This window comes from Arthrobacter sp. B1805 (assembly GCF_002929745.1).
GTDB lineage: Bacteria > Actinomycetota > Actinomycetes > Actinomycetales > Micrococcaceae > Arthrobacter_D.
The window spans coordinates 170,860-228,530 of record NZ_PJIQ01000005.1; the positions used below are offsets into that span (position 1 = coordinate 170,860).

At 67.7% G+C, this 57,671-nt stretch carries 46 protein-coding genes and 1 pseudogene (1 of these 47 running past the window's edge); 15 read left to right on the plus strand and 32 right to left on the minus strand.

Translation table 11 applies throughout. From position 1 onward, the window contains the following. Positions 1-57: 57 nt before the first annotated feature. Together CXQ96_RS07655 and CXQ96_RS18610 are read right to left on the minus strand one after the other, a co-directional pair. Positions 58-2,166 carry a type IIA DNA topoisomerase subunit B gene (locus CXQ96_RS07655; RefSeq protein WP_104117442.1) on the minus strand — a complete coding sequence of 703 codons (2,109 nt, stop codon included), beginning with the start codon at positions 2,164-2,166 and terminating at the stop codon, positions 58-60. After that, positions 2,163-2,300, minus strand: coding sequence for a hypothetical protein (locus tag CXQ96_RS18610; RefSeq protein WP_219816108.1), 138 nt, complete (start codon positions 2,298-2,300; stop codon positions 2,163-2,165). Before CXQ96_RS18610 ends, CXQ96_RS07655 begins: the two co-directional genes overlap by 4 nt. A gap of 130 nt (positions 2,301-2,430) precedes the next feature. Here CXQ96_RS18610 and CXQ96_RS07660 point away from each other — a divergent pair, with 130 nt between their 5' ends. Continuing rightward, entirely contained in the window at positions 2,431-2,652 is a 222-nt protein-coding gene (locus CXQ96_RS07660) for a hypothetical protein (RefSeq protein ID WP_104117443.1), read from the plus strand. Between the two features lie 216 nt (positions 2,653-2,868). Here CXQ96_RS07660 and CXQ96_RS07665 read toward each other — a convergent pair whose 3' ends face one another. The 4 genes and pseudogenes from CXQ96_RS07665 to CXQ96_RS07680 form a co-directional block, all read right to left on the minus strand. Beyond that, positions 2,869-4,086: an RNA polymerase sigma factor gene (locus tag CXQ96_RS07665; RefSeq protein WP_104117444.1), complete on the minus strand. Its 1,218-nt coding sequence runs from the start codon at positions 4,084-4,086 to the stop codon at positions 2,869-2,871. 332 nt (positions 4,087-4,418) lie between these two features. Continuing rightward, positions 4,419-5,798, minus strand: coding sequence for a DUF4192 domain-containing protein (locus CXQ96_RS07670; protein ID WP_104117445.1), 1,380 nt, complete (start codon positions 5,796-5,798; stop codon positions 4,419-4,421). 84 nt (positions 5,799-5,882) lie between these two features. Then, complete coding sequence (locus tag CXQ96_RS07675) at positions 5,883-7,226, minus strand: nitrate/nitrite transporter (RefSeq protein WP_104117446.1); 1,344 nt, start codon at positions 7,224-7,226, stop codon at positions 5,883-5,885. Positions 7,227-7,552: 326 nt separating this feature from the next. After that, positions 7,553-8,446: pseudogene (locus CXQ96_RS07680) on the minus strand (proteasome assembly chaperone family protein); the annotation flags it as partial. 281 nt (positions 8,447-8,727) lie between these two features. On the opposite strand from CXQ96_RS07680, the gene CXQ96_RS07685 reads away from it, so the two are divergent. From CXQ96_RS07685 to CXQ96_RS07700, 4 genes are all read left to right on the plus strand, one after another. After that, positions 8,728-10,275, plus strand: coding sequence for a leucyl aminopeptidase (locus CXQ96_RS07685; protein ID WP_104117541.1), 1,548 nt, complete (start codon positions 8,728-8,730; stop codon positions 10,273-10,275). 262 nt (positions 10,276-10,537) lie between these two features. Next, entirely contained in the window at positions 10,538-11,920 is a 1,383-nt protein-coding gene (gene lpdA, locus CXQ96_RS07690; protein ID WP_104117448.1) for a dihydrolipoyl dehydrogenase, read from the plus strand. 145 nt (positions 11,921-12,065) lie between these two features. Further along, a complete protein-coding gene (gene sucB, locus CXQ96_RS07695) occupies positions 12,066-13,865 on the plus strand; it encodes a 2-oxoglutarate dehydrogenase, E2 component, dihydrolipoamide succinyltransferase (RefSeq protein WP_104117449.1) in 1,800 nt (599 codons plus the stop codon). 169 nt (positions 13,866-14,034) lie between these two features. Beyond that, a complete protein-coding gene (locus CXQ96_RS07700; RefSeq protein WP_104117450.1) occupies positions 14,035-14,466 on the plus strand; it encodes an OsmC family protein in 432 nt (143 codons plus the stop codon). A gap of 87 nt (positions 14,467-14,553) precedes the next feature. Here the strand turns inward: CXQ96_RS07700 and CXQ96_RS07705 are convergent, their stop codons facing one another. Then, positions 14,554-18,195, minus strand: a complete 3,642-nt coding sequence (locus tag CXQ96_RS07705) for a S41 family peptidase (RefSeq protein ID WP_104117451.1) — start codon at positions 18,193-18,195, stop codon at positions 14,554-14,556. A gap of 137 nt (positions 18,196-18,332) precedes the next feature. On the opposite strand from CXQ96_RS07705, the gene CXQ96_RS07710 reads away from it, so the two are divergent. Beyond that, complete coding sequence (locus tag CXQ96_RS07710) at positions 18,333-19,232, plus strand: TIGR01777 family oxidoreductase (RefSeq protein WP_104117452.1); 900 nt, start codon at positions 18,333-18,335, stop codon at positions 19,230-19,232. A gap of 99 nt (positions 19,233-19,331) precedes the next feature. Here the strand turns inward: CXQ96_RS07710 and CXQ96_RS07715 are convergent, their stop codons facing one another. Then, positions 19,332-21,383 carry a serine/threonine-protein kinase gene (locus CXQ96_RS07715; protein ID WP_104117453.1) on the minus strand — a complete coding sequence of 684 codons (2,052 nt, stop codon included), beginning with the start codon at positions 21,381-21,383 and terminating at the stop codon, positions 19,332-19,334. A 352-nt stretch (positions 21,384-21,735) separates the two neighbouring features. Between CXQ96_RS07715 and CXQ96_RS18815 the strand changes: the two genes are divergently transcribed. The 4 genes from CXQ96_RS18815 to CXQ96_RS07735 all read left to right on the plus strand — a co-directional run bounded on the left by CXQ96_RS18815 (position 21,736) and on the right by CXQ96_RS07735 (position 24,470). Beyond that, on the plus strand, positions 21,736-21,870 hold the full coding sequence (locus tag CXQ96_RS18815) for a hypothetical protein (RefSeq protein ID WP_258058938.1): 135 nt from the start codon (positions 21,736-21,738) through the stop codon (positions 21,868-21,870). Positions 21,871-21,949: 79 nt separating this feature from the next. Then, positions 21,950-22,648, plus strand: a complete 699-nt coding sequence (gene lipB / locus CXQ96_RS07725; protein ID WP_104117455.1) for a lipoyl(octanoyl) transferase LipB — start codon at positions 21,950-21,952, stop codon at positions 22,646-22,648. After that, positions 22,645-23,646 carry a lipoyl synthase gene (gene lipA, locus CXQ96_RS07730; RefSeq protein ID WP_104117456.1) on the plus strand — a complete coding sequence of 334 codons (1,002 nt, stop codon included), beginning with the start codon at positions 22,645-22,647 and terminating at the stop codon, positions 23,644-23,646. The genes lipB and lipA overlap by 4 nt, the downstream gene beginning before the upstream one ends. Positions 23,647-23,717: 71 nt before the next feature. After that, positions 23,718-24,470, plus strand: a complete 753-nt coding sequence (locus CXQ96_RS07735; protein WP_104117457.1) for a DUF4191 domain-containing protein — start codon at positions 23,718-23,720, stop codon at positions 24,468-24,470. A gap of 113 nt (positions 24,471-24,583) precedes the next feature. On the opposite strand, the gene CXQ96_RS07740 is transcribed toward CXQ96_RS07735, so the two are convergent. Continuing rightward, a complete protein-coding gene (locus CXQ96_RS07740) occupies positions 24,584-25,021 on the minus strand; it encodes an RDD family protein (RefSeq protein ID WP_104117458.1) in 438 nt (145 codons plus the stop codon). A gap of 246 nt (positions 25,022-25,267) precedes the next feature. Between CXQ96_RS07740 and glnA (CXQ96_RS07745) the strand changes: the two genes are divergently transcribed. Continuing rightward, entirely contained in the window at positions 25,268-26,692 is a 1,425-nt protein-coding gene (gene glnA / locus CXQ96_RS07745; protein WP_104117459.1) for a type I glutamate--ammonia ligase, read from the plus strand. 245 nt (positions 26,693-26,937) lie between these two features. On the opposite strand, the gene CXQ96_RS18375 is transcribed toward glnA (CXQ96_RS07745), so the two are convergent. The 3 genes from CXQ96_RS18375 to glnA (CXQ96_RS07760) all read right to left on the minus strand — a co-directional run bounded on the left by CXQ96_RS18375 (position 26,938) and on the right by glnA (CXQ96_RS07760) (position 32,020). Beyond that, positions 26,938-27,528, minus strand: coding sequence for a hypothetical protein (locus CXQ96_RS18375; protein WP_181036395.1), 591 nt, complete (start codon positions 27,526-27,528; stop codon positions 26,938-26,940). Positions 27,529-27,632: 104 nt separating this feature from the next. After that, positions 27,633-30,641, minus strand: coding sequence for a bifunctional [glutamine synthetase] adenylyltransferase/[glutamine synthetase]-adenylyl-L-tyrosine phosphorylase (locus CXQ96_RS07755; RefSeq protein ID WP_104117460.1), 3,009 nt, complete (start codon positions 30,639-30,641; stop codon positions 27,633-27,635). Between the two features lie 38 nt (positions 30,642-30,679). Continuing rightward, entirely contained in the window at positions 30,680-32,020 is a 1,341-nt protein-coding gene (gene glnA / locus CXQ96_RS07760; protein ID WP_104117542.1) for a type I glutamate--ammonia ligase, read from the minus strand. A 327-nt stretch (positions 32,021-32,347) separates the two neighbouring features. Between glnA (CXQ96_RS07760) and panB the strand changes: the two genes are divergently transcribed. Next, entirely contained in the window at positions 32,348-33,232 is an 885-nt protein-coding gene (panB, locus tag CXQ96_RS07765) for a 3-methyl-2-oxobutanoate hydroxymethyltransferase (RefSeq protein WP_104117461.1), read from the plus strand. A 34-nt stretch (positions 33,233-33,266) separates the two neighbouring features. On the opposite strand, the gene CXQ96_RS18040 is transcribed toward panB, so the two are convergent. After that, positions 33,267-33,428 (minus strand): SPOR domain-containing protein, encoded by a 162-nt coding sequence (locus CXQ96_RS18040; protein ID WP_137369373.1) that lies wholly within the window; start codon positions 33,426-33,428, stop codon positions 33,267-33,269. 97 nt (positions 33,429-33,525) lie between these two features. Between CXQ96_RS18040 and map the strand changes: the two genes are divergently transcribed. Beyond that, positions 33,526-34,404 carry a type I methionyl aminopeptidase gene (gene map / locus CXQ96_RS07770; RefSeq protein ID WP_104117462.1) on the plus strand — a complete coding sequence of 293 codons (879 nt, stop codon included), beginning with the start codon at positions 33,526-33,528 and terminating at the stop codon, positions 34,402-34,404. A 77-nt stretch (positions 34,405-34,481) separates the two neighbouring features. Beyond that, on the plus strand, positions 34,482-35,294 hold the full coding sequence (ppgK, locus tag CXQ96_RS07775; RefSeq protein ID WP_104117463.1) for a polyphosphate--glucose phosphotransferase: 813 nt from the start codon (positions 34,482-34,484) through the stop codon (positions 35,292-35,294). A 138-nt stretch (positions 35,295-35,432) separates the two neighbouring features. Here the strand turns inward: ppgK and nrdR are convergent, their stop codons facing one another. The 3 genes from nrdR to CXQ96_RS07790 form a co-directional block, all read right to left on the minus strand. Continuing rightward, on the minus strand, positions 35,433-35,930 hold the full coding sequence (nrdR, locus tag CXQ96_RS07780; RefSeq protein ID WP_104117464.1) for a transcriptional regulator NrdR: 498 nt from the start codon (positions 35,928-35,930) through the stop codon (positions 35,433-35,435). Positions 35,931-36,034: 104 nt separating this feature from the next. Beyond that, positions 36,035-37,333, minus strand: coding sequence for a histidinol dehydrogenase (gene hisD, locus CXQ96_RS07785; RefSeq protein WP_104117543.1), 1,299 nt, complete (start codon positions 37,331-37,333; stop codon positions 36,035-36,037). Positions 37,334-37,544: 211 nt separating this feature from the next. Continuing rightward, the gene (locus tag CXQ96_RS07790) at positions 37,545-38,072 is read right to left on the minus strand and encodes a hypothetical protein (protein WP_104117465.1); all 528 of its coding nucleotides are present in this window, start codon (positions 38,070-38,072) and stop codon (positions 37,545-37,547) included. Between the two features lie 137 nt (positions 38,073-38,209). Between CXQ96_RS07790 and CXQ96_RS07795 the strand changes: the two genes are divergently transcribed. Beyond that, entirely contained in the window at positions 38,210-38,737 is a 528-nt protein-coding gene (locus CXQ96_RS07795) for a flavin reductase family protein (protein WP_104117466.1), read from the plus strand. 133 nt (positions 38,738-38,870) lie between these two features. On the opposite strand, the gene dnaE is transcribed toward CXQ96_RS07795, so the two are convergent. The 16 genes from dnaE to murF form a co-directional block, all read right to left on the minus strand. After that, positions 38,871-42,407, minus strand: a complete 3,537-nt coding sequence (dnaE, locus tag CXQ96_RS07800; RefSeq protein WP_104117544.1) for a DNA polymerase III subunit alpha — start codon at positions 42,405-42,407, stop codon at positions 38,871-38,873. A 75-nt stretch (positions 42,408-42,482) separates the two neighbouring features. Beyond that, the gene (locus CXQ96_RS07805) at positions 42,483-43,418 is read right to left on the minus strand and encodes an RluA family pseudouridine synthase (protein ID WP_104117467.1); all 936 of its coding nucleotides are present in this window, start codon (positions 43,416-43,418) and stop codon (positions 42,483-42,485) included. Beyond that, on the minus strand, positions 43,408-43,995 hold the full coding sequence (gene lspA, locus CXQ96_RS07810; protein WP_258058956.1) for a signal peptidase II: 588 nt from the start codon (positions 43,993-43,995) through the stop codon (positions 43,408-43,410). The genes CXQ96_RS07805 and lspA overlap by 11 nt, the downstream gene beginning before the upstream one ends. A gap of 284 nt (positions 43,996-44,279) precedes the next feature. Next, complete coding sequence (locus CXQ96_RS07815; protein ID WP_104117468.1) at positions 44,280-44,936, minus strand: DivIVA domain-containing protein; 657 nt, start codon at positions 44,934-44,936, stop codon at positions 44,280-44,282. Between the two features lie 147 nt (positions 44,937-45,083). Continuing rightward, positions 45,084-45,374: a YggT family protein gene (locus CXQ96_RS07820; protein WP_104117469.1), complete on the minus strand. Its 291-nt coding sequence runs from the start codon at positions 45,372-45,374 to the stop codon at positions 45,084-45,086. 59 nt (positions 45,375-45,433) lie between these two features. Then, positions 45,434-45,955 (minus strand): cell division protein SepF, encoded by a 522-nt coding sequence (locus tag CXQ96_RS07825; RefSeq protein WP_104117470.1) that lies wholly within the window; start codon positions 45,953-45,955, stop codon positions 45,434-45,436. Positions 45,956-46,051: 96 nt separating this feature from the next. Continuing rightward, the gene (locus CXQ96_RS07830) at positions 46,052-46,813 is read right to left on the minus strand and encodes a YggS family pyridoxal phosphate-dependent enzyme (protein ID WP_258058940.1); all 762 of its coding nucleotides are present in this window, start codon (positions 46,811-46,813) and stop codon (positions 46,052-46,054) included. Continuing rightward, positions 46,810-47,559, minus strand: coding sequence for a polyphenol oxidase family protein (locus tag CXQ96_RS07835; protein ID WP_258058941.1), 750 nt, complete (start codon positions 47,557-47,559; stop codon positions 46,810-46,812). Before CXQ96_RS07835 ends, CXQ96_RS07830 begins: the two co-directional genes overlap by 4 nt. 3 nt (positions 47,560-47,562) lie before the next feature. Then, the gene (gene ftsZ / locus CXQ96_RS07840) at positions 47,563-48,756 is read right to left on the minus strand and encodes a cell division protein FtsZ (protein WP_104117472.1); all 1,194 of its coding nucleotides are present in this window, start codon (positions 48,754-48,756) and stop codon (positions 47,563-47,565) included. 263 nt (positions 48,757-49,019) lie between these two features. Next, positions 49,020-49,835 (minus strand): cell division protein FtsQ/DivIB, encoded by an 816-nt coding sequence (locus CXQ96_RS07845; RefSeq protein WP_104117473.1) that lies wholly within the window; start codon positions 49,833-49,835, stop codon positions 49,020-49,022. Next, on the minus strand, positions 49,832-51,196 hold the full coding sequence (gene murC / locus CXQ96_RS07850) for a UDP-N-acetylmuramate--L-alanine ligase (RefSeq protein WP_258058958.1): 1,365 nt from the start codon (positions 51,194-51,196) through the stop codon (positions 49,832-49,834). Before murC ends, CXQ96_RS07845 begins: the two co-directional genes overlap by 4 nt. A 161-nt stretch (positions 51,197-51,357) precedes the next feature. Continuing rightward, positions 51,358-52,479, minus strand: coding sequence for an undecaprenyldiphospho-muramoylpentapeptide beta-N-acetylglucosaminyltransferase (gene murG, locus CXQ96_RS07855; RefSeq protein WP_104117475.1), 1,122 nt, complete (start codon positions 52,477-52,479; stop codon positions 51,358-51,360). Beyond that, positions 52,476-53,900 (minus strand): putative lipid II flippase FtsW, encoded by a 1,425-nt coding sequence (ftsW, locus tag CXQ96_RS07860; RefSeq protein ID WP_104117476.1) that lies wholly within the window; start codon positions 53,898-53,900, stop codon positions 52,476-52,478. Before ftsW ends, murG begins: the two co-directional genes overlap by 4 nt. Then, positions 53,900-55,492: a UDP-N-acetylmuramoyl-L-alanine--D-glutamate ligase gene (murD, locus tag CXQ96_RS07865; RefSeq protein ID WP_104117477.1), complete on the minus strand. Its 1,593-nt coding sequence runs from the start codon at positions 55,490-55,492 to the stop codon at positions 53,900-53,902. The genes ftsW and murD overlap by 1 nt, the downstream gene beginning before the upstream one ends. Then, a complete protein-coding gene (gene mraY, locus CXQ96_RS07870; protein ID WP_104117478.1) occupies positions 55,489-56,589 on the minus strand; it encodes a phospho-N-acetylmuramoyl-pentapeptide-transferase in 1,101 nt (366 codons plus the stop codon). The genes murD and mraY overlap by 4 nt, the downstream gene beginning before the upstream one ends. Further along, positions 56,586-57,671 carry the 3' portion of a UDP-N-acetylmuramoyl-tripeptide--D-alanyl-D-alanine ligase gene (gene murF / locus CXQ96_RS07875; protein ID WP_104117479.1) on the minus strand. It continues 420 nt past the right edge of the window, so only the last 1,086 of its 1,506 coding nucleotides appear in the window; its start codon lies off the right edge, out of view; it ends in the stop codon at positions 56,586-56,588. Before murF ends, mraY begins: the two co-directional genes overlap by 4 nt.

Consider the following 57,671-nt stretch of genomic DNA (forward strand, 5'->3'; position numbering starts at 1 on the left):
TCGGCGCACCGGTACCGCGGCACCCGACGTGGAACTCCGAACGCAGCAGTTCCCCCGTCAGGCGTCGATGCGGTCCCGGTCGAGCGACGCTGCTCCGGCGACGATGAAGTCCTTGCGCGGCGCTACGTCGCTGCCCATCAGCAGGTTGAAGACGCGCTCGGCCGATTCGGCCTCCTGGATCCGAACGCGCCGCAGGGTCCGGTGGCGGGGATCCATCGTCGTCTCCGCCAACTGGCCGGCGTCCATCTCGCCCAGGCCCTTGTAACGCTGGATCGGCGACTTGTAGCGCTTGCCCTGCTTTTCCATGGTGGCCAGAAGGCGGGTCAGTTCGGCCTCGGAGTAGGTGTAGATCATCTCGTTGGCCTTCGAGCCACTATTGATCACCTCCACGCGGTGCAGGGGCGGAACAGCGGCATAGACGCGTCCCGCCTCGACCAGGGGGCGCATGTAGCGGAAGAAGAGCGTCAGGAGCAGGGTCCGGATGTGCGCGCCGTCGACGTCTGCGTCCGTCATCAGGATGATCTTGCCGTAGCGGCGCGCGTCGAGCTGGAAGCTCCGCCCCGACCCGGCGCCGACGACCTGGATGAGGGCTGCACATTCTGCGTTGGACAGCATGTCCCCCACCGAAGCCTTCTGCACGTTGAGGATCTTTCCCCTGATCGGCAGGAGCGCCTGGTAGTCCGAGGACCGCGCGAGCTTCGCCGTTCCCAAGGCACTGTCGCCCTCGACGATGAAGAGTTCGGATCGCTCCTGGTCGTCGATCCGGCAGTCAGCCAGCTTTGCCGGCATGGTCGAGGTCTCCAAGGCGTTCTTGCGCCGCTGGGTCTCCTTGTGGACCCTCGCCGAGATGCGGGACTTCATCTCGGCGACGACTTTCTCGAGCAGAAGCGCCGACTGCGCCTTGTCGTTCCGCGCCGGTGAGGACAAACGTGCCTGCAGCTCCTTCTCGACCACCTTCGCGACGATCGCCTTCACCGCGGAGGTTCCCAGGATCTCCTTGGTCTGGCCTTCGAACTGCGGTTCTGCGAGACGGACGGTGAGGACCGCGGTCAACCCGGCGAAGACGTCGTCCTTCTCGATCTTGTCGTTGCCGGCCTTGAGCTTGCGCGCGTTCGCCTCGATGACCTTGCGGAAGGTCTTCAGCAGCGCCTGCTCGAATCCGCTCTGGTGCGTTCCACCCTTCGGCGTCGCGATGATGTTGACATAGCTGCGGACAGTGGTCTCGTACCCGATGCCCCAGCGGAGGGCGATGTCGACGTCGCAGTCGCGCTCCACCTCGGCCATCTGGCTGTGGCCACGCTCGTCCAGAACCGGGACCGATTCCTTGAAGCGGCCTGACCCCTGGAAACGCCACACGTCGGTGACGGCCGCGTCGAGGGCCAGGAACTCGGCGTACTCGGAGATGCCCCCGTCGTGCTGGAAGACCTCCTCCACCGGGCCCGATTCGCCCGGAGTGCCGGGCAGCTTCCGCTCGTCCCGTAGCAGGATCCGCAGGCCCGGCACGAGGAACGAGGTCTGGCGCGCGCGGGTCTGCAGTTCCTCGTAGGAGAAGGTGGCATCCGGCGTGAAGATCTGCCGGTCCGCCCAGTACCTGATGCGTGTTCCCGTCACGCCGCGCTTGGTCGATCCGACCACCTCGAGGCGGGAACCGTCGAGGAACGGTTCGAAGGAGGACGTGGGCGACGGCGTCCTGCCGTCCCTGAAGATGCCCGGCTCACCACGGCGGAACGACATCGCGTAGGTCTTGCTTCCTCGGTCGACGAAGACGTCCAGCCGCGAAGACAACGCATTGACGACGCTCGCTCCGACCCCGTGGAGTCCGCCCGACGCCGTATAGGACCCGCCGCCGAACTTGCCGCCCGCGTGCAATTTGGTGAACACCACCTCGACACCGGTGAGGCCGGTCTTGGGTTCGATGTCCACCGGTATGCCCCGGCCGTCGTCGTGGATCTCGACAGATCCATCGGCATGGAGAATCACGGTGATGCTCTGCCCGTGGCCGGCAAGGGCTTCGTCGACGGAGTTGTCGATGATTTCCCAGAGGCAGTGCATCAGCCCGCGCGAATCCGTCGACCCGATGTACATTCCAGGGCGCTTGCGGACTGCCTCCAGGCCCTCGAGGACCGAGAGGTGGCGAGCTGTGTAGTCCGAAGTGGGGGGTGTCACGGCGGGAAGGTCTCCTTGGCGGAACGGGCACGATCCAGGACAGGCGTCAGGAGGGTGATGGCGGGGAAGAATCGCCTCAGTTTATTACGAGCCGCCGACACCGGCGGGAAGGCGCGTCCCGCGGAAGGATCCACTGCTGGCTTCTGCCGGCTCGTGGTGTGACCCATACCCCTGGTACGCCTGGAGCGAAAGGAGGCCAAGCCTGCGAAGCGGTGACGACGAATAGTGGTTATATGAGTACACGATCCACATGAGGAGGCAATCATGACCACTGCAGTAGCAACTCGCGAACTAACTGCCCTGGACCGCTGTGACCGATGCGGCGCCCAGGCCTACGTGCGGGCAGTCCTTCAGTCCTCCGGTGGAGAGCTTTTGTTCTGCGGCCACCACGCGCGCGCGGTTGAAGCGAACCTCAAGCCGCTCACGTCGGAGTGGCAGGACGAGACACAGCGGCTCCACGAGAAGCCGGCCGTCGTCGGCGACTGAGCGTTTCAAGACGCCGCACCCACACCTCTAGCAAGCGCCCCGTGTACAGGCGCTGACCCTTCGACAAGGGCCCCCTCCACCGGAGGGGGCCCTTGTTGTTGGTGCAGGACGGCATCCGGCTGCTGCTGCACGCTCCCGGGTGGCTCCTGGTACGACGCAGGGCCCCTCCCGGAGGAGAGGCCCTGCGTCGTGGTCCTGACGGGGTGGTCCTGACTGTCAGTCGAGGTAGTCCCGCAGCACCTGCGAACGTGAGGGGTGCCGCAGCTTGGACATGGTCTTCGATTCGATCTGACGGATCCGCTCACGCGTGACTCCGTACACCTTCCCGATCTCGTCGAGGGTTTTCGGCTGGCCATCGGTGAGTCCGAAGCGCATGGCCACGACGCCGGCCTCCCGCTCGGAGAGGGTGTCCAGTACCGAGTGGAGCTGCTCCTGCAGGAGCGTGAAGCTCACGGCGTCAGCGGGCACGACGGCCTCGGAATCCTCGATGAGGTCTCCGAACTCCGAATCGCCATCCTCCCCCAGGGGTGTGTGGAGGGAGATGGGCTCGCGCCCGTACTTCTGCACCTCGACGACTTTCTCGGGCGTCATGTCGAGCTCGAGCGCGAGTTCCTCCGGAGTGGGTTCGCGACCGAGGTCCTGCAGCATCTGGCGCTGGACCCGAGCGAGCTTGTTGATGACTTCCACCATGTGCACGGGAATGCGGATGGTGCGGGCCTGATCCGCCATGGCACGGGTGATGGCCTGGCGGATCCACCACGTGGCATAGGTCGAGAACTTGAAGCCCTTGGTGTAGTCGAACTTCTCCACAGCGCGGATGAGGCCCAGGTTGCCCTCCTGGATGAGGTCCAGGAAGAGCATGCCGCGGCCCGTATAGCGCTTGGCCAAGGACACGACGAGACGTAGGTTCGCTTCGAGCAGGTGGTTCTTCGCCCGCTTGCCGTCATGGATGACGAACTCCAGCTCGCGCTTCAACTTCGGATCCATGTCCGGATCGGCAGCGATCTTCTCCTCTGCGAAGAGGCCGGCCTCGATCCGCAGGGCCAGGTCGACCTCCTGCTCCGCATTGAGCAGTGCTACCTTGCCGATCTGCTTGAGGTAGTCCTTGACGGGGTCAGCCGTGGCGCCCGCCGAGACCACCTGCTGCGCGGGGGCGTCGTCGTCGTCTGCGTCGGAGTAGACGAAGCCGGTGGTCGTGCCGACCTCGGCGGCTTCTGGCTTGAGGTCCTCGGGGTCGACGTCGACGGCGACATCGATGGCGGGGTCCGCGACGTCGAGCGTGTCTACCGAGCCCTGTGCGTCCGAGGTCGAAGCCTTCGCGGCCGCAGCGGAGGAAGCAGCCTTCGTGGCGGGCTTCTTAGCCGCTACCCGTCGCTTGGTAGTGGTGGTACCGGCGTCTGTCGACGCCGGTGCTGCTGTCTTCTTGACCGACACAGAGAACCTTTCATACGGCGGTGTGCGGTGCCATCAGAGGGACAACACCACTATGACCCTGTCAAGTCCGTGCTTTTTACCATGCAACTCCGGCAGGACCAGCTCCCTGAGAAACGGTCCCGCTGCCCTCGCTATTCCCCGGGAACACGCTGTTCTGCGATGCCCCCGATACAATGCTCGGTGGTGTTGTGGTGCACGGACCCAACCGGGTCTCAAATTTCATTGTCTCATGAGTCCGGGGTCCCTCGTAAATTGTCGTGGTCCGATGTGAGCATCCCGTCGGGGTCGTCCGCCGTATCGGCCTCGCGGTCGACGACGGACGCTACACGGCATCACGCCGCCCGGGACGGCGACCTGGGAGCGCTCGAGGTCCAGGCCGTGGAGCGGCTTCGAGCCCATGCCGGCAGCCCTCCGCGACGCAGCAGTTCCTGGAGCAATCGCGCCAACCGATAGCCGGGTACCGCGGCCTCGGCGGCGTCGAGGAGGACTGCCGCTCGGGAGCCGCGCCCGCGCGCGTATTCGAACCACCCGGACATCGTCAGGGCCGCAGCACGGGACTCACCGCTGGATACGGCGACCAACCGCGCGAGGATACCGGTCATGTGGTCCACCCGCTTCCAGCGGATCTCCCCTGTGTAGCGGCCGGCCAGGATGTCGGCATAGAGTACTGCCGCATCCCTTCCGGTCCCCTCCTCGCCTACCCGCAGCAGTGTGGCGGCGAGCTGTTCGACCGGAGGCGCCCCGGCAGCCAGCACGGCGTCTACCGCACTCCTCAGTGCGCCTGCACGGCGCACCGCGGGCAGGACCGGTCGTTCCACCGGATCTCCTTCGTCCGCGCGTGACTCGACCGGTCGGACAGAACCGATCAGGCCGCAGGAGGCAGCTCCTTCGAGCGCCGCGTCGGATCCGATGCACGCACTCACGAGGAGGAAGTCGCGGACGGTCCTCGACTCGAGACTGGCCAGGAGGAACGCCGCGACAGCAGGCTCCATGCCTTCAGGCAGCTCCCCCGGTCGCTCGAGAACGGCATCCCAGAACGACGAGGTGGCCCGGAACTGGACCGCGCTGTCCCACCGGCCGGAGCAGGACGCTGCATACTCAGCCTGTGCGTCCTCGATCGCCTGGGTATCGACCTCCGATGACTCCATCCTCCCGGTGATGAAGGGAGCCGCACGGAGCACTGCAATGGACGCGGACGAGTCGAAGGCGCTCCCGCCGAAAATGAGCTCCGCGTTCAGGGGACTGTCCCGGACCTCGTCGAGGGTGTGTCCGGGCCAGGGGCAGCACTCGTCGTCCGTGCAGAAGTAGTCGCGCCACGCGTGGTCGGAGACGAACCACCCGCCGCGGACGGGCAGGCCTGCGGCTCCGAGGACGGCCTCGACGTTCAGCACAAGCGCGTTGCGCGGCGGCGGCGCGAGCTGGGGCCAGCCCTCCGAGGTATAGACGGCCAGGAGCACGCCGTCCGCAGCGGTGTCGCCCTGCAGGAAGGACAGCACTCCCTCGGCGAAGGCGAGAGGATCCGCCTCGGCGGACGGCAGGTCCACCCGGAGCGTGGCTCCCAGCCGCCGTCCGTCGGTCGTCAGCACCACCAGACTCTCGACGGGCATGAAGCCGAGGGCATGCGGTATGTAGGACAGGATGTCCGCCGGCGACGTGACGGCGAAGGTCGGGGAGGCTGGACTGCCCTGCTCGGGGCTCGAAGAGGATGACATGCCGCCAGCCTGCTACTCCTGCCTCGCCGTCGGTGGGCCACCGGAACCTATGTGGACAAGGCCGCGTCACGGCGCGGCCCCTGCTCAACCGGTCGCGTTCCTCCGGGCGGCTCTCCTCTCCCGGCGGAGACGCCGTTCGCGGGCGAGTGCATCGCGCAGTGGCGGAACAATGACCCCCTGGTCGGCCATTCGCCGTCGTACTTTCCTCCGTGCGATGACCACGGCACACGCGCCGACCGCGAGGAGGACGAGCTGCGCCCCCATCGCGAGGCGGAACGACGGCAGCGCATAGAGATCCCCGCGGGAGAATCCGCTGCCGAGGAGGACGTCGAGGACGACTCCGATGACGAACATGGAGAGAAGGGACGCGACGAAGCCGCCGATGTTGACGATGCCGGTCGCCGTGCCGATCCGGGCAGCCGGGTTGAACGTGCGGGCGAAGTCGAAGGCGATCATCGAGCCCGGTCCTCCGATGGCCAAGGCGACCACGAGCAGCGTCAGCAGCGGCAGGGGCGCCGGACCCGGGTACAGCAACACCGCGAGCCAGGCCCCCGCCATCAGCGCTGCGATGGCGAGCACCATGGTCGACCGCCGCAGCGGGTGGCGCCCGACGTAGCGACCGAGGAGCGGCCCGCACGCGATGCCCACGGCGACGAACAGGGTCATCAGGGCTGACGCGGGTCCCTCTCCGACCTTCTCCGCGCGGATGAGGTACGGATAACCCCACATGAGTACGAAGACCGTGCCCGGGAACTGGATGGTGAAGTGCGACCACAGTCCGAGTCGCGTGCCCGGCTGCTTCCACGCCTCCGCCAACGACGTACCGGTCTGGCGGAGCGTCTGGCTGGTCGGCTCGTTGTCCTCATGCGGAGAGTTCCGGATGACCGTGACGGAGAGGACGACGGCGACGACCGACAACGCTGCCGCCGCGAGGAAGGCGGGCTGCCAGCCGAGCGTCGAGAGCAGAGCGACGAACGGGATCACCGAGACCACCTGGCCGAGCTGGCCGACGATGCCGGTCCATTGCGTCAGCACCGGAATACGTCGGGGCTCGAACCAGGCCGGGAGCAACCGGAGGACGCTGATGAAGGTCATCGCGTCCCCCGCGCCGACCAGCAGGCGGCCGGCGATGCCTGCACTGACGGAATCGGCGAACGCCAGTTGTGTCTGACCGAGTGCCATCAACACGCCGCCGGTCACGATGAGAGCGCGGGGGCCCCATCTGTCCACCAGGACACCGACGGGAACCTGCAGGCCCGCGTACACCAGGAGCTGCACCACTGTGAAGACCGACAGCTGGGAGGCCGAGGCATCGAACCGATCGGTCGCCTCCAGCCCTGCGACGCCGAACGTCGTGCGTTGCGTCACGGCGACGAGGTAGGCAGTGACGCCCGCTCCCCACACCAGAAGTGCCCTCGAAGAATTCACTTCCCCATTATCCCGTGCGGCAAGCCGGGTGGAGGTGCGCGCCGATGTCCGTTCCAGCCCGGCACGAACGCGGAAGAGCCCGCCGCCATGGGGCGGCGGGCCTGCCCGGCGGCGGGAGGCGTGAGCTCGGCCGCCCGGGGGCCTCAGACTGCGGAACGCGGTCCCGGTCCAGCCGGCCCTTCGTCGCGCCCATCGAGCTCACCGGTGGGCTGCCCGCCGGATCCGTGCTCGTCGCTACTGCCGTCCGTCGTGCCGTAGTCGATGGGAGTCGTGCCGAGGAACTCGGTGTCCCAGAGGAGCGTGGATTCCTCTTCGGCCTGCGGACTCGCAAGATAGGCCTCGACAGCGGCGCCCAGTTCCTCCGCACTTGCGAGCTCGCTGTTGTCCTTGACCAGCAGCGACCGGCGCGCGGCACCGTCGGCGTATTCGTCGTACCGCTTCTCCAACGACGCCACCACCGACTGCACCTCGGTGGAGTTGCCCACCTGCCGCGCGATCTGGCGTTCGACGTCACGTCCCGTCTCCCGCAACCGGTCCGTCGGCAGCACGAGCCGGGCGGTCGCTCCTACGTACTCGAGGCCCGCGACCGCGGCGGGCGGGTACTCGGCCTCGGCGAGGTAGTGCGGAACGTGGATGACGTGCCCGACGACGTCGTGCCCCGCCTCGATCAGGCGCAGTTCCAACACGTGGCCGATGGAGGCCTGCAGTTCGGCCGTCGGGCGCCAGGCATTCATGCCGTCGATGATGTCGGTCCGATTGCCGTGCAGAGTCACGCCGATGGGGCGCGTATGGGGGACGGGCATCGGGATCGCGTGGAGCCACGAGATGAGCGGCACCTCGAGCTCGGTCACGAGTCCGATGACGGAGCTCACGAAGCGCTCCCACTGCAGATCGGGCTCGACGCCGGTCAGGAGCAGGAATGGCTCCCCCAGTCCGTCGAACATCCGGTGCAGCTCGAGCCGGTGCGGCTGGTAGTCCGTCAGGTGGTCCTCGACGAAGGTGATCTTCGGCCTGCGACCGCGGTAGTCCATGAGCTGATCGGCGTCGAACTCGGCCACCATCTCGTGCTCGAGGATCTCGAGGAGTTCCTCGCTCACCTGGGAGACGACGTGGCCCGCGTCCATGAAACCGGTCAGGCTGATGATCAGCGGAAGCCCCTTGAGGGCGGGATCGCCGACGACATCGGGGTTGGTGTTGTACAGGGTCTGTGGATCCAGCATGGCTCTCTCCTCCGGTTGGGTCCTGTCGTTGTCAACACCACGTGCGTGCTCTTCATTCCGGCCGTTCTTCGCGCCTGCAGTTCCCTGCTCCCTCTTTCCCCGGCACCGCGCGACATGGTGGCCGCGAGCCGACGATCGCGCTCTGCGCATGGGCGGATCCCCCGCCGACCCGACCGGGGTAGAGACTACGATCGTTGGGACGGTTCCCGGACCACCAGATACCGGGGCCACGAGTGATGCAGCATCTGGACAACCCATCCGGACACGAGGAGACAGATTCCGTGATCAAGACGACCGAACTACACCTGACGGCTTCCGCCAAGGACATCAAGAAGATTCCGAGCGACGCGCTCGTGATCGCGGTCGCGAAGGGTACGGCCGGGCCGGTCCTGCTCGCCGGCCCGCTGCCTGCGAAGGCTGCTCGAGCACTCGGCGACTCGCTCCAGGTGCTCGGCATCACCGGTGCGGCCGACGAGGTACGCCGCCTTCCCGGGCTGCCCGAGACAGGGGCCGATTCCCTCGTGCTCTCCGGTGTCGGTCCGGTGACCGCCGGTGAGGTGCTCGCTCCCGAGACCCTGCGACGCGCAGCCGGCGCTGCCGTCCGACAGCTGACCGGTCTCGACACCGTCGTCCTCGCTCTGCCTGCCGACACCGTCGCCTCCGCTACAGCCGTCGCCGAAGGCGCCGCTCTCGGCGCGTACAGCTACGAGGGCCACAAGTCGGGGATGAAGGCGGACGGCACGGTCTCCCCGGCAACCGACAAGGCCGCGGTCCGCAACGTCGTCGTTCACACGCCTGCGGCCGACGACGTCGAGCTCGCACCTGCTTTCCGGCGTGCCGTCGTCCTCGGTAAGAACGTCAACACCACGCGCTCGCTCGTGAACCTGCCGCCGAGCCACCTCTACCCCGAGACCTTCGCACAGGCCGCGAAGGACCTTTCGCGCGGACTCCCCGTGAAGGTCACGGTGATGGACGAGAAGCGCCTCGAGCGTGACGGCTACGGCGGCATCCTCGGAGTGGGCAAGGGATCGTCGCGTCCACCGCGCATGGTCAAGGTCGAGTACTCGCCGGCCAAGTCCGCCGTCCACCTCGCACTCGTGGGCAAGGGCATCACGTTCGACTCCGGGGGACTCTCGCTCAAGCCGGCCGCCGGCATGCAGACGATGAAACTGGACATGGCCGGCGCCGCCGTCGTCCTGACGACTCTCCTCGCCGTCGCCGAACTGGGCCTGCCCGCGAAGGTCACGGCCTGGCTCTGCCTTGCGGAGAACATGCCCTCGGGTACAGCGCAACGCCCCGAGGACGTCCTCTCGATCTACGGCGGGCGCACCGTCGAGGTCCTGAACACCGACGCCGAGGGCCGGCTCGTCCTCGCCGATGGCCTTGCCGCTGCCAGCGAGGAAGCACCCGATGCGATCATCGACATCGCCACGCTGACGGGAGCGCAGATGATCGCGCTCGGTACTCGCGTGTCGGGGGTCATGGGCGACGACGGCGTGCGGGATGCAGTAAAGGCCGCCGCGGACCGAGCGGGCGAGCAGTTCTGGCCCATGCCCCTTCCCGAGGAACTGCGACCGAGCCTGGAGTCGCAGGTCGCCGACATCGCGAACATCGGCGAGCGGAACGGCGGGATGATGACGGCCGCGGTGTTCCTCCGCGAGTTCGTCGGCCAGGTGGACGGCGAGAAGATCCCGTGGGCACACCTCGACATCGCCGGACCCGCGTTCAACGACGGCGCCGCCTACGGCTACACGCCGAAGTCCGGCACCGGCGTGGGTGTCCGCACGCTGCTGGCGTACGTCGAGGACGTCCTCGCGCGCACCGCCTGAGGTCGTGGAGGGCGCGGCGCACGGGCCTCGGGTACCGCGCCCCCACGCAGTGACGGCGTCGGAATGTCCTGCACGTGACTCTGCGCACATCGGGCCGCTCCGGCGTGGTCCACCTGCACTTCAAGTGGATGATGGTCCCTTCTGGGGATAGGGTGAAAAACGAGCACGGAAAGCACCTGCGACCGCACCGCGACCGCAACGGCAATCGATCTATCAACCGACGCGTCCTGCGCGTCAACAGACCACGCGAGGGAGCGTTCAAGTGGCCGAATCGGCAACTGCGCAAGAATTCGACATCCTGGTACTCGGTGGAGGCAGCGGCGGTTATGCTGCGGCCCTCCGCGCAGTGCAGCTGGGCTTCACCGTAGGGCTCATCGAGAAGGGCAAGCTCGGAGGCACGTGCCTCCACAACGGCTGCATCCCCACCAAGGCCCTGCTGCACTCCGCCGAGATCGCCGACGGCGCCCGCGACTCCGAGAAATACGGCGTGAAGGCCACCTTCGAGGCGATCGACATGGACGCGGTGAACGCGTACAAGGACGGCATCATCGCCGGCAAGTACCGGGGCCTGCAGGGTCTCATCAAGTCCAAGGGCATCACGGTCATCGAGGGGTCGGGCAAGCTCGCCTCGCAGAACACCATCGACGTCGACGGCACCATCTACACCGGCAAGCACATCATCCTGGCTACGGGCTCCTTCTCCCGCAGCCTGCCAGGCCTCGAGATCGGCGGCAGGGTCATCACCTCCGACCAGGCGCTGAAGATGGACTTCGTTCCCAAGACGGTCATCATCCTCGGCGGTGGCGTCATCGGCTGCGAGTTCGCGTCCGTCTGGAAGTCCTTCGGCGTCGACGTCACGATCATCGAGGCCCTTCCCTCGCTCGTTCCGAACGAGGACGCCTCCATCGTCAAGAACTTCGAGCGCGCGTTCAAGAAGCGCGGCATCAAGTTCAACACCGGAACCCGCTTCAAGTCCGTCGAGCAGAACGACAACGGAGTGGTGGTGTCGCTCGAGGACGGCAAGACCTTCGAGGCGGATCTCATGCTCGTCGCCGTCGGCCGCGGACCCGTGACCCAGAACCTCGGGTACGAGGAGGCCGGCCTCACGATGGACCGCGGTTTCGTCATCACCAATGAGCGCCTGCACACGGGTGTCGGCAACATCTATGCAATCGGCGACATCGTTCCCGGCCTGCAGTTGGCACACCGCGGATTCCAGCAGGGCATCTTCGTCGCGGAGGAGATCGGCGGCCTGAAGCCCGTCGTCGTCGCCGACCTCAACATCCCGAAGGTCACCTACAGCGATCCCGAGATCGCCTCGGTGGGGTACACCGAGAAGGCCGCCCGCGAGAAGTTCGGGGACGACCGCGTAGAGACCCACGAGTACAACCTGGCCGGGAATGGCAAGAGCTCGATCATCGGTACCGGCGGCATCGTGAAGCTCGTCCGTGAGAAGGACGGGCCGATCGTCGGCGTGCACATGCTGGGCACCCGAATGGGCGAACAGATCGGTGAAGCACAGCTGATCGTGAACTGGGAGGCGTACCCCGAGGACGTCGCGCCCCTCATCCACGCCCACCCGACGCAGAACGAGGCCCTGGGCGAGGCCCACCTCGCGCTCGCCGGGAAGCCGCTGCACGGCTGAGGCAGCACGCACAACCGGGCTTGGTCCACGTTCCAAGGGCGTGGACTAAGCTCGGACGCAGGAACTTCAAAGCATTGCCAGCTGGACGGGCCCCGCTCGTCGACCAGCTGCCAGGAACGATCTATAAAGGAGAAACGGGCGCATTATGTCTGAATCCGTGAACTTGCCCGCTCTCGGTGAAAGCGTCACCGAAGGCACTGTCACCCGCTGGCTCAAGCAGGTCGGTGACCGCGTCGAGGTCGACGAGCCCCTCCTCGAAGTCTCCACAGACAAGGTCGACACCGAAATCCCCTCGCCGATCGCCGGCGTCATCGAGGAGATCCTCGTCGCGGAGGACGAGACCGCGGAGGTCGGCGCCCCGCTGGTGCGCATCGGAGACGGATCCGGTGGTGGCGATGCGGGCAACGCAGCTCCGGCCGCAGAGGAGGCTCCCGCCGCACCCGAGCAGCCGGCAGCTGCGGAAGCTCCGCAGGCCCCCGAGCCTGCATCGAGCGACGACTCGGACGGCTCCGCCGAGGGTACCGAGGTCACTCTCCCCGCCCTGGGCGAGAGCGTCACCGAGGGTACGGTCACCCGCTGGCTCAAGGCCGTCGGCGACGACGTCGAAGTCGACGAGCCGCTGCTCGAGGTGTCGACAGACAAGGTCGACACGGAGATTCCCTCCCCTGTTGCGGGCAAGCTCCAGGAGATCCGGGTCAACGAGGACGAGACCGCCGAGGTCGGCGCCGTCCTCGCCGTCATCGGATCCGGTGCAGCCGCACCGAAGAAGGTCGAAGCAGCGTCCGGTGATCCGCTCGTAGCGGCGCCGGCCGAGGAGCGCAACGACGCCCCGACCGAGAAGCCCGGTGCGGACCAGGAAGCCGAGCGCGCCTCGACCACCTCGGAACCGGACGACGACGCAAGCGGCGCTCCGGCCCCGGAGCCCGCGGCCGAGCAGGCGCCCGCAGCGGAGAAGAGGCCGGAGGCGGAAGAGTCCGGAAGCTCGGATACCTCCACCTACGTCACTCCCCTCGTCCGGCGTCTCGCGAACCAGAACAAGGTAGACCTCTCCACGGTCAAGGGCACGGGGGTCAGTGGCCGCATCCGCAAGCAGGACGTCCTCGAGGCTGCCGAAGCCCAGAAGGCGGCGACGCCGGAACCTGCAGCTGTTCCGCAGTCACCGGCACCGGCAGCACCGGCAGCACCATCGAGGCCGGCCGCTCCTGCCGTCGAGCCCTCGAAGCTGCGTGGCACCGTCGAGAAGGCTCCGCGGATCCGGCAGACCATCGCGAAGCGGATGCGTGAATCGCTCGAGGTCTCCGCCCAGCTGACCCAGGTGATCGAGGTCGACATGACCCGTATCGCCAAGCTGCGCGCGGTGTCCAAGGATTCGTTCCAGGCACAGAACGGCGCGAAGCTGACCTTCCTGCCCTTCATCTCGAAGGCCGTCACCGAGGCGCTGAAGCAGCACCCGAAGCTGAATGCGTCCTTCGACGAGGAGAAGAAGGAAGTCACGTACCACGACGCCGAGCACCTCGCGATCGCGGTCGACACCGAGAAGGGCCTGCTGGTTCCCGTCATCAAGGACGCCGGCAACCTCAACCTGGGCGGACTCGCCAAGAAGATCGCCGATGTCGGGGCTCGCACCAGGAACGGACAGATCGGCCCGGACGAGCTCTCCGGTGGCACTTTCACGATCACGAACATCGGGTCGGCCGGTGCTCTCTTCGACACCCCGATCATCAACCAGCCACAGGTCGGCATCCTGGGTACCGGCATCATCGTCAAGCGTCCGGTGGTCATCACCGGAGTCGACGGTGATGACACGATCGCCATCCGTTCGATGATGTACCTGAGCCTGACGTACGACCACCGCCTCGTGGACGGCGCCGATGCGGGCCGATTCCTGCAGACGCTGAAGGCACGCCTCGAGGGTGGAGCCTTCGAGGCCGACCTCGGCCTGTAGTCTCGTCCGATCGGTTCGACCGACAGGAGCCGCTTCCCTTGAGGGAGGCGGCTCCTTCCTTTTCCGGCTGTCCGCCCGGACGCCCGATGGAACTCCCCACCCGCGCTCCCTAGGATGGGAGTGAAGTACCGGACGCGAAACCCGCGCCCGTCAGACACCAAGGAGAACCATGGCTACCATTCGCACAGCCCACACCGTCTGGAGTGGAGACCTCCCCACAGGCTCGGGTCAGGTAACGCTTGATTCATCCGGTATCGGCACCTACGACGTGACCTGGAAGGCACGCGCCGAGCAGTCCGAGGGCAAGACCAGCCCGGAGGAACTCATCGCCGCCGCACACTCCGCATGCTTCTCGATGGCGTTCAGCCACGCACTGGGTGAAGAGGGCAAGACCCCGGAGCACGTCGAGACGAAGGCAGAGGTCGATTTCCAGCCGGGCACAGGCATCACCGCCATCCGTCTCACACTCGAGGCGACCGTTCCCGGGCTCTCCGAGGAGGACTTCCAGCGGGTTGCCCAGGCCGCGAAGGAGGGCTGCCCCGTGTCGCAGGCCCTTGCCGCCGTCAAGGACATCACGCTGAGCGCGACGCTGAAGGGCTAGCCGGACCCTCCGGCCGCACAGCTGGCAAGAAGACCCCCGGACATCAGGTGTCCGGGGGTCTTCTGCATGCGCGTGGGGGTTACCGGATCAGTCGCCCAGATCCTGTGGTCGCGGGGGCAGCGATCCCGGCTTCCGGGAGGGGTAGCCCTCCTTCAGCGGCGGTATGTCCGTAGGGATCTCGGCGAGCATCTCCCGAAGTATCCCGACCCCATGTTCGAGCTGCGGATCCTCCCCAGCCGCGTATGCATGCGGTGGGAAGGGCACCTCGATGTCCGGATCCACGCCGTAGTTCTCGATGGACCATCCGACGCCGCCCGTCACGTGGAAGCCGTACCGCGGCTGGTTCACCCCAGTGCCATCCGCGAGCTTGAACCGGCCGTCGATGCCGATGACTCCGCCCCAGGTCCGGGTACCGATCACCGGTCCGATACCGCGCAGCTTCACGACCTGCGTGATGATGTCGCCGTCGGAGCCCGCGAACTCGTCGGTCAGGACCACCACGGGACCGCGTGGTGCGTGGGCCGGGTAGGTGCCGGGAGTCTCCCCCCGGGGCATCGACCACGCCGTGACCCTCCGCCCGATGAGCTCTGCGACCAACTGCGAGGTGTGACCGCCGCGATTGCGTCGGACATCGATCACGAGGGCGTCCCGGGTCGTCTCACGATCGAGGTCGCGGTGCAGCTGTCCCCATCCGTTCGCAACCATGTCCGGGATGTGCAGGTAGCCGAAGCGCCCGTCGGAGGCACGCTGCACGATCGCCCGGTTCGCCGCTACCCAGTTCTGGTAGCGCAGGCGCTCCTCACTGCGGAGTGGAACCACGGCGACACGACGGCGTTCCGCGCCGTCACCGGGCCGCACCGTGAGTTCGACTGCCATTCCTGCAGCTCCTGTCAGGAGCACCGAAGGGCCGAAGCGGGCCGGCACAGGGACACCGTCGATGGCTTCGATGACGTCTCCAGCACGGACGGCGACGCCCGGCGCGCTCAGGGGCGACGCCGCGAGCGGATCCGACGACTCGGCCTCGAAGATCCGGGTGACCGCCCAGCCGTCCCGGGCCGGCGCGAATTCCGCCCCGAGGAATCCCTGGTGTCCTCCGGCTTCGCCTACGAGCGCTGGTGCGACGTAGGCATGGGATGTCCCGAGCTCCCCGTGCAGTTCCCACAGGACGTCCACGAGGTCGTCATGGCTGCCCAGGCGATCGACCAGTGGCAGGTAGCGCTCCCGTACGCCGTGCCAGTCGACCCCGGCCATGTCCTCGGTCCAGTAGAAGTCCCGCTGGAGCCGCCAGGCCTCCTCGAACGCCTGTCTCCACACCCGGACCGGATCGAGCGAGACCCGGATGCGCTGGAGCCCGACCTCGACCCGTTTCGGCGAGTCCGTATCCGTCGCGCCGTCCGTAGGGATCGCCGTGACCTTCCCGCTCGACATATGGACCGCCGTCGCGCCGTCCCTGCTCACCTCGTAGGCGTCGATGTCGGCCGCGAGGACCTCGACTCTCCTGCGCTCCAGATCGAAACGCTCCAGACGCCGGGCGGGCTCGCCGTCGGAGGATGACGCGCGCCCCTCGCCCGTTACTCCCCCGATGTCGCCGGCGGTCCAGAGCAGTGCACCGTCGACGGCTCGAAGGTCGTCGTACGTTCCCTGCGCAACCGGAACCGCGATGGTGCGCGCCATGATGAGTTCAGGATCGACGACGACGGTCGCAGGTGCTTCCTCGCCGTCACGTCCCTCACTACCAGCGGAACCAGCAGCACCCGGAGCACCTGGAGCACCAGAGCTTCCCCTACCGTCGTTGCGATCGGTGTCGCCGCCCGTCAGCGCGGCGCGCGGGCCGAAGGGCGACGGCGTCCCGGCGGCGAGCGCCACCAGGTGGGGTTTCGTCGACGCCGGAAAACTGAGGTCGAAGCGGTGGGTGTCGTAGACGGGGTCGAAGCTACGATCCGAGAGGAAGGCGAGATACTTCCCGTCCCGGCTGAACGTCGGCGACCAGTCCCGGAACCGTCCGTCCGTGACGTCGATGATCTCGTCGGGTGCGGAAGCCGAGGCAAGGCGGATTCGGCTCCGCGCGCCCTCCTGGGCCATGGGCTCCGCCCAGGCGAGCCATGCCGAATCATGGGAGAAGGTAACGGCTTCGATCACTCCATGCTCCGTCGAGACGACGCGGCGGCTCTCCCCGGTGGCAACCGTCAGGAGCTCGAGGGAGCCGGTCTCGGACGGCACCGCGATGCGGCTGCCGTCCGGACTGACTGCCACTGCCGATGCGCGGAAGCGCCCCTCGAAGGTGAAGCGCTGGAGACTGGAGCGGGGCAGTGCGGACTGGGCATCGACCAGGGCTGCCTCCGGTCCGGAAGCACCGTCATCGGGCTGCTCCAGACGTGCGCGGCTGCCCGCGTCACCGCCTCCGGGTGCAGTATCGCTCGCCTCGTCACTCGCTCCGCCACTCGCCCCGTCATCGTATGGCCGGTGCGGGCCATCGGAAAGACTCAGTGCACTCACGGGCGCGGGCAGGACCTGAACGCCATCGCTGTCGCTCTCCGACCCGTTCAGCTCCGCCCCGTTCCGGCCGGGGCCGACGTGCTGGGACCCGGCGTGCTCCGATCGGCCCGTGAGCTCGGACTGGTCGGCGGTTGCTTCACCGTCGGCCGGTGCGAAGACGTCGCGCACATAGAGGGCCTCCTCGCCGTCCACGTCGGCGATGTACGCCACGCGGGACCGATCAATGGGCCGACCGAGACGGGCACGGACACCCGGCGTCGCCTCGACCACACGCGACGGGCCGTCCTTATGGGTCAGCCAGTGGAGGGTGCCGTGCGCCTCGACGATGGACGCGGATCCGTCCGACGTCGGCACGGCAGCCGCGAGGTGTCGTTCCACCGCGAGCGGTTGGGGGCGTCGTGTGGTGGATGCCGACCCCAGCGTGACGGACAGCCGGATCGCGTCGGCATCCAGCGCCGGCAGGTACCAGAGCTCCCCCGCCGACTCGAAGGCGATCCGCGTGCCGTCGGTGCTCGCATGACGCGCGTAGAACTGGTCGTGGTCGGTGTGTCGGCGCAGGTCGCCGCCGTTCCGGTCAGCGGAGTAGAGGTTGCCGTGTCCCTCGTGGTCGGACAGGAAAGCTACGCGCCCCGCGATCCACATGGGGTCACTGAGGTTGCCGTCCAGCTCGGGAAGGAACCGCACGAAGTCCCCTCGACCGTCGGAATCCATCCAGAGCTTGCCTGCGGTGCCGCCCCGATACCGCTTCCACCACGCCGGCTCCCGCGTCAGGACACTGCCGATCACCACCGGCTTCTCGTCCCCGAGGGCAGGGCCCTCGACAACGGTGTCGACGGGGCCCAGCGGGACGACGGACGACACTGTCCCGTCGAGCGGAACCCGGTACGCCCAGCTCAGCCGTGAGTCCTCCTGCCGGAAGGCGCTCGTCGCAAGCACGTCACCCTCCGATGTGAAGCCCTTGACGCGGGTGCTCTGGTGTCCCCAGAAAGTGAGCCTACGGAAGTTCCCTCCTTCGACGTCAGCGGCCACGACCTCCGGCGCTCCGCCCTGCACGACCGTCCAGGCGATCGTGGACCCGTCCGGCGAGAAGCGCGGGTTCCTGGCGGGAAGCTGCAGCGCCGAGATTCGCCAGGCGCGGCCTCCGTCGAGTGGGGCGACCCAGACGTCGTTCTCAGCGACGAATGCGACGCGGTTGCCGTGGATGTGCGGATAGCGAAGGTAATCGGAGCCCATTGGTCGATCTTAGCTACCGGCGAGGAGCGCCACGCGTCCCTCCCCCGCCCTTCGGCCCGAACGCCACCGGCGCCAAAGGTGCCGGACGCCCGCCGTCCGCAATACCTTTCGCGCGGGACAAGTGGTTCGATGGAGCCATGCGCATCCTCCTCGCCGGCGCGTCCGGGACCATCGGAACCGCCCTCACCCGCCAGCTCGACAAGAATCACGACGTCCGGCGTCTTGTTCGCCGATCACCGAGGAATTCGGCCGAGATCAGGTGGAATCCCTCGATCGGCGAACTCGATGTCGCTGCCGTGGAGTGGGCGGATGCCGTCATCAACCTTTCGGGCGCGGGCATAGCCGGAGGCCTCTGGACCCGGAGCTACAAGGAAGCGCTGTACTCGTCGCGGATCCTGCCGACCAGGACGCTCGTGCAGGCGATGCGGCAGGCGCAGAACCCACCGGCGGTCTTCGTCAGTCAGTCGGCGTCCGGCTACTACGGCGATCGGGGTGACGAGGTGCTCACCGAGGCGTCAGCATCGGGACAGACCCTTCTCGCCGACATCTGCAGGCGCTGGGAAACCGAAGCGCTGCGGGCGCCGGATTCCGTTCGGGTCGTGCTGGCACGAACCGGCATCGTGATGGCGAAGGGGGGCGGGGCCCTGCCGAACCTGCTGACCCCGATGCGTTTCTTCGCCGGCACGTCCCTGGGCCCGGGCAACCAGTGGTGGCCCTGGATCAGCCTGGACGACGAGGTGAGGGCTCTCGAGTTCCTCCTGACGACGCCCCTCGTGGGACCTGTAAACCTGAGCGCACCGGCGCCGGCAACCCTCGATGCGATCATGCTTCAGCTCAGCAGAGCATTTCACCGGCCGGTCTGGTTCCGCGTCCCTGCCTTCGTGCTCACCGCGGTCATCGGACAACTCGGCCATGAGCTTCTGCTCGTCAGCGCGCGCATGGAGCCCCGGGCGCTGATCTCGGCAGGATTCACCTTCGACCAGCCGACTCCCGAGTCGCTCGCCCGGTGGGTGCGCCGGATCGTCACCCGCAAGTGACCGCGGTACTCGGCAGCACTCCGCAGTAGTCGCAATACTCCCTCGGTGCATAGCGTTACTCCAAGGTGCGACGAGCGGACCGGGCGGACCGGGCTCCCGTCAATCCGTAGGAGCGACCACGGAGTGGATCCGCCAGCCCTCCCCGGAGTTCCAGAGGATGAACAGGAGCTCCTGCTGGCCCGCGGCCATCACCCGTCCAGGCTCGTCCGCGTCGGGTGCGGCGCTCGCTCGAGGTGACACAGGAGATGACGCCGGAGATGAAGCGGCCGTTTCCGTGTAGGACGAGAGCTTGGCCGTGGCCCTGACCACGGCGACGTGGGTGGCAGCCGGCGGCCCGGTGACGGAAGGAAGACTGCCGACCGCCGGCATCGCGGAGAGCTCCCCCGCTGTGAGGACGGAGGAGTCCCGGATATCGATCGTCAGGTCCTTGAGGCTCTTGCCCGAGTCTGCGAGCGCAGCCACCGCCTCGCGGTCTGCAGTCATCGCCGGTGAGCCCTCGACGTCGACCGCCACCAGGAGGCCGGCGTCCGCCGTGGCGAAGGCTGAGGCCCGCAGATCCGCCAGTTCGTCGAGTGCCACGGTAGGGTCAACGTTCGATCCCTCGTTCGGAGGCGCCTCACCCCGTGGCGATCGCCCGGGCACTTCCTGGTCGGAGAAGGAGGTGGACGGCGTGCCCGGCTTCTGCTCGGCCCCTGGGTGCTTGCTTCCTGAGCCCGCCCCCTGATCCTGAGCCGACGATGTCTGTACGGTCGCGGAGGAGTCCGATGCGGGCTGCCCGCCGACAGTCAGCACGATTCCCGCGACGAGCAGGACGACAGCGGCCATCCCGGCTGCGATGGCGAGAAAACCCCGCGCTCGCGGTTCGTTCGGCCCCTTGCCTCCCCGTGCCCGGCTCCGGCTGTCGGCAGGATCCGGCAGGGCCACTTCGCAACGGGGAGACTCCGGGACACGGTCAGGTAGCGCGCGGGCCCGCGTGAAGCCGCGCGGCCGGGAACCGGACCCTGAAGCGGTGCGCCGTTTCCACCACGACTGCGTCGGGGCGGAAGCCGCGACAGCGCGCTGGGTCCGCAGCTCAGGCCGGACACTGGCATGGACGGCCGGCACCAGGTTGATCGGCTCGGGCTTCGAACTGCCCAGCAGTGACCGTGCGAAGCTATCGGCGCTGGGACGGCGTTCCCTACGCGGGCTCAGGCCGTCCTCGATGAGCTGCATCAGTGCCGGTGGCACGTCCGGGACGATGAGCGCGAGTGGCGGCCGGTGCTCGGCAGGACCGGGAATCCGCCCGGTCAGCGCGAACCAGGCCACCGCAGCGAGTGCGAAGATGTCGGACGCCGCATCGAAGGAACCGCTGCCCGTGGGGTCGACGAATCCGGCTGTCCCGGCAACGGCGCCGGGGTCCGAGCCGAGCAGTCTTACGACGCCGAGATCGCCGAGCAGCGGCTTGCCCTCGTGCGTGAACAGGATGTTCCCCGGCGTCACGTCGCCGTGCAGCGCGCCTGCTCCGTGGAGATGTCCGAGTACCTGGGCAACGGGAACCAGGGCCGTGACGACCTCGGGGATGGGCAGGGGCCCGCGGCTCGTGACGAGCCCCAGGAGGGACCCGCCAGCCGCCAGGTCCATCACGATGCCCGGCCCCTGGTCGGTGTCGACCAGGCGATGAACCTGAACGAGGTGTTCGTGCGTGAACCGCTGCAGGAGCCGGAGCTCACGCTCGATACCGTCCCTCCCGGAGTCTCGATCGGGTACCACCGGGCCCGGATGATCCTCGTCCGAGCGGAAGTGCAGCCGCACCGGCGGAAGCGCGGGGGTGCCATCGTCGGGGAAAGGGGCTGCGCGGCGGCCCCTTCTGCGCGTGTCCGCCTCCGCCGGTGCGGCCGGCACGGCCACTTGACCGGTTGATTCCGCGTGGGTTCGGGGCGTCCTGGCCACCTTGAGGGCGAACCGCCGGCCCCGCTCGTCCGTCACCAGCCAGACGAGCGCGGAACCGCCCTGACCGAGGAGGCGTCCCACGCGGAACCCGGCAACCGCGGAAGGGGGCGTGGGTGGCTCGATGGTGCCCGCCGCTGCACTTGCCGATCGCGTTCCGGAGAATGCAGCCGGTAGCGTGCCGCCCCTGCTCCCTCGGCGCCCGGATGACGTCACATCGCTCATGCATCAGTTCTAGGGCAGTGCGCGCGGCCGCCTACGGTTATCCACAGTGTCTCCTACGGCAGAGGACGGATTCGGGGCACGGGACTAGAACATGTGTTCTAATTTGACCCCCACAGCTTCTCTTCGGACAGGTTCATCGATGGAGTTCAATTCGCTCGCACCCAGGACGTGGCGACCGCTCGATGACGTTGTGTCGCTGTCGTTCCACCCCTCGGACCGCGATGCTCAGCCCTCCTGCCTGAGCTGGCGAGGATCACTATGGCACGTGGTCGGGAGCGGCCTGCACTGGTCCACCTGGCGGTTCCTGCCTGTCCGGTCGTCCCGCCCCGATGAGGAACCCTCCACCTGCAGTGTGAGAACCGACTTCTGGAGGTTCCAGGCACAAGTAGACCCCGGCTCCCCCGTGCTGTCCTTCGAGGTTCGCGGTACCGGCCGTGAGTGGCGGCTGGTGCGTCTCGCAGCGGTGTTCGAGTTGCCCGGCGGGTGACGGATCGACGGGTGCGGGTCGATCGAACGACGTCGACAGGCCGACGAATACTGTCCGTGAACGGGACTACCCTAGGATCATGACTTTTGTGCTGTCACGCGTCGGTCTCGCCCCCGATTTCATCGAGTACACCGACGGATGGGACATGCAGAGGACCCTGCACGAGCAGGTGGTCGATGGCACCTCGCCCAGCACGGTCCTCCTGCTCGAACACACGGCTGTGTACACGGCTGGCAAGCGCACGGAGGACCACGAGCGTCCCTTCGACGGAACTCCTGTAGTTCCCGTCGACCGCGGCGGGAAGCTGACGTGGCACGGCCCGGGCCAGCTGGTCGGCTACCCGATTCTCAGGCTGCGGGATCCCGCGCGGGTGGCGGACTACGTCCACACGCTCGAAGAGGTCATCATCACCGCCCTCCGGCACTTCGGCATCGACGGCATCAGGATCGACGGCAGGTCGGGAGTGTGGTTGGCCGCGACGGACAGCAGACCGACGCGGAAGATCGCTGCCATCGGTATCCGCGTGAAGGACCGCGTGACGATGCACGGTTTCGCCGTGAACTGCAGCAACGACCTGGGGCCCTTCCAGCAGATCGTTCCATGCGGTATCAGCGACGCAGGCGTCACCTCCATCTCCAGCGAGTGCGGCCGCACCGTCACCCCGGAAGCGGTCGTTTCGCTTATCGAGGCCGAACTGCGCAAGAATGAGGCGTTGCTGGTGGGCGAGGACGACGCCGGCAGCGCCCACGACATCCCGTCAGAAGGAGCCCTACTGTGAGCCTTGCACCCGAGGGTCGCCGCCTGCTGCGCATCGAGGCGCGCAACGCCGAAACTCCGGTCGAGCGCAAGCCGGACTGGATCAAGGCGAAGGTCAACATCGGCCCCGAGTTCGTGGCGATGAAGAATCTCGTGAAGAAGGAAGGCCTGCACACCGTCTGCGAAGAGGCAGGCTGCCCCAACATCTTCGAGTGCTGGGAGGACCGGGAGGCAACCTTCCTCATCGGTGGCTCGGAGTGCACCAGGCGCTGCGACTTCTGCCAGATCGACACCGGCAAACCGCAGCCGCTCGACCGCAGCGAGCCCTTCAAGGTCGCGCAGTCGGTCAGGTCGATGAACCTGCGCTACGCGACGGTCACGGGCGTAGCCCGTGACGACCTGCCCGACGAGGGCGTATGGCTCTATGCCGAGACGATCCGCCAGATCCACAGCATGAACCCCGGAACCGGGGTGGAGATCCTCATACCGGACTTCTCCGGACGGCCCGAGCACATTGCGGCGATCTGCGATGCCGCACCGGAGGTATTCGCGCACAACGTGGAGACGGTCCCCCGGATCTTCAAGCGTATCCGTCCTGCCTTCCGCTACGAGCGCTCCCTCGACGTCATCACCCAGGGACGCGATCGAGGCATGGTGACGAAGTCGAACCTCATCCTCGGCATGGGCGAGACGCGCGAGGAGATCTCCTCAGCCCTGCGCGACCTGCACCAGGCGGGCTGTGACCTCATCACGATCACGCAGTACCTCCGCCCGAGCGAGCGACACCTGCCGGTGGACCGCTGGGTGAAGCCGGGCGAATTCGTGGAACTGAGCGAGGAGGCCGAGGAGATCGGCTTCCTCGGGGTCATGAGCGGGCCGCTGGTCCGCTCGTCCTACCGGGCAGGCCGCCTGTGGGCACGGGCGATGCGCAAGAAGGGACTGGAACTACCGGCTGAGCTCGCCCACCTGGACGAGTCGGGCTCGGCTACCCAGGAAGCATCCTCCCTCCTCGCCGGCTGACGCAGGCGCCGTGCCCACAGGTCGGCCGCTGCCGCCGTCGTGCTCCAGACATCCCGTAGAATCGAAGAACTATGTCGCACACGATTGATCCCTCAGGTTCTCCCGCGCCCAAGCGCCGTCTCTTCTCCCGGAAGCCGAAGGCCGAGAAGGGCCCGAAGAAGACCGGGCGCATGAAGCAGGTGTCCGAGGTCTTCAAGATGACGCGGCGCAACGACCCCAGCGTCGTCTGGTTCATGCTGCTCGCCTTCATCGGGATCATCGCAGTAGGTCTGCTGATCGGTCTCCTGATCGACAACGTCATCACGCTCATGATCATCGCGATCCCCCTCGCGTTCCTCGCGGCGATCTTCATCCTGTCGCGTCGTGCCGAACGCGCGGCGTTCTCGCAGATCGAGGGGAAGCCCGGTGCCGCAGGTGCTGCCCTGAGCGTTCTTCGCCGCGGCTGGATCCTGCAGGAGCAGCCGGTCGCCGTGAACCCGCGTACGCAGGACGCCGTGTTCCGGGTCATCGGCCGACCCGGCGTCATCCTGGTGTCCGAGGGACCTTCCACCCGCGTAAAGCAGCTGATCGACGGCGAGAAGCGCAAGATGGCACGCATCATCCCCAACGTGCCCGTCCACATCATCGAGAGCGGACGCGGTGAGCGGCAGGTGCCCCTCGCAAAGCTGCCGAAGACCCTGCAGAAGCTGAAGAAGTCGCTGACCAAGCAGGAGGTCTACGCCGTCGACAAGCGTCTCAGCGCGCTCGGCACCAAGCTGCCGATCCCCAAGGGTGTCGACCCCTTCAAGGCACGCCCCGACCGTAAGGCGATGCGCGGACGCTGACAACTGTCCTTCCCACGGCTGACGATCAAGAGCCCCTCCCCCTGATGGGGAGGGGCTTTTCTCATCCGCGGACCGCGCAGGCACCTGTTCGTGGTCCAGGTGGGGGACGCCGCCTAGATCCGAAAGAGCGCGGTGCCCCGGACCCGGTCATGAAGGCCCCGCTGGTCGGCGTCGATGATCAGCGCCGGAATCACGAGGCACAGCAGCACGCTGCGGAGGATCGCGGTCAGGTAGCCTGCCGGGCGGCCATCGAGTGTCTGCACCTGGAGACGCAGGAGGCGGTGCCCGATGCTGTAGCCGAAGAAGCCGACGAACAGGATCTGCTCCACCAGGAAGATCGAGAGCGTCGCGAATCCGTCGTATCCGAAGAAGGCGGCGGAGAGGAGCGAACAGATCACCCAGTCGATGAGGAGCGCGCCCGCCCTGGGGCCGAACCGGGCGATCGACCCCGGACCTGACTCGGGCCGCCCGAGCCTCTGGCCGGGCCACTGCTGGCTGCCCGACGGCGACGGGCCTTCCATCCACGAGCCGATATCACGTCTGTTCACCACGCTGTCAGCCTACCGGCGAGCGGGCGCATTATGCCCGCATGGAGTTCAGGGCGCTAGGCTGGGAGGCGCAGTTGCCCTCATGTAACGTCCCGGAAACAAAGACGACACCAGCGAGAAACTGCCCGCTCCTACAGTTGGGACGAGTCGGCGGCAGCGTCCCTGCCATAGCTCGTGACATCCCGTGCGGTGCAGGGACACGCGCTGGCGCCGGGTCTTTCCCCAGCCATGCGTTAGGAGCATGAATCGATGTTTAAGAATGCGGACGAGGTCCTCAAGTTCATCGCCGACGAAGACATCAGGTTTGTCGATGTCCGGTTCACCGACCTCCCGGGGGTGCAGCAGCACTTCAACGTTCCCGCCAAGTCTGTCGATGCCGACTTCTTCATCCACGGGCAGCTCTTCGACGGATCCTCGATCCGCGGTTTCCAGGGCATCGCGGAGTCGGACATGCAGCTCATCCCGGACGTGACGACGGCGTTCGTCGACCCGTTCCGGACGGAGAAGACCCTCGCCCTCAACTTCTCGATCGTCAACCCACGCACCGGTGATCCCTACCACCGTGACCCCCGCAGCGTCGCCGAGCGCGCTGAGGCATATCTCTCCTCCACCGGCATCGCGGACACCGCGTTCTTCGCTCCCGAGGCCGAGTTCTTCATCTTCGACAACGTCCAGTACGAGTCGTCCCCACAGGGCAGCTTCTACAAGGTGGACTCGATCGAGGCGCCCTGGAACAGCGGCCGCGAGGAAGTGGGCGGCAACCTCGGCAACAAGACGCCGTTCAAGGGCGGATACTTCCCGGTCTCGCCCGTCGACAAGCAGGCCGATCTCCGCGACGCGATCTGCGTCGAGCTGGACAAGGCCGGTCTGGAGGTGGAGCGCTCGCACCACGAGGTCGGCGGTGCCGGTCAGGCGGAGATCAACTACAAGTTCACCACCATGACCCACGCGGCGGACGACCTCCAGAAGTTCAAGTACATCGTCAAGAACGTCTCCAACGCCTGGGGCAAGTCGGCCACCTTCATGCCCAAGCCCATCTTCGGTGACAACGGGTCGGGCATGCACTGCCACCAGTCGCTGTGGAGCGACGGACAGCCCCTGTTCTATGACGAGCGCGGCTACGCCGGCCTGTCCGACATGGCGCGCTGGTACATCGGCGGCCTCCTGAAGCACGCATCCGCCGTGCTCGCTTTCACCAACCCGACGGTGAACTCCTACCGCCGACTGGTCAAGGGCTTCGAAGCTCCGGTGAACATGGTCTACTCGCAGGGCAACCGCTCCGCAGGAATCCGCATCCCCATCACGGGGTCCAACCCGAAGGCCAAGCGCATCGAGTTCCGCGCGCCGGACCCCTCGTCGAACCCCTACCTCGCCTTCGCCGCGCAGCTCATGGCGGGCCTGGACGGCATCAAGAACCGCATCGAGCCGGCTGAGCCCATCGACAAGGACCTCTACGAGCTGCCCGCCGAGGAAGCCAAGGACATCCAGAAGGCGCCCGGATCGCTTGAAGAAGCCCTCCTTGCCCTCGAAGCGGACAACGAGTTCCTGCAGGCCGGCGACGTCTTCACGCAGGACCTGATCGACACCTGGATCGAGTACAAGCGCGAGATGGAGATCAAGCCGCTCTCACTGCGCCCGAACCCCTACGAGTTCGAGCTCTACTACGGCGTCTAGCAGCTGACGGGCCGGAGGCGGAGTTGGGCCGTCGACAGTCCGCATGACCTGCTCAAGCTGTTTCGAAGGTCCCTCCCGTCCGATGACGGGAGGGACTTTTGCGTTGTAGTAGCACTCCCCGAGAGGCCGGTGGCGGAACCGGCTCGGGGCCTGTGGCGGAACAGGCAGGGTGGCCTGTGGCGGAACAGGCAGGGTGGCCCGGGCCCCAGGTCCGGAAGAGTCCGCCCCCTTGGACCTTCCTGGTCTCACATCCGGGGATTGAGCAGGCTGGAGGCGCTGCGAGTGAATGCGTGGCTCCAGCTGCCGTCCGCATCGGTGGTGGTGACGAGCTGGAGCGTCGGGTCGGTGAAGCCGATGAGGTGCATCAGCGCCTCGGCGGATGTCTCGCCCAGCTCGGCGTCGTTCTGGTCGTCACGGAGGACGGCGACCAGTTCGCCCTCGGCAGGGGATTCGATCGTTGCGACGGAGCAGGCCCAGCGTGCCTCCGTATCCTCGCAGGCTCCCGCCCAGTCCGGGACTCCCAGACGCGTCAGGGCGGTGCGTTCCCACGCGGCCGCACGGTCGGACGCCGGATCCCCGACAGGGTCGGGAGCCCCGGCGGCGCCGTCGTCCTGTTCCCCGGCTTCGCCTGCCTGCGGAGCCGGGGGGCTTTCGGGGGCCGGTTCCGCTGCCGGGGCCTCGGCAGGTGCCGGGGCAGGGGCGGCAGGTCCCCGCATGGTCCCCGCGAGCGTGATGCCGGCGACGACGACCCCGGCGCAGAACAGCAGGGCGGCCGCAATCAGTGTCAGGGACCTGAGGCGGCCGGCTGTCGGAGGGCCCGCGCGTCGTCCAGCCACTGCCACTCCTCGATCGAGCGTTGATCCGGTTCCGCAACTCTATGTCCACCGGCCGAGGTCTGTATAGGAATCGGTCAGCGGAGCCGAGAGCGGAGTCCGTGCAGCTAGTACCCGTAGAAGTGCCGTTCGAAGACCGCACGGCTGCGGCGTGTCGCCCGCAGGTAGTCCTCCTCGAGCTCGGAGCCACTGCCCGGTCCGTAACCGCACCACCGCGCCACCGCTTCGAGGTCCCGGCGGGGGGACGGCAGCAGGTCGGATCCGCGCCCGGTCCAGATGACGTTCGCCGCCCGGATCCGCGTAGCGAGGTTCCAGCTCTCGCGCAGCGTGACGACGTCCTCCGTCGGCAGCAGGCCCTCTGCCTCGATCACCTCGAGGGCCGCGAGCGTGGACTGCACGCGCAGGGCCGGGATCGCATGCGCGTGCTGCAATTGGAGGAGCTGCACGAGCCACTCGACGTCACTGAGGGCACCGCGACCCAGTTTGAGGTGGCGTGACGGATCGGCACCACGGGGTAGCCTCTCCGCCTCCACCCGGGCCTTGATGCGTCGGATCTCGCGGACGTCGGACTCGCCGAGCTCCTGCGGATATCGCACGGGTCCGATCAGGTCCAGAAACTCGGCCGCCAGGTCGTCGTCGCCGGCCAGGGGCCGCGCCCGAAGGAGCGCCTGCGCCTCCCAGACGAGCGACCAGCGGCGGTAGTACTCCCGGTAGGAATCGATGGAGCGCACCATCGCACCCTGCTTGCCCTCTGGCCGGAGGGCTGCGTCGATCTCCAGCACGCGCTCGGCGAGGACCGGCGGCTTGCACGGCTGGGTCAGCAGGGCGGCCAGGCGCGCCACGATCGTCTCGGCCTGCTTCTGCGCCGTCGACTCGTCGACGCCGGGGAAGGGCCGGTGCACGTAGATCACGTCGGCGTCGGAACCGTACGTGATCTCCCTGCCTCCCTGCCGACCCATCGCCATGACGACGACGTCGGTGAGCTGCTCCTCCTGCGAGAAGACCTGGTTCTCCGCTACGTGCAGGGCTCCGAGGACAGCAGCACGATCGGTGTCCGCAAGGGCCGCTCCGACCTCCGCCTGCGAGAGCAGGTTCGAGCTGTCGGCAATGGCGATGCGCAGAAGCTCACGGCGGCGGATGAGCCGGATCAGCCGGATCGCCTCACCAGGCTCGGGGTGCCGGGACATCTTCGACTGGATCTCCTGCCACTGTTCGTCGAAGGTCTCGGGCACCAGCGCCGCGTCGGAACCGAGCCACTGCGTGGACTCGGGCGAGACCTCCAGCAGGTCGGTGATGAAACGGCTGCTGGACAGGACGGCGCAGAGACGTTCGGCCGCCGCGTTGGAATCGCGGAGCATGCCGAGGTACCAGTGGCTCTCGCCGAGGGACTCGCTGAGGCGGCGGAACCCCAGCAGGCCGGCGTCAGGATCGACGCCGTCCGCGAACCAGGCCAGGAGGATGGGCAGCAGCTGCTTCTGCAGCAATGCGCGGCGCCGCAGCCCTCCCGTGAGTGCCTCGATATGGCGCATGGCACCGCGGGGGTCCTGGTAGCCGAGAGCCGCCAGCCGGGCCTGCGCAGCCTCTGCTGTCAGCTGGACGTCCTCGGGCTGCAGGGTCGCCGCGTTGTTGAGCAGTGGGCGGTAGAAGATCGCCTCATGGAGGCGCTTGACGAGCCGTCGGGTCCGCTGCCACTTCTCGTGCAGGCTCTGCGCACTCGGGCGCACGGTCACCATGCATCCCTCGGAGGACCGGGCCAGCGCGCGCAGGGCGCTCTCGTCCTCCGGCATGAGGTGCGTCCGACGCATCTGCATGAGCTGGATCCGGTGCTCGAGGACACGAAGGTAGCGGTAGGCGTCATCGAGGTCGAGGGCATCCGATCGACCGATGTACCCGGCCGAGCTGAGCGCAGCGATGGCGGCGACGGTATCCCGGACCCGCAACGACTCATCCAGGCGCCCGTGCACGAGTTGGAGCAGTTGTACCGTGAACTCGACGTCGCGCAGGCCGCCTGGTCCGAGCTTGAGCTGGCGTGCCTCCTCGTCGCGCGGAATGTTGTCGGTGACACGTCGCCGCATCGCCCTGACCGCCTCCACGAACCCCTCGCGCTGCGAGGATGCCCAGACGAAGGGGGCGATGGCCTCCTCGTAGCGCCGGCCGAGCTCCGGATCCCCCGCCGCGGCCCGCGCCTTCAGGAGCGCCTGGAACTCCCACGTCTTCGCCCACCGCTCGTAGTAGGACACATGTGACTGGAGCGTCCGGACGAGCTGTCCGTCCTTACCCTCGGGCCGAAGGTTCGCGTCGACCTCCCACAGCGCCGGTTCCGGGCCGGGCGAGTACACGCCCCGGGACATCCCGGAGGCCAGCCCTGTCCCGATCCTCGTCGTGGTCGTGTCGTCGAGGCCCTCCCCCTCGACCACGTAGACCACGTCGACGTCGGAGATGTAGTTCAGCTCCCGCGCTCCGCACTTGCCCATCGCGATCACGGCGAGCTTGACCCGCGCGAGGACATCGTGTCCGTACACCTCACCGAGTTCGGCACGTGCGACGGCGAGGGATGCCTCGAGCGCTGCGGCGGCCAGGTCGGCGAGCTCCCGCGCAACGACCGGGAGGTAGTCCACGGGCGAGCAGTGGCCGAGGTCCCGGACAGCGAGGTCCGTCAGGTGCCGCCGGTACGCCACCCGCAGGCTCTTGTACGCGTCCACGCCGCTCACGCCGGCCACCGGGTTGTCCTCGTCCGGATCGGCGTCGACGGAGCACAGCAACGCGGCCCGCAGCTCTCCCGGCGTCACCACCGCGGGCGACGCCGGACCTGGACGGACGACGTCGAGGTGCTCGGGATGGCGCATGAGGAACTCGCCGAGGGCCTCGGAGGCGCCCAGGAGCCTGAACAGCGCCCTCCGCCGGCCGTCGTCGGAGAAGGCGGCGGACGCAGCCTTCCGACTGACCGCGAGCAGCCGCACGAAGGACTGCAGCGCCAGGTCCGGATTGGCGGCTGCAGAAAGCCCTGCGAACAGGTCGTCGTCGTTCAGCCCCTGCAGCTCCGGCGCGTCGAGGAAGCGCCTGCTCTTCTCGAGGTCGGTGAAGCCATAACTGATCAGCTTGCGGTTAAGGCTCATGCGTCAACACTAGCCAAGCAGGAGAACGGTCAGCGGGGTCAGAGGATATTGAGGTTGCGGCGCAGTTCGTACGGGGTCACCTGGATCCGGTAGTCGTGCCACTCGGCGCGCTTGTTCCGCAGGAAGTTCTCGAAGACCTGCTCCCCGAGGATGTCCGCCACCAGCTCCGAGTCCTCCATGACCCGGATGGCGTCGTGCAGGCTCGCGGGTAGCGGATCGTGTCCCATGGCGCGGCGCTCGGCGGCGGTCAGGCTCCAGACGTCGTCCTCGGCGGCGGCAGGGAGCTCGTAGCCCTCCTCGATGCCCTTCAGCCCAGCGCCCAACAGCACCGAGTAGGCGAGGTACGGGTTGCTGGCGGAATCGATGCCTCGGTACTCGATACGTGCGGACTGGCCCTTGTTGGGCTTGTAGAGCGGCACGCGAACCAGGGCCGAGCGGTTGTTGTGGCCCCAGGACAGGTAGCTGGGGGCCTCGCCCCCGCCCCACAGACGCTTGAACGAGTTGACGAACTGGTTCGTCACGGCGGTGAACTCGGGTGCGTGCCGAAGGATGCCCGCGATGAACTGGCGGGCTGTCTTGGACAACTGGAACTCGGCGCCGGCCTCGAAGAAGGCGTTGGTGTCGCCCTCGAACAGGGAGAAGTGGGTGTGCATCCCCGAGCCCGGGTGTTCGGAGAAAGGCTTGGGCATGAAGGTCGCGTAGCTGCCCGAGGTGAGGGCGACCTCCTTGATGATCGTCCGGAAGGTCATGATGTTGTCTGCCGTCTGCAGCGCGTCGGCGTACCGGAGGTCGATCTCGTTCTGGCCGGGGCCGGCCTCGTGGTGGCTGAATTCGACCGAGATACCCACCGATTCGAGCATGGCCACGGCGGTGCGGCGGAAATCCTGGGCGACACCGCCCGGGACGTGGTCGAAGTAGCCGGCCTGGTCGACCGGCACCGGCTGGCCGTCCGCGCCCAGTTCGGCCGACTTCAGCAGATAGAACTCGATCTCGGGGTGCGTGTAGCACGTGAAGCCCATGTCGGCGGCTTTCGCCAGTGTCTTCTTGAGGACGCCGCGGGGATCGGCATTCGACGGCTGACCGTCCGGGGTGAGGATGTCGCAGAACATCCGGGAGGTCTGCTCCTTGTCACCGCGCCACGGCAGGATCTGGAAGGTCGAGGGATCCGGCTGTGCCAGCATGTCCGACTCGTACACGCGTGCGAGGCCCTCGATGGACGAACCGTCGAACCCGAGACCCTCCTCGAAGGCTCCCTCTACTTCCGCGGGTGCGAGGGCGACGGACTTCAGGGAACCGACGACGTCGGTGAACCACAGGCGCACATAACGGACGTCACGCTCCTCGATCGTTCGCAGTACGAACTCCTGCTGCCGGTCCATGACCACCCTCATTCCTTGAATCGTCGCCGACGCCGCCCTGGCGGGCGGCGGGCTGTCCATGCCCGACATCGTGCACGTTCGGCACCGTCGATCGAGGCACACCTCCCCGCCGGCGCACCCACGGTACGCCGGGCACGCGAGCGCCTGCCGTCAACACTCTACTGACCCGTACGGGCAGTTCGCGGCTGGCGGCCCTGCCCATTCTGGCGTGCCCATGTTAACGGGCAGTTACGCGGGCCCTGCCGACGGAAGGACCCGCCCTCCGCCGGCAACGCTCCACCTGCTATCACCGGAAGGCGCCTGCATACGGTCCGATAGTCTCGTGGCATGACTTCCGCTGAACTGCCTGCTCCCTACGGAGAGGGAACGGCCCCGACGCCGGCTTCGCCGGTGGGTGCTCCTGCCGCTGCGAAACCGACCGGCAAAGTTCGCATCCACCACCTGCAGCAGGCCAAGGACCAGGGCACCCGCTTCGCGATGCTGACGGCCTACGACCAGTACGCGGCGCAGGTGTTCGACGAGGCCGGCATCGATGTCCTCCTCGTCGGCGACTCCGCGGCCAACAACGTCCTGGGGCACGCCACGACCCTGCCGATCACCCTCGACGAGATGATCCTCTTCAGTCGCGCGGTGAGCAGGGCCGCGACCCGGGCCCTCGTCGTCGCGGACCTGCCCTTCGGCAGCTATGAGGTCTCCCCCGCGCAGGCAGTGGAGTCCTCCGTCCGGCTGCTCAAGGAGGGCTTGGTGCATGCCGTGAAGATGGAGGGCGGAGCCGACTACGCCGATACCGTCCGCGCCCTCGTCCGGGCAGGTATCCCCGTCATGGCGCACATCGGATTCACCCCACAGAGCGAGCACGCCCTCGGCGGCTACCGCGTGCAGGGCCGGGGAGACGCCTCCCAGCGTGTTGTCGACGACGCCGTCGCCCTTGCGGACGCCGGCGCCTTCTGCGTGCTGATGGAGATGGTCCCTGCGGAGACGGCCGACGCCGTCGAGGCAGCCGTCCGCGTGCCCACGATCGGGATCGGCGCGGGCTCCGGCACGACGGGCCAGGTGCTCGTCTGGCAGGACATGGCGGGCCTTCGGGGCGGGCGGCAGGCGAGGTTCGTCAAGCAGTACGCCGACCTCCGCACCGTCCTCGCGGACGCAGCGAAGGCATACGCGGACGATGTCCGCGCAGGTACCTTCCCGGGTCCGGGGCACGCCTTCTAGCCGGCGAGCACTCGGGAAGGACGGGGCCGGCTGGCTAGTCGTCGTCCTTGTCCCAGGCCTCGTTGCGCTGCTGGACCTTCTCGAGCGCCTTCTCCGCCTCCGCCCTTGTGGCATATGGCCCGATCAGCTGCGACCAGTCCGATTGGCGGTCCTCCTCGACCTCGTGCGTGCGCACATTGAACCAGTACTCCGTCATACCGACCTCCTAGATCCAGGGCACGGGCCGTGTCACCCGCCGATCCAGACGACGTCGGCATTCAGGCGCCGACTCCGCCCGCTATAGGATCAAGGGTATGCCCCTGCCTTCCGCCACCGCTCCCCTCGGGACCTTGACACCCGGCACGATCTCGCCCCGCCGCCCCGTTCCGCCGAGCATCCCCCGCCCCGAATACGTGGGCCGCAAGGCTCCCGCACCCTTCACCGGTTCCGAGGTGAAGACGCCGGAAACCATCGAGAAGATCCGCGTCGCCAGCAGGATCGCCGCGCAGGCCATCGTCGAGGTCGGCAACCACGCGAGGCCCGGCGTCACGACGGACGAGCTCGACCGGATCGGCCACACCTTCCTGCTCGACCATGGGGCGTACCCGTCGACCCTGGGGTACCGGGGCTTCCCGAAGTCGCTCTGCTCGTCGCTCAACGAGGTCATCTGCCACGGCATCCCGGACGACACGGTGATCGAGGACGGCGACATCCTGAACATCGACATCACCGCATACAAGGACGGCGTCCACGGCGACACGAACTACACGTTCTGCATCGGCGACGTCGACGAGGAATCGCGGTTGCTCGTCGAGCGCACCCAGGAGTCCCTGAACCGCGCCATCCGTGCCGTCGCGCCAGGGCGGGAGATCAATGTCATAGGACGTACCATCGAGTCCTACGCCAAGCGCTTCGGTTATGGTGTTGTCCGTGACTTCACCGGGCACGGCGTCGGAGAAGCGTTCCACACGGGACTGATCATCCCCCACTACGACGCCGCTCCCGCCTACAACCGCGTCATCGAGCCGGGGATGGTCTTCACCATCGAGCCGATGCTGACGCTCGGGACCATCGACTGGACCATGTGGGCGGACGACTGGACCGTCGTCACGAAGGACCGGAAGAGGACAGCGCAGTTCGAGCACACACTCGTTGTCACCGACCGCGGTGCGGAGATCCTCACACTGCCCTGAGCATCACCGCCACCGCGCCCTGCATACTGCTACGCCCCCATCCCGGCTCACGCCGGCCCGCACTTCAACGGAGAATCATGGCCAAGGACACCGAGAAGAAGAAATCGAAGAAGCTCCCGGCAACCGTCATCGGCGTCGATATCGGCGGTACCGGAATCAAGGGCGGCATCGTCGACCTCGAGAAGGGCGTTATCGTCGGTGAGCGCTACCGCATCCCGACCCCGAAGCCTTCGACACCGGAGGCTGTCGCAGAGGTCGTCGCCCAGATCGTCACGGAACTCTCGTCGCGGCCCGAGGGTCCGGCCGCCGACGTCCCCGTCGGCGTCACCTTTCCCGCGATCATCCAGCACGGGGTCGCCCGCTCCGCCGCCAACGTCGACAAGAGCTGGGTCAACACCGATGTGGACGCGCTGTTCACGAGGGTCCTCGGCCGCGACGTCCATGTCATCAACGACGCCGACGCCGCCGGACTCGCCGAGGTCCGCTACGGAGCAGGCAAGGGCAAGATGGGCACGGTGCTCGTCATCACGCTCGGGACCGGCATCGGCTCCGCGTTCATCTTCGACGGCATACTGGTCCCCAACGCGGAGCTCGGCCACCTGGAGATCGACGGTCATGACGCGGAGACCAGGGCGTCGGCCGTCGCACGCGAACGGGACGGCATCGACTGGGACGAGTACGCCGTCCGTCTCCAGCGCTATTTCTCGCACGTGGAGTTCCTCTTCTCTCCCGAGCTGTTCATCGTGGGCGGAGGAATCTCCAAGAGGAGCAGCGAGTACCTTCCGTCGCTGCAGCTACGCACACCGATCATCCCTGCCCAGTTGAAGAACCACGCCGGTATCGTCGGTGGGGCGCTGCAGGCGGCCCTGCTCTTCAGTCCAAAGGCCTAAAACCCGAAAGAGCAGGAAGCCCGGTACGGATCCTCCGTACCGGGCTTCCTGCGTCTGCCGCGGCCCGAGGGGTCGGGCGTGGTGCCGGTGGTGGCGTCGGCTTCCCCTCCGCAGCCACCACCGGAGTCTCATGTGCGCCTACTGCGCGGTCAACGGCCTCTGCGCCCCGGTCGGGACACGCTCGTGGTCCTTCGTCTGCTGGCGCAGGGTCTGGATGGCCTCCTCGAAATCCTCGAGCGACTCGAAGCCCTGGTAGACGCTGGCGAAGCGCAGATAGGCGATCTGGTCGAGCTTGCGCAGTGGCTCGAGGATAGCCAGACCCACCTCGTGCGCATCGATCTCGGCGACACCGCTCGCTCGGACGGTCTCCTCGACCTCCTGTGCAAGGAGCGCGAGATCGTCCTCGGTCACCGGTCGGCCCTGACACGCCTTGCGGACACCGTTGATGATCTTCGAGCGGCTGAACGGCTCGCCCGCGCCCGAGCGCTTGATCACACTGAGGCTCGTCGTTTCGACGGTGCTGAAGCGTCGGCCGCACTGGGGGCACTGGCGGCGACGGCGGATCGCGGAGCCGTCGTCGGCGAGGCGGGAATCGACGACGCGGGAGTCGGGGTTGCGGCAGTACGGACAGTACACGGTTCCCCTTCCACCAGCGTGATCGGATTCCAGTCTAGAACTACATGTGGGAAAACAACAACACTGTAATTACTAGATGTAGTGGCAGGGGCCCTCGGGAGAGCTCAGAGGCCGACGCTGTCGAACCTGGCCGTGACGGCCTCCCCGTGCGCGGGCAGGTTCTCCGCCTCCGACAGGGAGACGATGGACGACGACACCTCACGAAGTGCTTCGCGTCCATAGTTCACGAGCTGCACTGCGCGCAGGAACGTGGTGACGTTCAAGCCGGAGGCAAACGCCGCCGTTCCACTCGTCGGCAGGACATGGTTCGATCCGGCACAGTAGTCGCCGAGGCTGACAGGACTGTAGGCGCCGACGAAGATGGCGCCGGCGTTGCGGATACGGCCGGCGACACCGGCCGCATCGGCCGTCTGGATCTCCAGGTGCTCCGAAGCGTAGGCGTCGCACACGGCGATACCGTGCTCGATGTCGTCCACCAGGATCACACCCGACTGCGGACCGGACAGGGCCGTCCTCACCCGGTCCGCGTGACGCGTCGCTGCTGCGCGCACCCGCAGGGCGTCGACGACGGCCAGGGCGAGGGCGTCGGAGTCGGTCACCAGCACGGAGGCTGCCTGCGGGTCGTGCTCGGCCTGGCTGACGAGGTCTGCGGCGACGAGCTCGGCGTCGGCCGTCGCATCCGCCAGCACGGCGATCTCGGTGGTGCCGGCCTCCGAATCGATGCCCACGATGCCGCGTACGAGCCGCTTGGCCGTGGCGACGAAGACATTGCCAGGGCCGGTGATGACGTTCACCGGGTCGATGGCTTCCTGGCCGGACCCGCCGTCGATGCCGTATGCGAGAGCCGCGACGGCCTGCGCACCACCCATCGCATACACCTCGGTGATTCCGAGCATCGACGCCGCGGCGAGGATCACGGGGTGCGGCCAGCCGCCGAACTCCTTCTGCGGAGGCGATGCGAGAGCGATGGAGCCGACACCGGCCACCTGCGCGGGCACCACGTTCATGACCACGGACGACGGATAGACGGCCAGGCCGCCCGGAACGTACAGGCCCACGCGGTCGACGGCGATCCACTTGTGGGTGAGGTGCGCGCCGGGCGCCACCTCCACCTCGACATCCGCCGGGACCTGCGCCTGCGCGAACAGCCGCGCTCGTCGGATGGACTCCTCGAGCGCGGCGCGGACGTCGTCGTCGAGACCGGCAACGGCAGCCCGGATGACCTCGGCCGGCACGCGGGGATGCTCCAGTTCGACGCCGTCGAAACGGCGCGCCAGGTCGCCCAGCGAGTCGAAACCGCGTGCCCGGACGTCATCGATGATGGCTTGCACCGCGGATTCGGAGGACTGCGCACTCGCCGCGGCCCGGGGCATCAGGCTCTTCAATTCGCCCGGCGACAGCATGCGTCCTCGCAGGTCGATCGTGCGGAAGTCCACGGGAGGGAAGGTGCTGGGCGCTGAATTCACCCTGAGAGTCTATCGGGACCGGGCGTCCGGCCGGTGCCGGCATGACGCTCCGTGTGCGGGCTCTAGGCGCGGATCAGCGCACCCACGAGGGCGCCATGCAGACTTCCGGGCAGGACCACTACCTCGGGAGGGATCCTCCAGCACGCTGTCAGGCCTGCCGACGAGCGAGACCTATCAGGGCGGTGACGAAGATGATCACTGCCGCGACCGCGGGCCAGATCGCGAGCGCGCCGTAGGACTGCAGGACGAAGTCCGACCCGGGCAACTCGTCACGCCCGTGCGGCCCGAGCAGGTAGGCCAGGCCCTCCCCCACGCCGAGCGCCAGGACGGACCCCACGACCGAACCGCCGACAGCGGCCAGGATCCGCGCCACGACCCCCGGCAGTTTCAGTCGGAGCGCGACGACGGTGCCGACCGCGATTCCGGCGAGGAGTTCGAGGCCCGCGAACGTGAGATCCCGGAGAACCCACTCCGTCGCGACGACGGGATCGCCGAAAAGCCGTCCGGTCGGGGCCAGGAGCCACCAGGCCACTCCGAGGGCCGCTCCCAGCAGGACCGTGGAACCCAGCCACCAGAACACCCCCGCAGGCGGTACGGAGCGCCGGTCTTCGGCGACTGCGTACACGGGAGGCGGATAGTTGGTCGAACCGGTGTCCGGCTCCTGGCTAGCGCGCATGACTTCTACATTAACAAACCGCTCATGGTTCGGGCCCCGCGCCTAGTGTGGTCGTGGCAGCGTGAGCGGCAGCTCGTCATCCGGCGGGCCGCCTGTCACCGCGTCGTCCCTTGCCGTCGATCCCCCGGAGGAACCACGTGAACGAACCGAGCACTGCGCCGGCACCGCAGCCCGCACCCGAGCTCCACGGCGAATCCTTCCGCGAGGTCTTCCGGCGCCATGCCGCCGGAGTGGCCATCATCACGGCGACCTACGAGGACGTCCCCTTCGGATTCACGGCCACATCGGTTGCCTCGCTGTCCGCCGAACCGCCCCGCTTCTCGTTCAACATGGCGCGCACGTCGTCCTCCTGGCCTGCCGTCGCGAACACGAACTTCGTGGGGGTCCACATGCTCAGCACGGAGAACGAGGGCATCGCGAACCGCTTCGCACGCACGAAGGACCGCTTCACCGGCGATCACTGGGAGCCGGGGCCGGAGGGCGTGCCGATCCTGAAGGACGTCGCCGGCTGGCTGGTGGGCCGCATCAGCATGCGCCTGTCCTTCGAGAACAACGCGGTAGTCGTCGCCGAGGTCGTGGCCGGGAACGTCGGGCCCGACGGCGCCCCCCTGCTCTACCACGGCGGCAGCTACGGCACGCCCACGGCAACTGACTACGTCATCTGACGCGCACCGCCGGGCGGGCCCCGGTACCTCCCGTCCCGCGGCACCTCCCGTCCCGCTGCCGCCCGACCCGTAGGCCCGCAGCGGCGAGGCGATCCTGATCCGGCGCCGTCAGGCGTCGAGGCAGGCGGCGCCGTCAGGCGTCGAGGCAGGCCGGCCCGAGCAGTACCTTGAGGTCCCCGAACAGGCCGGGTGTCGGATTGACGCGCAGGTCGACGCCGAGCTTCATGATCTCGACCTTGCGGGAACCGTTGAGTCTGATCAGCACCTCACTCGTGCCGGGATGGGTTCGCAGCACGTCGCCCAGCGCGGTCACGGCGGTCTCCGTGGCCTTGTGCTGCAGCATCGAGATCACCACGGGCCCCGAGTGCCCCTCGCTGAGGTCCGGCACCGTCAGTTCCTGCGCGTTGAGCATCACGGCACCGTCGTCCCGGCGCTGCAGGCGGCCGCGCACCACCACGATCAGATCCTCCGCCAGGACTGCCGAGATGGGACCGTAGACCTGCCCGAAGAACATCACCTCCATCGACCCGGCGAGGTCCTCGATCTCGGCTCGTGCATAGGCATTGCCGCTGTTCTTCGCGATCCTTCGCTGGAGGGACGTGATCATGCCGGCGATGGTGACGATCGCGCCGTCGGCCGGGCCCTCCTCGCTGATGATCGACGGGATGGACGAATCCGCGTGCTGGCTGAGGATGCCCTCGAGTCCCTGCAGCGGGTGGTCCGAGACATAGAGCCCGAGCATGTCGCGCTCGAAGGACAGCTTGTCCTTCTTGTCCCATTCCGGCAGATCGGGGACCTCCACCGACAGTCCGCCGGCGCCCATGCCGCCGTCGTCGTCGAACGCGCTGAAGAGGTCGAACTGGTTCGCCGCCTCGTTGCGCTTGAGGACGATCACGGAGTCGACGGCTTCCTCGTGGATCATGGCGAGGGCGCGGCGCGGGTGCCGTAGGGAGTCGAAGGCGCCGGCCTTGATGAGCGACTCGATGGTCCGCTTGTTGCAGACGACGGCGGGCACCTTCTGCAGGAAGTCGGAGAAGGACGTGAACGCGCCCTTCTCCTCACGGGCGCCCACCATCGCACCCACGACGTTCGCGCCGACGTTGCGGATGGCGCCCATGCCGAACCGGATGTCCTTGCCGACAGGGGTGAAGTTGACGCTGGACTCGTTGACGTCGGGTGGCAGGACGGTGATGCCCATGCGGCGGCACTCGTTGAGGTAGATGGCGAGCTTGTCCTTGTCGTCGCCCACGCTGGTGAGCAGGGCCGCCATGTATTCGGCGGGATAGTGGGCCTTGAGGTACGCCGTCCAGTAGGACACGAGACCGTAGGCAGCCGTGTGCGCCTTGTTGAACGCGTAGTCCGAGAAGGATTCCAGCACAGTCCAGAGCTTGTCCATGGCGGCCTGCGAGTAGCCGTTGGCCTTCATGCCGGCGAAGAAGTCGGCCTGCTGCTTGTCGAGCTCGGACTTCTTCTTCTTGCCCATGGCCCGCCGGAGCATGTCCGCCTGGCCGAGCGTGAAGTTCGCCAGCTTCTGCGCGGCGGACATCACCTGCTCCTGGTAGACGATGAGTCCGTAGGTCCCGCCGAGGATCTCCTCGAGCGGGCCCTCGAGCTCGGGGTGGATCGGCTCGATGTCCTGGAGCCCGTTCTTGCGCAGGGCGTAGTTCGTGTGCGAGTTCACGCCCATGGGTCCGGGTCGGTACAGCGCCAGGACGGCGGAGATGTCCTCGAAGTTGTCGGGGCGCATGAGCTTCAGCAGGGACCGCATGGGTCCGCCGTCGAGCTGGAAGACACCCAGGGTGTCGCCGCGGGCGAGCAGCTCGTAGGACTCCTTGTCGTCGAGCTCGAGCTCCTCGAGCACGAGGTCCGTGTCCTTGTTCGCCTTGATGTTCTCGACGGCGTCCGTGATGATCGTCAGGTTCCTCAGGCCGAGGAAGTCCATCTTGATCAGTCCGAGCCCCTCGCAGGTGGGGTAGTCGAACTGCGTGATGATCTGGCCGTCCTGCTCGCGGCGCATGATCGGGATGATGTCGATCAGCGGGTCGGACGACATGATGACGCCCGCGGCGTGCACGCCCCACTGCCGCTTCAGGCCCTCGAGCCCCAGCGCCGTCTCGAAGACCTTCGCGGAGTCCGCGTCGGTCTTCAGGAGCTCGCGCAGCTCCTCGGCCTCCGAGTAGCGCTTGGCGTCCTTGTTGTGGACGTCGGCCAACGCGAGGCCCTTGCCCATCACGTCCGGCGGCATGGCCTTGGTGAGCCGCTCGCCCGTCGAGAACGGATAGCCCATGACACGCGAGGAGTCCTTGAGGGCCTGCTTCGCCTTGATGGTGCCGTAGGTGACGATCATCGCCACGCGCTCGTCGCCGTACTTCTCCGTCACGTACCGGATCACCTCGGACCGGCGACGATCATCGAAGTCGACGTCGAAGTCGGGCATGGACACGCGCTCGGGGTTGAGGAAGCGCTCGAAGATGAGCCCGTGCTTGAGCGGGTCGAGGTCCGTGATGCGCATGGCGTACGCCACCATGGAGCCCGCACCGGAGCCTCGGCCCGGACCCACGCGGATCCCGTTGTTCTTGGCCCAGTTGATGAAGTCGGCAACAACGAGGAAGTAGCCCGGGAAGCCCATCTGCGTGATGACGCCCACCTCGAACTCCGCCTGCTTGCGGACGTCGTCGGGCACGCCTGCCGGATAGCGGTACTGCAGGCCCGTCTCGACTTCCTTGACGAACCAGGACTGCTCGTTCTCCCCCTCGGGCACCGGGAAGCGCGGCATGTAGTTGGCCTTGGTGTTGAATTCGACATCGCACCGCTCGGCGATGAGCAGCGTGTTGTCGCAGGCCTCGGGATAGTCGCGGAAGATCGCGCGCATCTCGGCAGGGGACTTCAGGTAGAACTCGTCGGCGTCGAACTTGAAGCGCTTGGGGTCGGCGAGGGTGGAACCGGACTGGACGCAGAGAAGCGCGGCGTGGGCCTTCGAGTCCTCGGCGTGCGTGTAGTGGAGGTCGTTCGTGGCGACGAGCGGCAGCCCGAGCTCCTTCGCGAGCTTGATCAGGTCCGCCTTCACGTTCCGCTCGATGTCGAGCCCGTGGTCCATCAGCTCGCAGAAGTAGTTCTCCGCCCCGAAGATGTCCCGGAAGTCCGATGCCGCCTGCTTCGCCTCGTTGTAGAGACCGAGTCGGAGCTTCGTCTGCACTTCGCCCGAGGGGCAGCCCGTGGTCGCGATCAGGCCCTTGCCGTAGGTCTGCAGGAGGTCGCGGTCCATGCGGGGCTTGTACAGGTAGCCCTCGAGGGAGGCGAGGGAGGACATCCGGAAGAGGTTGTGCATCCCCTCGGTCGTCTCGGACCAGAGGGTCATGTGGGTGTAGGCGCCGGCACCGGACACGTCGTCGCGCCCACCACCGCCCCACTGCACACGCGTGCGGTCATTGCGGGCGGTACCCGGGGTGAGGTAGGCCTCGACCCCGATGATCGGCTTGATACCGGCACTGTTGGCCTTGCTCCAGAAGTCGAAGGCCCCGAAGACGAACCCGTGGTCCGTCGTCGCGAGGGCGTTCATCCCGAGTTCCTCGGTGTGGCTGAACAGGTCCGTCAGTCGCGCTGCTCCGTCGAGCATCGAGTACTCGGTGTGGTTGTGAAGATGGACGAACGAGTCTGTTGATGCAGGAATAGCCACCCCCCAAGTCTAGTGCTCCTGCACCCGACCGGCCGTCGCGGGACTATCCCCCGACGTCGCTCCGGCGTGTCACACGAGACCGTTGGACAGGGCCGTCAGGGCGTAGGCGAGATCGACCGGGTAGGGGCTCGAGACCGAGACCGGCTCCCCCGTCCGGGGGTGGCTGAAGCCCAGTCGATGGGCGTGCAGCCACTGCCGGGTCAGGCCGAGCTCCGCGGCCAGTCGGGGGTCTGCCCCGTAGGTCAGGTCACCAGCGCAGGGATGCCGGAGCGCCGAGAAGTGCACGCGGATCTGGTGCGTCCTGCCGGTCTCGAGGTGGACCTCGACGAGACTGGCCCGGCCGAACGCCTCGAGCACCTCGTAGTGGGTCACCGAGTCACGGCCGCCCTCCATGACGGCGAATCGCCACTCGTGATGGGGGTGGCGCCCGATGGGGGCGTCGATCGTGCCCTTGAGCGGCTCGGGGAGACCCTGCACGACGGCGTGGTAGACCTTCTCCACGGTGCGCTCCTTGAAGGCGCGTTTCAGGGCGGTGTAGGCGGGCTCGGTCTTCGCGACCACCATCGCCCCCGACGTGCCGACGTCGAGCCGATGCACGATCCCGACGCGCTCGGGGGCGCCGGAGGTCGAGATGCGGTACCCGGCAGCGGCGAGGGCACCGACGACCGTCGGTCCCACCCACCCCGGCGAGGGGTGCGCGGCGACGCCGACAGGCTTGTCGACGACGACGAAGTCGTCGTCGTCGAGGAGGATGCCCATGCCGTCGACCGCTTCCGGGATGATCCGGTGCTTGTCCTCGGGGTCCGGCAGGTCCACATCGATCCGCTCGCCGGCCTGAACCCGATCGGACTTCGCCAGGCGGGAACCGCTCCTCAGGACGCGACCGTCGGCGCACCACTGGGCGACTGCCGATCGGGACACCTCGAGCAGGCGCGCCAGGGCCGCGTCGACCCGGCTACCGCCGTCGGCCTCCGGGATCACGAGGTGCTGTGGTTCACCTGCCATCGTCATCCGTACCCTCGCCCCGCGTGCCCGGTGGGACATCGTCCGTCGCCGAACCGGCTGTGGAGGTTTCCGCGGTTTCTCCCTCTGTGCTGCGCTTGCCGTCCATGCCGATGCCGCGCAGGGTCAGCAGGCAGATGAGTCCGACGCCGCTGACGACGGCCGAGTCGGCGATGTTGAAGATCGCGAAGTTGGGTAGGGCGATGAAATCCACGACATGCCCCTGACCGAAGGAAGGTTCCCTGAACAGCCGGTCGGTCAGGTTGCCGAGAGCACCTCCGAGGACCAGACCGAGCGCGATGGACCATCCCCACGACGCGACCTTCCGCACCTGCAGCACGATGGCAGTCGCGACGACCACCATGATGATCGTGAAGACCCAGGTGTAGTCGGTGCCGATCGAGAACGCCGCCCCGGGATTACGGATGAAGCGCCACGTGAGCAGCGGTGGAAGAACCGGCGTCACCTGTCCCTCGGTCATCGTCGCCACGACCCACCATTTCGTGAGCTGGTCGAAGATGTACGCGACGAGCGTGCACAGGAGCATGACGACGCCGTAGCGTGCCGCGGGCCTGCGCACGTGCCCGGATTCGCCGGCAGGAGCGACGCGCCCGCCACTGTGGGCACCGGCACCTTCAGTTCTGTTCGCGGCAGCGCCAGGCGCCTGGGACGGGTTGCTCGCGGTGTCCGGCTCGGGCGTGGAGTCGGCTGGCTGGTGCTCGTTCACGGTCCATCCAAGGTGTAGGCGCGGGTGGGTGGCCAGGGAGATCGACGACGGAAGGGCCGGCCCCCGGGGTTCCACCCCGGCAACCGGCCCTTCCACTGGCCCGACGGGTGTCGGACCGAACGTCCTGCTAGGAGGCCCTAGGAGGCCGAGGTGTCGGAGGCCAGCGAACCGCGGGCGTCCAGGTCGCGAAGCTGACCCTCGATGTAGGCCTTCAGGCGCGAGCGGTAGTCCCGCTCGAAGCTGCGCAGCTGTTCGACCTTGCGCTCGAGCACTGCCTTCTGCTGCTCGAGGTCGCCGAGGGTCTTGCGGCTCTTCTCCTGCGCGTCGTTGACGAGGCCGCTGGCTTCGATCTGCGCTTCGGCGATGATCTTGTCGCGCTGCTCGACACCCGCATTGACGTACTCGTCATGCAGGCGCTGCGCCATGGCGAGGACGCCGGCAGCGGATTCGGCGGTACCGACGGAGGCCGCGGGTGCAACCGGCGCGGGAGCTGCAGGCGCGGGGGCCGGGGTGGGCTCCTGAGCGGCCGGAGCGGGCTCGGGCGCCTTCTCCTCGACGGGGACGTCCTCGGTGTGCGTGCTGGCGGCAACCGGAGCGGGCACCGCAGAGGTCTGCGAGGTGTCGGAGGAACCGTCCGCAAGCCTGCGGCGCAATTCCTCGTTCTCCTGGTTCAGGCGGCGGAGCTCGACGACGATCTCGTCGAGGAAGTCGTCCACCTCGTCCTGGTCGTAGCCCTCGCGGAACTTCGTCGGCTGGAACCTTTTGTTGACAACGTCTTCTGGCGTCAAAGCCATCTGGTCACCTCATACTGATAGAAGCCGGCCCACCGGAAGAGCGGGCATGACTGCGGTACCGAATTGTGGACATGAACCACTGGACTCACGTCGAACTGTGAATCAGCGTATATCTTCTGGAACTGCATCACGAAACGGACTCGAACGCTAGGCGGCGAGACGCGCAGAGACCGACATCAGGATCAACACCACGATGAAGAGCACGAGGAACGCCAGGTCGAGTTGTATTCCGCCCAGACGGAGCGGCGGCATGAGCCGGCGAAGGGCCTTGATGGGCGGATCCGTCACCGAGTACACGCCGGAGGCGACAACCAGGGCGAGCTTCTGGGGACGCCAGTCACGAGCGAATCCCTGGACGGCGTCGTACACGATCCGCAGGATCAGGGCTAGCTGGAACAGCATCAGTACCAGGTAGAACAGGGCGAATACCAAACTCACGGAGCAGTTCCAGTCCTTGGGGCCTTGGTGGTCGGTGGCGACCGTGGAGGCCGCAGGGCTCAGCTCTGGTTGAAGAAGCTGGTCTGTGCTTCGCTTGCCTTCAGGTCTTCGCCGAGGACTTCAATATACGACGGCGAGAGCAGGAACACCTTATTGGTGACCCGCTCGATGCTGCCGTGGAGGCCGAAGACGAGTCCCGCCGAGAAGTCGACGAGCCGCTTCGCATCGGCTTCGCCCATGTCGGTGACGTTCATGATCACGGGGATTCCGTCGCGGAAGCTCTCACCGATCAGCTTGGCGTCGTTGTACGACCTGGGGTGGATCGTGGTGATCTGGCGCAGGGCGGCGGAATCCTCGCGCGACGACGGCGCGCGCTTGATGGGCGTCACCGGTGCGCGGTACTCCTCTGCGGGAGCAACCCGGGCCACTGCGGGAGCCGCCTCGAGGTGGCGTTCGTCGCGGTCGTAGTCCACTGTGTAATCCTCGTTCCTGCTGTGCGCGCTTTTCGCTTCGGGCTCGTAGTGCTCGTCACCATCGGCGAGCCCAAGGTAGATCATTGTCTTGCGCAGTGCGCCAGCCATGGTGACTCCTGTCATAAGAGTGTGGATTGGTGGGATACAGGGCGTGCCGCACGGGCCAGCCCGGCTGCCCGTCGTGCCGCCGTTACAGCTCAGACGCTACCCCACGGCCGGACGCGGACCGAGGACATCAGAACCAATCCTCAGGTGTGTCGCACCGGCGGCAACGGCCTCCTCGAGGTCGCCGCTCATCCCGGCCGACACCGCCGTCGCCGAGGGCTCGACGGCGCGGACGGCGGCCGAGATCGTCAGGAGCTGCTGGAACGCTGCAGCCGGCGGTGCCCCCAGCGGCGCTACCGCCATGACACCGGCGAGGCGTAGGCCGGCCGTTCCCACGACAGCTTCGGCGAGTTCGGCGGCGTCCCGGGGAAGCGCACCGCCCCGCTGGTCCGGCTGGGCGCCGGAATCGAGCGCGAACTGCAGGAAGCAATCGAGATCGGGCCGCGCGCCGAGACCGGCCCCTGCCCTCCTCGCCTGCTCGTTCGCCATCGCCTTCCCCAGCGCCCCGATGAGCGCATTCCGGTCGACCGAATGCACACTGTGCGCGTAGCGGACAACCGATTTCGCCTTGTTGGTCTGCAGTTGCCCGATGAAGTGCCAGGTCAGGGCGAGGTCCCTCAGCTCGGTCGCTTTCGCCGCTGCTTCCTGGTCCCGGTTCTCCCCCACGTCCCGCACGCCGAGGTCCACCAGGATGCGGATATCGGAGGCCGGGAAATACTTGGTCACGACGATCAGCTCCGGTTCGGGCCGCCCTTCCACCGCCGCCGCCCGGGAGATCCGAGCGCGCACGCCGCGAAGCCGCTCGTCGAGGTCGCGCGCACGTGCGAGGTCCGGCGCCGGGTCTCCCGTGCCGGAGCTCATGTCCGCCATACGAGACCGGCGATGCGGCCGGCGCCCGGTGCGCGGCGGTGCGAGTACAGCGCGCTGTTCTCGACGGTGCACAGTGCGTCTACCCCGCGCACCTCGCCGACCTTCACTCCGCCCTCCTCGAGCTGGCATCGGACGGCTGCCGGAAGGTTGAGGGCCGCAGTCCCGGTGGTCGTTCTCGACGCGGCTGCGGGGATCCCCTCCGCCATCTCGAGCATCATCGCCTCGGGGACCTCGTAGCAGGAACCGCACACCGAGGGACCGATCCAGCCTGACAGGTCCTGCGCACCGCCGGCACGCAGCACGTGGATGGCCTGTGCGATCACCCCGTTGCCGACTCCGGCACGACCCGCGTGCACCACGGCCGTGGCGCCCGTACCGCCGTCGTCGACGGAGGCATCCGCGAGCACGATCGGCACGCAGTCGGCCACGAGGACGGCCAGTGGCTCATGCCCGCTCCGGGACACGAGCCCGTCCGCGTCGGGCGCGTCTGCAGCGCCGTCCCCGACCGTCGCCACCCTGTTGGAATGCGTCTGGCTCATGAAGCGCAGCGAGCCCGGGGCGATTCCCATCGCAGCCTCGAGCAGGCGGCGGTTGTTTCGGACCCCAGCCGGATCATCGCCGACATGCAGGGCGAGGTTGCCCGCCTCCACGGAGGTGAAGGCGACCCGGAGACCAGGACGGACCTCCTCGTTCCAGTAGAACGGGGAGGTCCGCTCCGGACCGACGATTGAGCGCACCAACTACTTCAGGAAGTCGGGCACGTCGAGGTCGTCGGAACGTCCGGCCGAGAGGTCGGGCTCCACGATCGCGGGCAGGTCGACGTCGAAGCCCGAGTCGGCAGGCACGGTCTGGACACTCTGTGCCCGCTGCTGGGACCAGGCGCCGAGGCCGGCGCTGGCTGCACCGGCGGCACGCTGCTGGTTCCCGCCGACGCTCGGCGCGACGGCAGGCCGTGCCGCCGGAGCGGCTGCGGGCTGCGAAGTCGCATCGACCTGGTCGAAGCCGGCCGCGATGACCGTGACGCGCGCCTCGTCGCCGAGGGCGTCGTCGATGACCGCACCGAAGATGATGTTCGCCTCCGGGTGCGCGACCTCCTGCACGAGGCGAGCTGCCTCGTTGATCTCGAAGAGACCGAGATCGGAGCCACCCTGGATCGAGAGCAGGACACCGTGCGCCCCGTCGATGGACGCCTCGAGCAGCGGCGACGCGATGGCGAGTTCGGCAGCCTTGACGGCGCGGTCCTCGCCGCGAGCGGAGCCGATGCCCATGAGAGCGGAGCCTGCGCCCTGCATGACCGACTTCACGTCGGCGAAGTCGAGGTTGATCAGGCCCGGAGTCGTGATGAGGTCGGTGATGCCCTGAACGCCGGAGAGCAGCACCTGATCCGCCGAGCGGAAGGCATCGAGCATCGAGACGTTGCGGTCGCTGATGGACAGCAGGCGGTCGTTCGGAATGACGATCAGGGTGTCGACCTCTTCGCGGAGGGTATCGATGCCACTTTCGGCCTGGTTCGACCGACGGCGTCCCTCGAAGGTGAACGGCCGGGTCACGACGCCGATCGTGAGGGCGCCGAGGGAGCGGGCGATCCGGGCGACGACGGGAGCGCCACCGGTACCGGTGCCACCACCCTCACCCGCCGTGACGAAGACCATGTCGGCCCCGCGGATGACCTCCTCGATCTCCTCCGAGTGGTCCTCGGCCGCGCGGCGGCCGACCTCGGGGTCCGCCCCAGCACCGAGCCCGCGGGTGAGTTCGCGTCCGACGTCGAGCTTGACGTCGGCGTCACTCATCAGCAGCGCCTGGGCATCCGTGTTGATGGCAATGAACTCCACGCCACGGAGCCCGACCTCGATCATGCGGTTGACGGCGTTGACGCCGCCGCCGCCGATGCCGACGACCTTGATGACGGCCAAGTAATTCTGAGGTGCTGCCACGTCCTGTGTCCCTTGTTCGAATCTGTGTGCTGTACGGGGGCTGCCGATGGTCCGGCTTCGATCTTCACCTGAAGGAAACATTAACGTTCAGGTTGAGAGTTAACGTTATGTCAAGTAACTTCTATGGTTGACGCTAGGTGCATGCGTACCGCGTTGCAATGACCGGGCGCCGCGTGTCGGGCATGTCGCCCGCCTAGCCCGCGTCACCCCGGTCGCTCCAGAACACGCCGAGACCGGCGATGGCCGCTCCGCCGCAGCGAAGCTCATCGTGTCACCGGGCGGTCGGGAGTGCTGACATCGAATTCCTTGACCGGCGGATCGGTCGCCGGAATCGCCAGCATCGCCTCCAGCACCTCGGCTTTCCGCGCACTCCGCTCCGCGCTCCCCCAAAAGATCTTCTGGTCACCCGAGAGTGACAGCTGGATCGAGTCGACGCTCGACGCCGAGGCGTGGACCAGGCGGGACAGGACGGGGGCGGGCAGTTCGGCCAGCACCGAGGTGATCGAGGAGAACACCTCGGAGTTGACCGCGTTGGTCCCGCCGTCGATCAGCGGCAGCTTGACCTGGTCGCGCTGCGCCACGACGGCGAGCTGCCTGCCTTCGGAGTCGATGAGAACGAACTCCTCACCATTCTGCAGCACCGCGACGGGAACCCGTTCCCGGACCGTGACCACGAGGGTCGAGGGCGGCTCGGCGGCGATCTGCACGTCCTCGATGGGCGCCTTGTCCGCCAGCAGCCCGCGGACTTGATCGGGCGAGATACGGGTGAGCGACGTCCCCATGAGGGGAGCGAGTGCCGCATCCACCTCCGGCGTGGCGACGAGCGAGTTCCCTTCGACGACGACTGTCCGCAGCGCGAGGGCCGGCGAGAACACCGCATACGCCATGACGCCACCGAGGACCAGGACCACCGCACTGATCCAGAGGATGGCGTTCCGCACTCGATGGGACCGACGGGGAGTCGGGAAGTCGAGGACCTTGCCCGACGCCGCGACCTCCGGCCGTTCGAGCAGCGTCACCTTGCCGGTCGTCGCGCCCGGTGTGGCGCGTGGCCGGGAAGGAGGCTTCCTCTGCGTCATTCCTCGGCCTCCGGCGACCGGCGCCCCGGAACGCGGTCCCTGAGGAGGCCGACGAGCGGCACCCCGTACTGCGTGACGTCGCCGGCGCCGATCGTGAGGATGATGTCTCCCGGGCGTGCGTGGCCGGTGACCACGCGGAGTGCCTCGAGGGCATCGTCGACATATGCCATGTCCTCACCGCGCATGAGATCGGTGATCGTCCAGCCCCCGACGTCGTCCACCGGGTCCTCCCGTGCCGCGTAGACCGGGAGCACGGTTGCGGTGTCCGCCAGCGACAGTGCCTCGGCGAACCCCGCGGCGAATTCCCGCGTGCGGGAGAAGAGGTGCGGCTGGAACAGGACGTGCACGCGGTGCTCGCCCGCCACCGTGCGCGCGGCCGTCAACGCGGCGTGGACCTCCGTCGGGTGGTGGGCGTAGTCGTCGAAGACCCGTACGCCGTCGCCCTCCCCCCGCGCTTCGAACCGGCGGGCGGCTCCGGAGAACAGCGCCAGCCCCGCGGCCGCGACCGCCGGATCCACGCCGAGTTCGAGCGCGACGGTGAACGCCGCTGCTGCATTCAGGATGTTGTGTCGTCCGGGAACGCTCAGCTGCAGCTCCTGCTGGGCGTCCAGGCCGTCGACCGCGAAGGACAGCACGCTGTTGGTGGTGCTGCCGACGGATCTCGTGCCGCTGATCCTGATGTCGGCCGCCCCCGAATAGCCGTAGGTGCGCACCCGGCGGGATTCCGGCGCGCTTGCGCCGAGCGCGGCTGAACCGGGGTCGTCGGCGCACGCCACCAGGAGGCCGTCATCCGGCAGCGTCTCCGCGAAGCGACGGAAGGCGGCGTGGACGGCGTCGGCGCTTCCGTAGTGGTCGAGGTGGTCCGCTTCCGCGTTGGTGACGACGGCGATCCGGGGCGCGTAGTTGAGGAAGGAGCCATCGGACTCGTCCGCTTCCGCGACAAAGATGTCTCCGCCTGTCCATTCGGCACTGACGCCGAGGGCTGCGACGTCGCCGCCAATGGCGAATGAGGGGTTACGCCCGGCTTCGCGCAGCAGGACGGTGATCATCGCCGTCGTCGTGGTCTTGCCGTGCGTTCCGGCGACGGCGACGGCCTGCTGTCCGGTCATCGCCGCGGCGAGTGCTTGCGACCGGTGCAGGATGGGCAGCCCGCGGCGCCGCGCCTCGACCAGTTCCGGATTCGCCTCGCGGATGGCCGAGGAGACGACGACGGTCCCGGCACCGACGACGGCAGCAGCCTCGTGCCCCACATGGACATCGGCCCCGAGCGCAGCCAGAGCGCGAAGGCCCTTCGACTCGGCGGCATCGGATCCGGACACTGTCAGTCCCTGTCCGATGAGCACGCGCGCGACGGCCGACATGCCTGCACCGCCCAGTCCGATGAAGTGCACGGGTTCGCGCAGTCCGGCCGCGACGGCCGGCGCTGTGGTGATCGTTGTGATGGTGTTGCCTTTCGTCGTCTCCACTGCAGGGCGCTCCCCTGGTGCGTCGACCGCCCCGGCCGCAGCTGCGTCGTCGGTGCTCATCGCGTCCCTCCGGCCGCGGCCAGGACGAGCTCGGCCATGTGCCGATCGGCGTCCCGCACGCCCTGCGCGTAGGACGCCGAGGACATCGCGTCGAGCCGGGCGGTGTCCGTCACCAGCGTCAGGACGTTCTCGCGGATCCACTCCGGCGTGAAAGCCTCGTCCTCGACCAGGACGGCCCCGCCGGCAGCGACCAGCCCTGCGGCGTTCAGCCGCTGCTCGCCGTTGCCGTGGGGCAGCGGCACGAGCACTGCCGGAAGGCCAACCGCACTGATCTCGCTCACCGTTGCTGCGCCGGCTCGGGCGACGAGCAGGTCGGCGGCGGCGTAGACGTTCTCCATGCCGTCGACGAACTCGACCTGGTGGTATCCGGGCACCCCAAGCGGGGCGCCGTCATTCCCGAGCACCTGCTTGCCCCGTCCCGTGATGTGGAGTACCTGGACGCCGGCGGCGGTGAGCTCCGGGACCGCAGAGGCGAGCGACCGGTTGAGGCTCACCGCACCGGAGGATCCGCCGGTCACGATCAGGGTGGCCCGGTCCGGATCCAGCCCGAGCGAGGCACGGGCACTCCTGCGGTTCGCTCTCCGGTCGAGGTCGGCGATGCTCCTGCGCATGGGCATGCCGACCAGCACGGCATCCCGGAGCCCTGTCCCCTCGAAGGCGACGGCCACCCGCGCAGCGAGACGGGCACCCACCCTGTTGGCGATACCGGGGCGGGCATTCGCCTCATGGATGACGACGGGCACTCGCAGCGTCCACGCCGCGAGGTAGACGGGTGTCGATACGTAGCCGCCCACGCCGACGACGACGTCGGCTGTGGCATCCGCTACGATCGCCCTCGCCTGGCGGACGGCGCGGACGAGGCGCACCGGAAGCTTGACGAGGTCGATGGACGGGCGCCGCGGCATCGGCACACGATCGATGGTCCGCAGGTCGAAGCCCGCGGCGGGAACGAGCCGTGTCTCCATACCGGCCTCGGTTCCGACGGCGGTGATCCGGGCGCGCGGCTGCCGCTCGACGACTGCTCCGGCGATCGCGAGCAGGGGGCTGATGTGGCCGGCCGTTCCGCCGCCGGCCAGGAGGACCGACACCGTGCGCTCAGGGGTGGGGGGCTGTGTCATGAAAGTGCGTGATCTCTTCCGGAGGTGGTTGCTGGTGAGGACGTTGAGGAGGTGCCCGGCGCCGGGAGCGGAGGGTGAGGTGTCTTCCTTGCGAAGGACAGCAGGACGCCCACGGCGGCGAGCGTGAAGGTCAGCGCGGAGCCGCCGTAGGAAATGAAGGGCAGCGGCACGCCGATCACGGGGAGCAGGCCCGTGACCATCCCGATGTTCACGAAGGCCTGACCGATCAGCCAGACGAGGATCGAGCCCATGAGGATCCGCACGAACGGATCGGTGTAGCGCAGGGCGACCCGGATTGTCGCGACGGCGAGGATGCCGAACAGGACCACGACGACGAGGGTTCCGATGAGCCCGAACTCCTCGCCGATGATGGCGAAGATGAAGTCGTTGTGGGCTTCCGGGATCCAGTTCCATTTCTGCCGGCTCTGCCCGATCCCTACTCCGAACCAGCCGCCCGACGCCATGGCGAACAGCCCGTTGTCGGACTGCAGGCAGAGGTCCGCCCCGTCGTCGCAGTTCAGTCGCAGCCATGCGCTGATGCGACCACCCCGGTTGGAGCTCGTGGCCACCATCAGGAGGGAGCCGGCCACTGCTGCCGCGCCTGCGAGGGTGAACAGCTTGAGCGGCGCTCCGGCGAAGAACAACGCGGCACCGGCGATCATCATGAGCACGAGCCCCGTGCCGAGGTCTCCGCCGATCAGCACGAGCCCGATCGGCAACCCACCGAAGGGCAACGCCGGGATCATCGCGTGTTTCCAGTCCCGGATCAACGCTTTCTTCCGCTCGAGCACGGCCGCGAACCACAGGGCAAGGGCGAGCTTCGTCGGTTCGGACGGCTGGAACGTCTGGCTACCGATCCTGATCCAGTTCTTGTTGCCGTTGACCTCGATCCCGATAACGAGGACGAGAATCAGCAGCACGACGGCGATGGCCAGGCTGGGCCACGCGAGGAACTTGTAGGACCGGGGACCCAGCCGCGACAGCACGAGCATCAGGACGAGGCCTGCACTGGCCCAGACGGCCTGCTTCAGGAAGAGGTCGAAGGTGTCCTTCCCGTCCGAGATCGCCTCGACCGACGACGCCGAGAGCACCATCATGAGCCCGATGGCGGTCAGCGCGAGGGCAGAGCCGAGGATCAGGTAGTAGCTGGATCCGGAAGGGGCGTGGGCAGAGCCCTCGAGGAATACCCAGGCCCGGCGCAGGCGTCCTCGGATCCCCTTGGCCGGTTGTCCGCCTTCGCCCGCACCACGCTCCGCGGCCGGGTCCGCCACTGCTGCGGATTGCTTGGCGAGGCCCTTCGCAGTGCCCGCCGTAGCCTGCGCGGGAACCCCGGGCGAAGTGGCCTGCCGCACCCCTTCCTTGGCCCGGACTGGCCGGACGGAGGGCTTGCGTCCTCCCGGACGGGTCGGCGTGGCCACCATCAAGACTCCTTCGCGGTTGTCCCCTGTCCGCCACGTGCATGGACGGCCGCCATGAAGGCGGCTCCCCGGTGCGCATAGGAGGAGAACTGATCCATCGATGCAGCGGCCGGCGCCATCAACACCGTGTCGCCGTCCTGCGCGAGGCGCGCTGCTTCGGTGACGGCCCACTGCATCAGGGTGGCGCCGGTCGCCGGGTCGGGGGACCCGCCGTCGTACCCCTGTCCAGTGTGAAGGCTCGGGTGGAGGGAGACGGGAACCTCGGGAGCGTGTCGGCTCAGAGCACTCTCGAGCGGCGCCGGATCCGCACCGAGGAGGACGACCGCCCGGAGCCGCTTGGCGTGTTCCCGCACGAGGTCGTCGTAGGAGACGCCCTTGGACAGGCCTCCCGCGATCCAGACCACGGACTGGAACGAGGCCAGGGAGGCCGAGGCGGCGTGGGGGTTGGTGGCCTTCGAATCGTTGATCCAGAGCACTCCGTGCTCATTGGCGACCACCTGGATACGGTGCTCGCCCGGCTGGTAGGCCCGGATGCCGTCGCGAACCGCTGAGGTCGGAAGTCCGGCAGCGCGCACGAGCGCCGCAGCGGCCAGTGCGTTGGCAACCAGGTGCCGCGGCACGACGTCGCCCAACTCGCTGATCGACGCCAGCTCGGCGGCCGAGTCCTTGCGCTGCTCGATGAACGCACGGTCCACCAGCAGATCCTCGACGACACCCATCATGCTGATCGAGGGCATTCCCGTCGTGAATCCGACGGCCCTGCACCCCTCGATGACGTCGGCATCCTCGACCATCGTCTCCGTCTCGCGCTGTTCCACGTTGTAGATGCAGGCGATCCTCGTCCGGTCGTAGACCGATGCCTTCGCCGCGCGGTAGGCCTCGTAGCTGCCGTGCCAGTCGACGTGGTCCTCGGCGAGGTTGAGGCAGACGCTCGCGAGCGGGGACACCGAGTGCGCCCAGTGGAGCTGGAAGCTGGACAGTTCTACCGCGAGGAACTCGTACCCCTGCGGGTCCCGGATCACGTCGAGGATCGGCGTGCCGACATTGCCTGCCGCGATCGCGCGCTTCCCGCCGGCGAGGAGCATCGACTCCGTCAGGCCTACGGTCGTGGTCTTGCCGTTGGTCCCGGTGATCGTCAGCCACTCGGCGGTGCGACGGCCCTCGCGGATGCGGACACGCCAGGCCAGTTCGACGTCGCCCCAGATGGGCACGCCCGCACGCGCCGCGTCGGCGAGCAGCGACTGGGTGGGCCGCCACCCGGGCGAGGTCACCACGAGGTCGGCCGGCTGACCGTCGACGAGCGGCAGTTCGACGGTGTGCTCGGCACCGAGCAGCACCGCGCGGGCACCGACGATGCGCAGCGTGTCCGCCTTGGCTTCGTTCTCCGCGGTTGCTCCGCCGTCGACGACGACCACCACGGCACCGAGTTCGATCAGGGTGTCCGCGGCGGAGAAGCCCGACGCTCCGATGCCCGCGACGACGACCCGGAGGCCCGCCCAGTCGGCGTCCCACGTGGTGAGGCCCTTCAGCCGCGGGGTCTCCCAGCTCACGGCGGCGTCGGCAGCCACGTCAGAGGTCTCGTCTGTTCCGCTCATCCCACAACCCATTCCGCGTAGAAGATCCCGAGTGCCGTCGCCACGAACAGTCCGGCGAGGATCCAGAACCGGACGACCACCGTGACCTCCTGCCAGCCCTTGAGCTCGAAGTGGTGCTGCAACGGAGCCATCTTGAAGACGCGCTTGCCGCCCGACAACTTGAAGTAGCCCACCTGGATGATGACGGACAGCGTGATCATGACGAACAGGCCCGCCAGGATCACGAGGAGGAGTTCGGTCCGGGAGAGGATGGCGAAACCGGCGATCGCCCCGCCGATGGCGAGGGAACCCGTGTCACCCATGAAGATCTTCGCCGGGGACGTGTTCCACCACAGGAAGCCCACCAGCGCACCGCACATCGCCCCTGCGATGAGCGCGAGGTCCAGGGGATCGCGGACCTCGTAGCAGACACTTCCGGCACCGGGCGAACCACAGCTCTGGTTGCTCTGCCAGATCCCGATGAGCATGTAGGCGCCGAACACGAGGATGGATGCGCCCGCGGCGAGACCGTCGAGCCCGTCGGCGAGGTTCACGCCGTTGCTCGCTCCCGTGATGATCAGGTTGGACCAGATGACGAAGAGGATGGCACCGACGACCGTGCCCGCGAAGGCGAGGTCGAGCGGGGTGTCCCGGATGAAGGAGATCGCGGTGGAAGCCGGGGTCCTGCCCTGCTCGTTCGGGAACATCAGCGCGAGGACCCCGAAGGTCACGCCGACAGCAGACTGCCCGATGATCTTGGCGGGGGCACTCAGGCCGAGGCTGCGCTGCTTCGAGATCTTGATGTAGTCGTCGGCGAAGCCGACCAGGCCCATGCCGGCGGCCAGGAACAGCAGCAGCAGGCCGGAGGCGGTGGGGCCTCCGACCGGGGAACCGACCGCCACCATCAGCAGGTGCGTCAGGAAGTAGGCCAGCAGGACCGACGCGACGATCACGGCTCCACCCATCGTCGGCGTACCGCGCTTGGTGTGGTGCGCCGTCGGACCGTCGTCCCGGATGAACTGGCCGTAGCTCTTGCGCACCAGGAGCCTGATGAACAGTGGCGTGCCCACGAAGGCGAAGATGAGCGCTGAGGCCGATCCTATGAGGAGTGCTATCACGGCTGCTGGGCCTTTCCGGAAGCGCCAGCTTCATGGGAGCGGTGGGGTTGGTCGGTGGAGGGCGCGGCTGCCGGGACGGCTTGGGCGATCCGGTCTCCCAGGAAGCGCAGTCCCGCTCCGTTGGAGGACTTGAAGAGCACGAGGTCCCCCGGTTCCACTTCAGCGGAGAGCAGACGCTCCGCCGCTTCGACGTCATCGACGTGGACGGCCTCGCTGCCCCAAGAGCCCTCGAGCACGGCGCCGTTGTACAGCGCACGCGTGTTCGGCCCCACGCACACGAGCTTCGAGATGTTGAGCCGCACGACGACTCTCCCGAGGAGGTCGTGCTCCTCGATGGACCGGTCCCCCAGCTCCAGCATCTCCCCCAGGACCGCCCAGGTACGCCGCCGACCGCGACCGAGTTCCGCCAGAGTGCGGAGTGCCGCCCGCATGGATTCGGGATTGGCGTTGTAGGCGTCGTTGATGACCGTGACGCCGTCGGCCCGCTCGGTCCGCTCCATGCGCCAGCGGCTCGCGGCCGCCTGGCTCCGCAGACCCGCGACGATGAGCTCCGGGGGGCAACCGACCTCGTAGGCCGCCGTTGCCGCAGCGAGCAGGTTCGCGGTGTGGTGCAGGCCGAGCAGCGGCGAGACGACGTCGTGCTCGCTGCCGTCGGGAAAGACCAGCGTGAAGGACGGATTGCCCTCCGGGGTCGTCGTGCTGTTGCGTGCGCGCACGACGTGCCCGGTCGCGGAGAAGTCCTCGGACGACGTGAAGAACACCGTTGTCGCGCGGGTGCGCTCCTGCATGGCGAGCACCCGTTCGTCATCGGCGTTGATGATCGCGGTCCCGGATGGGCCGAGCGCCTCGAACAGTTCGCCCTTCGCCCGGGCGATGTTCTCGACGCCTCCGAATTCCCCTGCATGGGCCGATCCCACGCCGAGTACCACGCCGACGTCCGGTTGCACGAGCGAGGCGAGGTATGCGATGTGGCCGGGCTTCGTCGCGCCCATCTCGATCACGAGGTACCTCGTGTCCCATCCCGCCTCGAAGACGGTCAGCGGGACGCCGACCTCTCCGTTGTAGGAACCGCGCGGGGCGAC

Coding starts and splice junctions, on each gene's coding strand:
- CXQ96_RS07700 (WP_104117450.1), top strand. CDS start 14,035: ATGGCTACCATTCGCACAGCCCACACCGTCTGGAGTGGAGACCTCCCC.
- CXQ96_RS07830 (WP_258058940.1), bottom strand. CDS start 46,813: ATGAGCTCCGGCACGGGAGACCCGGCGCCGGACCTCGCACGTGCGCGC.
- murG (WP_104117475.1), bottom strand. CDS start 52,479: ATGACACAGCCCCCCACCCCTGAGCGCACGGTGTCGGTCCTCCTGGCC.
- glnA (WP_104117542.1), bottom strand. CDS start 32,020: ATGGACCGGCAGCAGGAGTTCGTACTGCGAACGATCGAGGAGCGTGAC.
- CXQ96_RS07715 (WP_104117453.1), bottom strand. CDS start 21,383: ATGAGCGATGTGACGTCATCCGGGCGCCGAGGGAGCAGGGGCGGCACG.
- CXQ96_RS07735 (WP_104117457.1), top strand. CDS start 23,718: ATGTCGCACACGATTGATCCCTCAGGTTCTCCCGCGCCCAAGCGCCGT.
- CXQ96_RS07815 (WP_104117468.1), bottom strand. CDS start 44,936: ATGGCTTTGACGCCAGAAGACGTTGTCAACAAAAGGTTCCAGCCGACG.
- CXQ96_RS07845 (WP_104117473.1), bottom strand. CDS start 49,835: ATGACGCAGAGGAAGCCTCCTTCCCGGCCACGCGCCACACCGGGCGCG.
- CXQ96_RS07670 (WP_104117445.1), bottom strand. CDS start 5,798: ATGTCATCCTCTTCGAGCCCCGAGCAGGGCAGTCCAGCCTCCCCGACC.
- sucB (WP_104117449.1), top strand. CDS start 12,066: ATGTCTGAATCCGTGAACTTGCCCGCTCTCGGTGAAAGCGTCACCGAA.
- glnA (WP_104117459.1), top strand. CDS start 25,268: ATGTTTAAGAATGCGGACGAGGTCCTCAAGTTCATCGCCGACGAAGAC.
- hisD (WP_104117543.1), bottom strand. CDS start 37,333: ATGCTGTCGCCGGGCGAATTGAAGAGCCTGATGCCCCGGGCCGCGGCG.
- CXQ96_RS07660 (WP_104117443.1), top strand. CDS start 2,431: ATGACCACTGCAGTAGCAACTCGCGAACTAACTGCCCTGGACCGCTGT.
- lipB (WP_104117455.1), top strand. CDS start 21,950: ATGACTTTTGTGCTGTCACGCGTCGGTCTCGCCCCCGATTTCATCGAG.
- murC (WP_258058958.1), bottom strand. CDS start 51,196: ATGTCGGCCGTCGCGCGCGTGCTCATCGGACAGGGACTGACAGTGTCC.
- ftsW (WP_104117476.1), bottom strand. CDS start 53,900: ATGGTGGCCACGCCGACCCGTCCGGGAGGACGCAAGCCCTCCGTCCGG.
- CXQ96_RS07825 (WP_104117470.1), bottom strand. CDS start 45,955: ATGGCTGGCGCACTGCGCAAGACAATGATCTACCTTGGGCTCGCCGAT.
- CXQ96_RS07805 (WP_104117467.1), bottom strand. CDS start 43,418: ATGGCAGGTGAACCACAGCACCTCGTGATCCCGGAGGCCGACGGCGGT.
- panB (WP_104117461.1), top strand. CDS start 32,348: ATGACTTCCGCTGAACTGCCTGCTCCCTACGGAGAGGGAACGGCCCCG.
- murD (WP_104117477.1), bottom strand. CDS start 55,492: ATGAGCGGAACAGACGAGACCTCTGACGTGGCTGCCGACGCCGCCGTG.
- ppgK (WP_104117463.1), top strand. CDS start 34,482: ATGGCCAAGGACACCGAGAAGAAGAAATCGAAGAAGCTCCCGGCAACC.
- CXQ96_RS07710 (WP_104117452.1), top strand. CDS start 18,333: ATGCGCATCCTCCTCGCCGGCGCGTCCGGGACCATCGGAACCGCCCTC.
- CXQ96_RS07705 (WP_104117451.1), bottom strand. CDS start 18,195: ATGGGCTCCGATTACCTTCGCTATCCGCACATCCACGGCAACCGCGTC.
- CXQ96_RS07790 (WP_104117465.1), bottom strand. CDS start 38,072: ATGCGCGCTAGCCAGGAGCCGGACACCGGTTCGACCAACTATCCGCCT.
- CXQ96_RS07755 (WP_104117460.1), bottom strand. CDS start 30,641: ATGAGCCTTAACCGCAAGCTGATCAGTTATGGCTTCACCGACCTCGAG.
- map (WP_104117462.1), top strand. CDS start 33,526: ATGCCCCTGCCTTCCGCCACCGCTCCCCTCGGGACCTTGACACCCGGC.
- CXQ96_RS18040 (WP_137369373.1), bottom strand. CDS start 33,428: ATGACGGAGTACTGGTTCAATGTGCGCACGCACGAGGTCGAGGAGGAC.